Source organism: Telluria sp. ZT3P39 (assembly GCF_059685935.1).
Window position 1 is genome coordinate 1 of sequence record NZ_JCASIH010000023.1, and the last position, 56,791, is coordinate 56,791.

At 64.3% G+C, this 56,791-nt stretch carries 49 protein-coding genes (1 of these 49 cut by a window edge); 30 read left to right on the forward strand and 19 right to left on the reverse strand.

Annotated features, from left to right (window positions below):
* Positions 1-232 precede the first annotated feature (232 nt).
* From AC56LR_RS17660 to ppsR, 3 genes are all read right to left on the reverse strand, one after another.
* Positions 233-2,266 (reverse strand): putative bifunctional diguanylate cyclase/phosphodiesterase, encoded by a 2,034-nt coding sequence (locus AC56LR_RS17660; protein ID WP_497132179.1) that lies wholly within the window; start codon positions 2,264-2,266, stop codon positions 233-235.
* Positions 2,263-2,802 (reverse strand): heme NO-binding domain-containing protein, encoded by a 540-nt coding sequence (locus AC56LR_RS17665; RefSeq protein ID WP_497132181.1) that lies wholly within the window; start codon positions 2,800-2,802, stop codon positions 2,263-2,265. Before AC56LR_RS17665 ends, AC56LR_RS17660 begins: the two co-directional genes overlap by 4 nt.
* A 142-nt stretch (positions 2,803-2,944) precedes the next feature.
* Entirely contained in the window at positions 2,945-3,805 is an 861-nt protein-coding gene (gene ppsR, locus AC56LR_RS17670; RefSeq protein WP_497132183.1) for a posphoenolpyruvate synthetase regulatory kinase/phosphorylase PpsR, read from the reverse strand.
* A gap of 179 nt (positions 3,806-3,984) precedes the next feature.
* Here ppsR and ppsA point away from each other — a divergent pair, with 179 nt between their 5' ends.
* The 4 genes from ppsA (at position 3,985) to AC56LR_RS17690 (ending at position 8,261) form a co-directional block, all read left to right on the forward strand.
* Complete coding sequence (gene ppsA / locus AC56LR_RS17675) at positions 3,985-6,420, forward strand: phosphoenolpyruvate synthase (protein ID WP_497132185.1); 2,436 nt, start codon at positions 3,985-3,987, stop codon at positions 6,418-6,420.
* A 226-nt stretch (positions 6,421-6,646) separates the two neighbouring features.
* Positions 6,647-7,069, forward strand: a complete 423-nt coding sequence (locus tag AC56LR_RS17680) for an NfeD family protein (protein WP_497132187.1) — start codon at positions 6,647-6,649, stop codon at positions 7,067-7,069.
* A 57-nt stretch (positions 7,070-7,126) separates the two neighbouring features.
* Positions 7,127-8,047, forward strand: a complete 921-nt coding sequence (locus tag AC56LR_RS17685) for an SPFH domain-containing protein (RefSeq protein ID WP_497132190.1) — start codon at positions 7,127-7,129, stop codon at positions 8,045-8,047.
* Positions 8,048-8,129: 82 nt separating this feature from the next.
* Entirely contained in the window at positions 8,130-8,261 is a 132-nt protein-coding gene (locus tag AC56LR_RS17690) for a hypothetical protein (RefSeq protein ID WP_497132192.1), read from the forward strand.
* Positions 8,262-8,347: 86 nt separating this feature from the next.
* Here the strand turns inward: AC56LR_RS17690 and AC56LR_RS17695 are convergent, their stop codons facing one another.
* Positions 8,348-10,513 carry a TonB-dependent receptor gene (locus AC56LR_RS17695; RefSeq protein ID WP_497132193.1) on the reverse strand — a complete coding sequence of 722 codons (2,166 nt, stop codon included), beginning with the start codon at positions 10,511-10,513 and terminating at the stop codon, positions 8,348-8,350.
* Positions 10,514-10,621: 108 nt separating this feature from the next.
* Between AC56LR_RS17695 and AC56LR_RS17700 the strand changes: the two genes are divergently transcribed.
* From AC56LR_RS17700 to AC56LR_RS17715, 4 genes are all read left to right on the forward strand, one after another.
* Positions 10,622-11,800 (forward strand): PepSY-associated TM helix domain-containing protein, encoded by a 1,179-nt coding sequence (locus AC56LR_RS17700; protein ID WP_497132195.1) that lies wholly within the window; start codon positions 10,622-10,624, stop codon positions 11,798-11,800.
* Complete coding sequence (locus AC56LR_RS17705; protein ID WP_497132197.1) at positions 11,797-11,979, forward strand: hypothetical protein; 183 nt, start codon at positions 11,797-11,799, stop codon at positions 11,977-11,979. The genes AC56LR_RS17700 and AC56LR_RS17705 overlap by 4 nt, the downstream gene beginning before the upstream one ends.
* Before the next feature lie 73 nt (positions 11,980-12,052).
* Positions 12,053-12,718 (forward strand): signal peptidase I, encoded by a 666-nt coding sequence (lepB, locus tag AC56LR_RS17710; RefSeq protein ID WP_497132199.1) that lies wholly within the window; start codon positions 12,053-12,055, stop codon positions 12,716-12,718.
* 113 nt (positions 12,719-12,831) lie between these two features.
* Entirely contained in the window at positions 12,832-14,013 is a 1,182-nt protein-coding gene (locus AC56LR_RS17715) for a multidrug effflux MFS transporter (protein WP_497132200.1), read from the forward strand.
* Positions 14,014-14,037: 24 nt separating this feature from the next.
* Here the strand turns inward: AC56LR_RS17715 and smpB are convergent, their stop codons facing one another.
* Positions 14,038-14,487, reverse strand: a complete 450-nt coding sequence (smpB, locus tag AC56LR_RS17720; RefSeq protein ID WP_497132202.1) for an SsrA-binding protein SmpB — start codon at positions 14,485-14,487, stop codon at positions 14,038-14,040.
* A gap of 117 nt (positions 14,488-14,604) precedes the next feature.
* Here smpB and AC56LR_RS17725 point away from each other — a divergent pair, with 117 nt between their 5' ends.
* Positions 14,605-15,036, forward strand: coding sequence for a type II toxin-antitoxin system RatA family toxin (locus AC56LR_RS17725; RefSeq protein ID WP_497132204.1), 432 nt, complete (start codon positions 14,605-14,607; stop codon positions 15,034-15,036).
* Positions 15,029-15,319, forward strand: coding sequence for an RnfH family protein (locus AC56LR_RS17730; protein WP_497132205.1), 291 nt, complete (start codon positions 15,029-15,031; stop codon positions 15,317-15,319). The genes AC56LR_RS17725 and AC56LR_RS17730 overlap by 8 nt, the downstream gene beginning before the upstream one ends.
* Here the strand turns inward: AC56LR_RS17730 and AC56LR_RS17735 are convergent.
* A complete protein-coding gene (locus AC56LR_RS17735; protein ID WP_497132207.1) occupies positions 15,316-15,792 on the reverse strand; it encodes a DUF4124 domain-containing protein in 477 nt (158 codons plus the stop codon). The two genes, AC56LR_RS17730 and AC56LR_RS17735, sit on opposite strands and share 4 nt — an antisense overlap.
* A 148-nt stretch (positions 15,793-15,940) precedes the next feature.
* Here AC56LR_RS17735 and guaB point away from each other — a divergent pair, with 148 nt between their 5' ends.
* On the forward strand, positions 15,941-17,401 hold the full coding sequence (gene guaB, locus AC56LR_RS17740) for an IMP dehydrogenase (protein WP_497132209.1): 1,461 nt from the start codon (positions 15,941-15,943) through the stop codon (positions 17,399-17,401).
* Positions 17,402-17,497: 96 nt separating this feature from the next.
* Complete coding sequence (guaA, locus tag AC56LR_RS17745; RefSeq protein ID WP_497132211.1) at positions 17,498-19,108, forward strand: glutamine-hydrolyzing GMP synthase; 1,611 nt, start codon at positions 17,498-17,500, stop codon at positions 19,106-19,108.
* Between the two features lie 102 nt (positions 19,109-19,210).
* On the opposite strand, the gene AC56LR_RS17750 is transcribed toward guaA, so the two are convergent.
* From AC56LR_RS17750 to AC56LR_RS17760, 3 genes are read right to left on the reverse strand one after another with little or no spacing between them, the layout of a single operon-like run.
* A complete protein-coding gene (locus tag AC56LR_RS17750; RefSeq protein ID WP_497132213.1) occupies positions 19,211-19,834 on the reverse strand; it encodes a TadE/TadG family type IV pilus assembly protein in 624 nt (207 codons plus the stop codon).
* Positions 19,821-20,282, reverse strand: coding sequence for a TadE/TadG family type IV pilus assembly protein (locus AC56LR_RS17755; protein ID WP_497132215.1), 462 nt, complete (start codon positions 20,280-20,282; stop codon positions 19,821-19,823). Before AC56LR_RS17755 ends, AC56LR_RS17750 begins: the two co-directional genes overlap by 14 nt.
* Complete coding sequence (locus AC56LR_RS17760) at positions 20,279-21,721, reverse strand: pilus assembly protein TadG-related protein (protein WP_497132217.1); 1,443 nt, start codon at positions 21,719-21,721, stop codon at positions 20,279-20,281. The genes AC56LR_RS17755 and AC56LR_RS17760 overlap by 4 nt, the downstream gene beginning before the upstream one ends.
* A 653-nt stretch (positions 21,722-22,374) precedes the next feature.
* Here AC56LR_RS17760 and AC56LR_RS17765 point away from each other — a divergent pair.
* The 3 genes from AC56LR_RS17765 (at position 22,375) to AC56LR_RS17775 (ending at position 28,211) form a co-directional block, all read left to right on the forward strand.
* The gene (locus tag AC56LR_RS17765) at positions 22,375-27,090 is read left to right on the forward strand and encodes a DUF3320 domain-containing protein (protein WP_497132219.1); all 4,716 of its coding nucleotides are present in this window, start codon (positions 22,375-22,377) and stop codon (positions 27,088-27,090) included.
* Positions 27,091-27,324: 234 nt separating this feature from the next.
* Complete coding sequence (locus AC56LR_RS17770; protein WP_497132221.1) at positions 27,325-27,921, forward strand: hypothetical protein; 597 nt, start codon at positions 27,325-27,327, stop codon at positions 27,919-27,921.
* Between the two features lie 50 nt (positions 27,922-27,971).
* Positions 27,972-28,211 (forward strand): hypothetical protein, encoded by a 240-nt coding sequence (locus AC56LR_RS17775; RefSeq protein ID WP_497132286.1) that lies wholly within the window; start codon positions 27,972-27,974, stop codon positions 28,209-28,211.
* Positions 28,212-28,299: 88 nt separating this feature from the next.
* Here the strand turns inward: AC56LR_RS17775 and AC56LR_RS17780 are convergent, their stop codons facing one another.
* Positions 28,300-29,925, reverse strand: a complete 1,626-nt coding sequence (locus AC56LR_RS17780) for a nuclease-related domain-containing DEAD/DEAH box helicase (protein WP_497132223.1) — start codon at positions 29,923-29,925, stop codon at positions 28,300-28,302.
* Positions 29,926-30,245: 320 nt separating this feature from the next.
* Here AC56LR_RS17780 and AC56LR_RS17785 point away from each other — a divergent pair, with 320 nt between their 5' ends.
* The 9 genes from AC56LR_RS17785 to AC56LR_RS17825 all read left to right on the forward strand — a co-directional run bounded on the left by AC56LR_RS17785 (position 30,246) and on the right by AC56LR_RS17825 (position 38,821).
* Positions 30,246-31,037 (forward strand): GTPase, encoded by a 792-nt coding sequence (locus AC56LR_RS17785; RefSeq protein WP_497132225.1) that lies wholly within the window; start codon positions 30,246-30,248, stop codon positions 31,035-31,037.
* An 8-nt stretch (positions 31,038-31,045) separates the two neighbouring features.
* Positions 31,046-31,624: a hypothetical protein gene (locus tag AC56LR_RS17790; RefSeq protein WP_497132227.1), complete on the forward strand. Its 579-nt coding sequence runs from the start codon at positions 31,046-31,048 to the stop codon at positions 31,622-31,624.
* A 13-nt stretch (positions 31,625-31,637) separates the two neighbouring features.
* Entirely contained in the window at positions 31,638-32,216 is a 579-nt protein-coding gene (locus AC56LR_RS17795; protein WP_497132229.1) for a hypothetical protein, read from the forward strand.
* A 9-nt stretch (positions 32,217-32,225) separates the two neighbouring features.
* Positions 32,226-33,473, forward strand: coding sequence for a P-loop NTPase family protein (locus AC56LR_RS17800; RefSeq protein ID WP_497132231.1), 1,248 nt, complete (start codon positions 32,226-32,228; stop codon positions 33,471-33,473).
* Positions 33,470-35,119 carry a GTPase gene (locus AC56LR_RS17805; protein WP_497132233.1) on the forward strand — a complete coding sequence of 550 codons (1,650 nt, stop codon included), beginning with the start codon at positions 33,470-33,472 and terminating at the stop codon, positions 35,117-35,119. Before AC56LR_RS17800 ends, AC56LR_RS17805 begins: the two co-directional genes overlap by 4 nt.
* A complete protein-coding gene (locus AC56LR_RS17810) occupies positions 35,119-35,382 on the forward strand; it encodes a YkgJ family cysteine cluster protein (protein WP_497132235.1) in 264 nt (87 codons plus the stop codon). The genes AC56LR_RS17805 and AC56LR_RS17810 overlap by 1 nt, the downstream gene beginning before the upstream one ends.
* 25 nt (positions 35,383-35,407) lie before the next feature.
* A complete protein-coding gene (locus AC56LR_RS17815) occupies positions 35,408-35,635 on the forward strand; it encodes a PEP-CTERM sorting domain-containing protein (protein WP_497132288.1) in 228 nt (75 codons plus the stop codon).
* 367 nt (positions 35,636-36,002) lie between these two features.
* Entirely contained in the window at positions 36,003-38,213 is a 2,211-nt protein-coding gene (locus tag AC56LR_RS17820; RefSeq protein ID WP_497132237.1) for an OsmC domain/YcaO domain-containing protein, read from the forward strand.
* A gap of 68 nt (positions 38,214-38,281) precedes the next feature.
* A complete protein-coding gene (locus AC56LR_RS17825) occupies positions 38,282-38,821 on the forward strand; it encodes a hypothetical protein (protein WP_497132239.1) in 540 nt (179 codons plus the stop codon).
* Between the two features lie 18 nt (positions 38,822-38,839).
* Here AC56LR_RS17825 and AC56LR_RS17830 read toward each other — a convergent pair whose 3' ends face one another.
* Entirely contained in the window at positions 38,840-39,283 is a 444-nt protein-coding gene (locus AC56LR_RS17830; protein ID WP_497132241.1) for an FKBP-type peptidyl-prolyl cis-trans isomerase, read from the reverse strand.
* Positions 39,284-39,463: 180 nt separating this feature from the next.
* On the opposite strand from AC56LR_RS17830, the gene AC56LR_RS17835 reads away from it, so the two are divergent.
* Both AC56LR_RS17835 and AC56LR_RS17840 read left to right on the forward strand, forming a co-directional pair.
* Positions 39,464-40,780 carry an MFS transporter gene (locus AC56LR_RS17835; protein ID WP_497132243.1) on the forward strand — a complete coding sequence of 439 codons (1,317 nt, stop codon included), beginning with the start codon at positions 39,464-39,466 and terminating at the stop codon, positions 40,778-40,780.
* A 90-nt stretch (positions 40,781-40,870) separates the two neighbouring features.
* Positions 40,871-42,487, forward strand: coding sequence for a phytoene desaturase family protein (locus tag AC56LR_RS17840; RefSeq protein WP_497132245.1), 1,617 nt, complete (start codon positions 40,871-40,873; stop codon positions 42,485-42,487).
* 21 nt (positions 42,488-42,508) lie between these two features.
* On the opposite strand, the gene AC56LR_RS17845 is transcribed toward AC56LR_RS17840, so the two are convergent.
* Positions 42,509-42,700, reverse strand: a complete 192-nt coding sequence (locus AC56LR_RS17845) for a hypothetical protein (protein ID WP_497132247.1) — start codon at positions 42,698-42,700, stop codon at positions 42,509-42,511.
* Positions 42,701-42,832: 132 nt separating this feature from the next.
* Here AC56LR_RS17845 and AC56LR_RS17850 point away from each other — a divergent pair, with 132 nt between their 5' ends.
* The gene (locus AC56LR_RS17850) at positions 42,833-43,438 is read left to right on the forward strand and encodes a hypothetical protein (protein WP_497132249.1); all 606 of its coding nucleotides are present in this window, start codon (positions 42,833-42,835) and stop codon (positions 43,436-43,438) included.
* Here AC56LR_RS17850 and AC56LR_RS17855 read toward each other — a convergent pair.
* Together AC56LR_RS17855 and AC56LR_RS17860 are read right to left on the reverse strand one after the other, a co-directional pair.
* The gene (locus tag AC56LR_RS17855; protein ID WP_497132251.1) at positions 43,435-45,498 is read right to left on the reverse strand and encodes an NAD(P)-binding protein; all 2,064 of its coding nucleotides are present in this window, start codon (positions 45,496-45,498) and stop codon (positions 43,435-43,437) included. The genes AC56LR_RS17850 and AC56LR_RS17855 overlap by 4 nt on opposite strands.
* Before the next feature lie 170 nt (positions 45,499-45,668).
* On the reverse strand, positions 45,669-46,355 hold the full coding sequence (locus AC56LR_RS17860; RefSeq protein WP_497132252.1) for a trimeric intracellular cation channel family protein: 687 nt from the start codon (positions 46,353-46,355) through the stop codon (positions 45,669-45,671).
* Between the two features lie 129 nt (positions 46,356-46,484).
* Between AC56LR_RS17860 and AC56LR_RS17865 the strand changes: the two genes are divergently transcribed.
* Positions 46,485-47,834: an MBL fold metallo-hydrolase gene (locus AC56LR_RS17865; protein ID WP_497132254.1), complete on the forward strand. Its 1,350-nt coding sequence runs from the start codon at positions 46,485-46,487 to the stop codon at positions 47,832-47,834.
* A 10-nt stretch (positions 47,835-47,844) separates the two neighbouring features.
* On the opposite strand, the gene AC56LR_RS17870 is transcribed toward AC56LR_RS17865, so the two are convergent.
* Complete coding sequence (locus AC56LR_RS17870; RefSeq protein WP_497132255.1) at positions 47,845-48,546, reverse strand: hypothetical protein; 702 nt, start codon at positions 48,544-48,546, stop codon at positions 47,845-47,847.
* Positions 48,547-48,666: 120 nt separating this feature from the next.
* Between AC56LR_RS17870 and AC56LR_RS17875 the strand changes: the two genes are divergently transcribed.
* Positions 48,667-49,077: a DUF2784 domain-containing protein gene (locus AC56LR_RS17875; protein ID WP_497132257.1), complete on the forward strand. Its 411-nt coding sequence runs from the start codon at positions 48,667-48,669 to the stop codon at positions 49,075-49,077.
* A gap of 11 nt (positions 49,078-49,088) precedes the next feature.
* On the opposite strand, the gene zwf is transcribed toward AC56LR_RS17875, so the two are convergent.
* Positions 49,089-50,555, reverse strand: coding sequence for a glucose-6-phosphate dehydrogenase (gene zwf, locus AC56LR_RS17880; protein ID WP_497132259.1), 1,467 nt, complete (start codon positions 50,553-50,555; stop codon positions 49,089-49,091).
* Between the two features lie 320 nt (positions 50,556-50,875).
* The gene (locus tag AC56LR_RS17885; protein ID WP_497132261.1) at positions 50,876-51,772 is read right to left on the reverse strand and encodes an alpha/beta fold hydrolase; all 897 of its coding nucleotides are present in this window, start codon (positions 51,770-51,772) and stop codon (positions 50,876-50,878) included.
* Positions 51,773-51,977: 205 nt separating this feature from the next.
* Here AC56LR_RS17885 and AC56LR_RS17890 point away from each other — a divergent pair, with 205 nt between their 5' ends.
* Entirely contained in the window at positions 51,978-54,476 is a 2,499-nt protein-coding gene (locus AC56LR_RS17890; protein WP_497132263.1) for a TonB-dependent receptor plug domain-containing protein, read from the forward strand.
* Between the two features lie 112 nt (positions 54,477-54,588).
* Here the strand turns inward: AC56LR_RS17890 and AC56LR_RS17895 are convergent, their stop codons facing one another.
* Together AC56LR_RS17895 and AC56LR_RS17900 are read right to left on the reverse strand one after the other, a co-directional pair.
* Positions 54,589-56,580, reverse strand: coding sequence for an LTA synthase family protein (locus AC56LR_RS17895; RefSeq protein WP_497132265.1), 1,992 nt, complete (start codon positions 56,578-56,580; stop codon positions 54,589-54,591).
* Positions 56,581-56,605: 25 nt separating this feature from the next.
* Positions 56,606-56,791 carry the final stretch of a hypothetical protein gene (locus AC56LR_RS17900; protein ID WP_497132267.1) on the reverse strand. 627 nt of this gene lie beyond the right edge of the window, so only the last 186 of its 813 coding nucleotides appear in the window; the start codon falls outside the window, past its right edge — the gene reads right to left on this strand; its stop codon occupies positions 56,606-56,608.

Genomic DNA, 56,791 nt, shown 5'->3' on the forward strand with positions numbered 1-56,791 from the left:
CATCGAACTGAATGTCTACCGACCCGGCCGAAAGTTCGACCGGGTCACCAAAGCCAAACCGCAACGTTATCCCGAACGCCGACTCCGACGATCACAGCCTTAACTTAACGGCATTAGACTCTGACCCTAATTGTTGTTCAATTGCGCTTATGAACGGAGGCTGATGGTCGGGTACATGACGCATGCAGCCCTGCAATCTTTCTCGATAATTCAACTCTGACCCCAATAGGGGTCAGGGGGTTTCCAGGATTGCCTCGCCGTTGTTTTGGCGGGTCAGCGCTGCGACGACGGCTTCCTTGTCGAGGGGGCGGAAGTAGAAATAGCCTTGGACGAAGTCGCTGCCCATTTCGCGCAGGATGTTGACTTCGGCCTTGGTTTCGACGCCTTCGGCCACCACGTCCAGGCCCATCGAGCGCGCCAGCATCACGACCACTTCGGCAATCTGGCGCTTGTCGCCGTGGGTGTCCATGGCGCTCACGAACGAGCGGTCGATCTTCAGGGTGTCGATCGGCAGGCGGCGCAGATGGCTCAGGGACGAGTAGCCGGTGCCGAAATCGTCCAGGCTCAAACGCACGCCCAGGGACTTGAGCTGCTTGAAGATCGCCAGCGCATGCTCGGGATCGGCCATCACGGCGCTTTCCGTCAGCTCGAGCTTGAGGCTGTCCGCGGCGATGCCCGTCTCGCGCAATACCCGCGTGACCACCTCCACCAGCTTGCCGCCGTTGAGCTGCACCGCCGAGACGTTCACGCTCATGCTCAGGATGGAGGCGCTGGTTTGTTGCCACACGCTGAGCGCGCGGCAGGCTTCGCCCAGCACCCAGGCGCCGATTTCCGCGATCAGTCCGATCTCTTCGGCCACCGGGATGAATTCCACCGGCGAGATCATGCCCAGCACCGGATGGCGCCAGCGCAGCAGGGCCTCGAAGCCGCGGATCACGCCGTCCTGCGGCGAGACGATCGGCTGGTATTGCACGAACAGCTGGCCGGCCCCGAGGGCCAGGCGCAGCTCGGCTTCGAGCGTGAGGCGGCGCAGCGCGCCTTCCTGCATGGTCTGGTCGAACATCATCCAGCGCGCGCGCCCGTTCTGCTTGGCGTGGTACATCGCGATGTCGGCGTCGCGCAGCATCACCTGTACGTCGCTGTAGCCGCTGCTGCTCAGGGCGATGCCGATGCTGGCCGTGACATATACCTGCTGATGCCCGACTTGCAGCGGCGCGGCCAGCGCCTGCAGCAGGCGCTCGGCGACGCGGATCGGAGTCGCGGCGCCGTTGATGTTATCGAGCAGGATGGTGAACTCGTCGCCGCCCAGGCGCGAGACGACGTGGCCGTCCTCGCCCACGGCATCGCGCGCAATCAGGTCGTTCTGGCGCAGGCAGGCCGTCAGGCGCCGCGCGGTAGCGACGATCACCTGGTCGCCGGCCTGGTGCCCGAGCCCGTCGTTGATCGCCTTGAACCGGTCCAGGTCGACGAACAGCACCGCGAACTGGTAGGACGGGATGCGCTGCGCGCGCACCATGAAGTGTTCCAGCCGGTCGAGGAAGAGCTTGCGGTTGCCCAGCGCCGTGAGCGGGTCGTGCAGGGCGTCGTGCAGCAGGCGTTCCTGCGCGCGGCGCCGTTCGATCACGCGCCCGAGCTGGGTCCCGACCTGGGCCATCAAGCGCAGCATCGAGTCGTCCGGCGCTTGCTGCTCGCGGCTGAAGAATTCGAGTATGGCCACCACTTCGCTCCCGATCACGACCGGGAAGGCAAACAGCGAGGACAGTCCCAGCTGCGCCAGCAGCGGCATGCGCGGAAAGGCCGCTTCGTCCGGCGCGCCGACGTTGGCCCAGGCCGGGGCGCCGGTGTCGAGCACGCGGCCGGGCAGGCCGACGCCTTCGGAAAAAGCGAGGTCCTCGCTCAGGGTACGCAGCTGGTCGAACTGGCCGGGACTGGCGTCATGCCAGATGCGGGTGGAGTCGAGCGGCTCTCCCGCGCCGTGGCCGCGCACCAGCAGCAGGTGGCCGAGCGGCCACTCGGTGTAACGGCACACCGCGGCGAGCGCGCGGCGCATGGCGTCTTCGACGCTGGCTGCCTCGTTGGCGGCCACCGCGATGTGTTCGAGCAGGGCGATCTCCTGCTGGCGCTGGAACAAGTCGCGCAGCCCGCGCTCGGCGATGGCTTCGGCTTCCTGGCGCGCGGCGATCTCGCGCTTGAGGCGCCGCTGGAGGCGCGCGATCTCGGGGTCCGGCGTGGCCGCATCGAGGGCCGGGACGACAACAGGATTCACTGCTTGAAGCTGACGTGGAAGACGCATTTGCCGGCGCCGTCGTGCATGCACTCGGTCTGGCTGATCGCGGCCTGCTCGTGATAGTGCGCGGCCGCCCCCTGCATGAAGCCTTCGGCCAGCGCGCACAGGCGGCGCGCCGAGTTGTAGCCGATGACCAGGGTCTCGCTGTCGCTGGTGTCGAAATCGAACACCGGCGGCGTAGCACCCGGATACAGCTTGCGCACCTCCGGATGAATCAGGCTGTTGAGGGTCAGCAGGAAGCTGCGGGTAGAGGTATGGCTGGCGAAGAAGCTGGGATAGCGCGCCTGCAGCAGCGGCATGGCGCTCTGCCCGAACCAGCGCAGGACGTCCTGCGGCGGGATGTTCAGGGCCCTGGACGCCACCTCGACCAGGCGCACCACTTCGGCATCGTCATAGCTGCCGAGCGAGGTATAGGCGCCATCCAGGCCGGCGTCGTCCAGCAGGCGGTCCCAGGTCGCTTCGCCAAAATCCTTGCTGACCGCCTCTTCGAGCAGGTTGAATACAATGCCCTTCATGTTGCCTCCCACGTAAAATTTGCGTCAATTCTACAGGCAGAAAGTCACGCATATCCACCAGGAAACTATCTGATTGTCGAAATCGACGAGGCAGTAGTCAAAGTGTTGAAAGAAGGCAACAGTATTGCCGCTTTCATCATGGCTAGTACTCGCGGCGGTCCGGCTTGATCTCTTGCAGGATGGTCGTGGCGATCTCTTCGATCGACTTGGTGGTGGACGACAGCCAGCGTACGCCTTCGCGCCGCATCATCGCTTCCGCCTCGTTGACCTCGTAGCGGCAGTTCTCGATCGACGCATACTTGCTGCCCGCGCGCCGCTCGTTCCGAATCTGCGAGAGGCGCTCGGGCGTGATCGTCAGCCCGAACAGTTTCGATTTGAACGGCGGCAGCCCGGACGGCAGCTTGCCGCGCTCGAAGTCGTCCGGGATCAGGGGATAGTTGGCGGCCTTGAGCCCATACTGCATCGCCAGATAGAGGCTGGTCGGGGTCTTGCCCGAGCGCGACACGCCGACCAGGATCACGTCGGCCTCGGCCAGGTTCTTGTGCGACTGACCGTCGTCATGGGCGAGCGAAAAGTTGATCGCTTCGATACGGTTCTTGTACTCCTCGGTGTCCACTGCATTGTGGATGCGCCCGATCGTGTGCGTGGATTTGACGCCCAGTTCCTGCTCCAGCGGCGAGACGAAGGTCTGGAACAGGTCCATGTGCATGCCCCTGGCCGCGCGGATCACGCTCGAGAGGTCGTGCTTGACCAGGGTCGAGAACACGATGGGGCGCTGGCCGTCGCGCTCGAAGCTGTCGTTGATGCGCCGCGCCGCCTCATGCGCTTTCTCGATCGAATCGATGAAGGGCAGGCGGATCTGGCGGAAACGCATTTCGAACTGGCTCAGCACCGCGTGGCCGAAGGTCTCGGCGGTGATGCCGGTGCCGTCCGAGACGAAGAAGACGGTGCGCGCGGACGGTGGGGAGCTTGGTGGCGGGGCAAGGCTGGTTTCAGCGGTCATGGTGTCTTATTGCTAAGCTTTGGTGACATAGTTGCAGCGAATTCACCCCGTCACAGGGTAAAATGTTTGGCAACAGGAGCTGCATTGTGCTGCACGACGGCCAGAATAACAAGAACGCCCCGTCCCCGGCACTGCATGGATCCGCAAAGGTTTCTATCATCAAGTAAGGGTGTTTCACCATGACTAACCTGTCTGTAGCAGCATTGAGGGAGCCGGACCAAACGACGCGCACCTATGTCGCATCGTTCGAGAACCTGCGCATGACCGATGTCGAATCGGTAGGCGGCAAGAACGCCTCGCTGGGCGAGATGATCAGCCAGCTGGCCGGCGCCGGCGTGCGCGTGCCGGGCGGCTTTGCCACCACGGCCGACGCCTTCCGCGATTTCCTCGACCACAGCATCGATGGCGGCCCGTCCTTGGGCGACCGCATCGCCACCCGCCTCGAGGGCCTGGACATCGACGACGTGCGTTCGCTCGCGCTGGCCGGCGCCGAGATCCGCCAGTGGATCGTCGCCACCCCTTTCCAGCCGCGTCTCGAACAAGAAATCCGCGCCTATTACGAGCGCCTGGTCGAAGGTTCCGAGACCGAAGTCTCGTTCGCGGTGCGCTCGTCGGCCACCGCGGAAGACCTGCCGGACGCTTCGTTCGCAGGCCAGCAGGAATCCTTCCTGAACGTGGTCGGCATCGACAACGTGCTGGAAGCGATGAAGCACGTCTTCGCCTCGCTGTATAACGACCGCGCGATTTCCTACCGCGTCCACAAGGGCTTCACCCACGCCGAAGTGGCGCTGTCGGCCGGCGTGCAGCGCATGGTCCGCTCCGACACCGGCGCCTCGGGCGTGATGTTCACGATCGACACCGAATCGGGCTTCAAGGACGTGGTGTTCGTCACCTCGAGCTATGGCCTGGGCGAGACCGTGGTGCAGGGCGCCGTCAATCCGGACGAGTTCTACGTCCACAAGCCGATGCTCGCGCAGGGCAAGTCGCCGGTCATCCGCCGCAACATCGGCTCGAAACTGATCAAGATGGAATTCACCAGCGAGGCCAAGGCCGGCCGCTCGGTGAAAACCGTCGACGTGCCGATCGAGATGCGCAACCGCTACTCGCTGGTCGATTCCGAAGTGGTCGAGCTGGCGAAGTACGCCGTCATCATCGAGAACCACTACGGCCGTCCGATGGACATCGAGTGGGGCAAGGACGGCCGCGACGGCAAGCTGTACATCCTGCAGGCGCGCCCGGAAACCGTGAAGTCGCAGCAAAAGGCCACCGACGCGCAACAGCGCTTCAGCCTGAAGGGTTCCAGCACCGTGCTCACGTCGGGACGTGCCATCGGCCAGAAGATCGGCGCCGGTCCCGTGCGCGTGATCACCGACCCGGCCGACATGGAACGCGTGCAGCCGGGCGACGTGCTGGTAGCCGACATGACCGACCCGAACTGGGAGCCGGTGATGAAGCGCGCCGCCGCCATCGTCACCAACCGCGGTGGCCGCACCTGCCACGCGGCGATCATCGCGCGTGAACTGGGCGTGCCGGCCGTCGTCGGCTGCGGCGACGCCACCGAGGTGCTCAAGGACGGCACGTTTGTCACGGTCTCCTGCGCCGAGGGCGACGAAGGCCGCATCTACGACGGCCTGCTCGAAACCGAGATCACCGAAGTCTCGCGCGGCGAACTGCCGCCGATCAAGACCAAGATCATGCTCAACGTCGGCAACCCGCAGCTGGCCTTCGATTTCCAGTCGGTGCCGAACAACGGCGTCGGCCTGGCGCGACTCGAGTTCATCATCAACAACAACATCGGCGTGCACCCGAAGGCCATCCTCGAGTACCCGAACATCGATGCAGACCTGAAGAAGGCGGTGGAGTCGGTCGCACGCGGCCACGCCTCGCCGCGCGCCTTCTACGTCGACAAACTGGCCGAAGGCGTGGCCACCATCGCCGCGGCCTTCTGGCCCAAGCCGGTGATCGTGCGCCTGTCGGACTTCAAATCGAACGAGTACAAGAAGCTGATCGGCGGTTCGCGCTACGAGCCGGACGAAGAAAACCCGATGCTGGGCTTCCGCGGCGCCGCGCGCTACCTGGCCGAAGACTTCGCCGAAGCCTTCGAGATGGAATGCACTGCCATGAAGCGCGTGCGCAACGACATGGGCCTGACCAACGTCGAGCTGATGATCCCGTTCGTGCGCACCCTGGGGCAGGCCGAGAAGGTCATCGAGCTGCTGGCCAAGAATGGCCTCAAGCGCGGCGAGAACGGCCTGCGCGTGATCATGATGTGCGAAGTGCCGTCCAACGCCATCCTGGCCGAGCAGTTCCTCGAGCACTTCGACGGCTTCTCGATCGGTTCCAACGACCTGACCCAGCTCACCCTGGGCCTGGACCGCGACTCCGGCATGGAGCTGCTGGCCAAGGACTTCGACGAGCGCGACCCGGCGGTCAAGGCGATGCTCTCGCTGGCGATCAAGGCCTGCCGCGCCAAGGGCAAGTACATCGGCATCTGCGGCCAGGGGCCGTCGGACCATCCCGACTTCGCGCAGTGGCTGGTGGAAGAGGGCATCGAGTCGATGTCGCTCAATCCAGACTCGGTGATCGATACCTGGAACAAGCTGGCGGCCATGTAAGGCAAGCCGGTGCGGGCGGTGGTCCCGCCCGCACCGGGCCGGGCTATGCGCCTGCGATAAACGTCAGGATGGATGCTCTCAGCGCGGCGTGGACCTGCTACACTGGCATCGATCACTTCCTTGCTTGAGAGCACACAATCACCAAACACCTCGACATATTCGAACCCTCGCCGCCTATGCAGGCCGCGGGGGTTTTTTACTTTTTCAAACCTGAAAGGAAGACGCCATGACCGACTGGATGGGCTGGCTGGTAGGCGCCGGCATCCTCGTGATCGCCGAACTGTTCACCGGCACCTTTTATCTCTTGATGATCGCCATCGGCCTGGCCGCCGGCGCGCTCGCCGCCTTGTCGGGTGCGAGCGGGTCGACCCAGACCTTCGCCGCCGCCGTAGTAGGCCTGGCCGCCACAGCGATCCTGCACCGCAGCCGCTTCGGGCGTCCGGCGCGCAGCGAGGCTTCGCGCGACCGCAACGTCAACCTCGACATCGGCCAGCGCATTGCGGTGAGCAGCTGGGAACACGGCCGCGCGCGCGCCATGTACCGGGGCGCGCTGTGGGACGTCGAACTCGGACCCGGCGCGCTGCCCGAAGCGGGCGAGTTCCGCATCGTCGAAGTGCTGGGCAGCCGGCTGATCGTGTCGAATGCATGAAGGCGGCGAATTCATAAGCCTGGCATCTATATCACTACTCATCTATAAGGTTAACTAATGGAACTTACGTCCGGCGTCGTCGCCCTGGTGTTCTTCATAATCGCCCTGGTCTTCATCTTCAAGACCATCAACGTCGTACCGCAACAGCACGCGCTGGTGGTCGAGCGCCTCGGCAAATTCCACGCCGTGCTCGGGCCGGGCCTGAACATCGTGGTGCCCTTCATCGACCGCGTCGCCTACAAGCACAGCCTGAAGGAAATCCCGCTCGACGTGCCGCCCCAGGTCTGCATCACGCGCGACAACACCCAGCTGCAGGTGGACGGCATCCTGTACTTCCAGGTGACCGATGCTATGCGCGCGTCCTACGGCTCGTCGAACTACATCCAGGCCATCACCCAGCTGGCGCAAACCACGCTGCGTTCCGTGATCGGCAAGATGGAGCTCGACAAGACGTTTGAGGAGCGCGACCACATCAACACCACCATCGTCAACGCGATCGACGAATCGGCCGCCAACTGGGGCGTGAAGGTGCTGCGCTACGAGATCAAGGACCTGACCCCGCCGGCCGAGATCCTGCATTCGATGCAGCGCCAGATCACGGCCGAGCGCGAAAAGCGCGCCCTGATCGCGGCCTCCGAAGGCCGCCGCCAGGAGCAGATCAACATTGCGTCGGGCGAGCGCGAAGCCTCGATCGCCCGCTCTGAGGGCGAGCGCCAGGCGTCGATCAACCGCGCCCAGGGCGAAGCCAGCGCCATCGTCGCCCTGGCCGAGGCCAGCGCGACCGCGCTGCGCCAGGTGGGCGCGGCGATCCGCGAGCCGGGCGGCATGGATGCGGTCAACCTGCGCGTGGCCGAGCATTATGTCGACGCCTTCGGCAAGCTCGCCAAGACGAATAATTCGCTGATCGTGCCGGCGAATATGGGCGACATGAGCAGCGTGATCGCCAGCGCGCTGCAGATCGTGAAGGCCCAAAAATAATGCGGGTCGTGGTCATTACCGGGGCGTCGGATGGCATCGGCGCCGAGATGGCGCGCCAGCTCGCACGCTCATCATTGATGGCATGAACGCGCGCAAGCGCGAAGTGGTGATGACGGCCAGGGGCAAGATCGGGCGCTTCCTCAAGCTGATTGCACCGGGGGTGGTGGAGAAGATTGCGCTGGCGGCGCTCAAGCAGGACGTGCGGCCGAAGTGATGGATAGGGGGGTGCGACGGCTTGAGGAACTTGGGTCATGGCCTGCGCCGGGACCCAATCTGACCTTCGCGGCGCAAAGCAACCGATCAGAAATCCACCGTCGCCGACACCACCACGCTGCGCGGCGCCCCCAGCACCAGGTAGCCGAAGCCCGGATAGCCGCCGCTGGATGCCCAGTAATTCTTGTCCGTGACGTTATCGACGCGCGCACGCAGCGTCACGTTGCGGTCCATGAAGCGGGTCAGGTAGTTCGCACCGATGTCCAGGCGCGACCACGAAGGCAGCTTCTGGGTATTGGCCGCATCCGCATACTGGCTCGAGGTGTACAGCCCGCGCGCATTGAGCGACAGGCCTTCTACGGCCGGCACGTCCCATTCGGCGCCGAGGTTGAGCTGGGTGCCGGGCACGCCGATCGCATCCTTGCCTTCATTGAGGCCGCCGGCGGTCTTGCGTTGCTCGGCGTCGAGCACGGTCAGGCCGCCCAGCAGGCGCAGGCCGCGCGCCGGGGTGCCGAACACGCTCAGCTCCAGGCCGCGGTTGCGCTGCTCGCCATAGACGCCGAAGCGGCGGTCCTGGACGAAGGCATTCGGCTGCGAAGTCGTGAACACGGCCGCCGTCATTCCCAGCTTGCCGCTGTCGAACTTGACGCCGGCTTCCTTCTGGCGCGAGACATAGGGCGCGAACACTTCGCCCACATTCACGATGTTCGTGCCCGAAGCCACCGCCCCGCGCTGCAGCGCTTCGCTGTAGTTGGCATAGACCGACACGCCCTTTGCGGGCTTGAACACGATGCCCGCCACCGGCGTGAGTTCGCTGGCCTCGTAGTGCGCATTCGGCGCGCCGCTGCCGTAGTCATAGCCGAAATCCTTGATCTTCTGGTGGCGCGCACCGGCCGTCACCAGGAGGCGCTCGTCCATGAAGCCCAGGGTGTCGGCCACCGCGATGCTCGACAGGATTGCCTTTTGCGTCAGCAGCGGATTGGCCAGCACGCCGCCCGTGAAGAAGGCGTTCGATGGCGCGGCCGCGTCGACAGGGCGATAGATATTGGAAGCGAAGCCCGAGAAATCGCTCATCGCATAGGCATTGCGCGACTCCGAATGGAAACCTGCCGCCGAGGCGCTCAGCTTGTGGCTCACGGCGCCGGTCCGCAAGCTGTGGCGCATGCCGATCTCGCCGGTGCGGACCTTGTCTTCGCGGGTGTTGTCGAAGCGGGTCATGGTCGCGTTGCCGTTGGCCGCGGTGACGGTCGGCGAGGAGATGATGTTGGATTCATTCCCCGAGCGCAGACCCAATGCCGCCCATGCAGTCGCGCCGCCCGGCAGGTCGACTTCGCCGCGCAGGGTGCCGAAGGTATCGCGCTCGCCGGAGTAGGTCCAGGGCTGCGCGAAATTGCTGCTGCTATCCGGCGCCGCCACCATCGGCACGCCAAAGCCCAGGGTCACGCTGGGGCGGGCGCCGTGCAGCCGGTGGTCCTGGTGCCCGACGTCGGCCGACAGGCGGTAGCCGCGGCCGCGGTAATCGACGCCGACCGAATACAGGCTCAGTTCACGGCTTTCGCGGTCGACCGCCGAATCGCCGTCGCGGCGCACGGCGTTCACGCGCACGCCGAGGCGTCCGCCCTCGCCGAAGCGGCGTGCGATATCCGTCGCCACATAGCCCTGGCCGCCCGACTCGACGCCCGCCGTCACTTGCGTGAGCGGCGCGTTCGGCGCGCGCTTGGGCAGCAGGTTGATGGCCCCGCCGATGCCGCCGCCGCCGGGTGCAGCGCCGTTGACGAAACTGTTCGCGCCGCGCAGCACTTCCACGCGTTCCAGTAGCTCCGAGGCCACGAACTGGCGCGGCAGCATGCCATACAAGCCGTTATAGGCCAGGTCGTCCGAGTTCACCGCGAAGCCGCGGATCACGTACAGCTCCTGGTAGTTGCCGAAGCCGCGCGCGACGCGCACCGAGGGGTCGTTCTGCACCACGTCGGCCACGCTGCGGGCCTGCTGGTCCTGGATCAGGGCCTGGGTGTAGTTCATCGAATTGAAGGGCGTGTCCATGATGTCCACGTTGCCGAGCAGGCCGAGGCGCCCGCCCCGGGCGACCTGGCCGCCGGCATAGGCGGGTGGCAGGCCCTGGCTTGATGCGTCGGCCGAGGCGCTGACGACGACGGTGGCGATCGGTTCGGATGGTGCGGCTTGCTGGGCAAAGGCGCCGGAGGCAAGGAGGGAGGCGGCCAATGCGGCAGGGGTCAGGCGAAGCAGTTTCATCGGCAAAGCTCTTTTTCTTAATGAGAATAATTATCATTCTATCCGTTTCGGCTTGCCTGTGTAAATGAGAACGATTATTATTTGGCGGTCACAGCCACCCGTACTCCTATGTCACCCACCAAGCTGCGCCGCTGGAGCTGGATCCACAAGTGGAGCAGCCTCGTTTGCACCGTCTTCATGCTGCTGCTGTGCCTGACCGGCCTGCCGCTGATCTATCACCACGAGATCGGCCACCTGCTCGGCACCGACGTCGAAGCCCCAAGCTTGCCGGCGGCGATGGCCGCGAATCCGCCGCGCGGGAATATCGATGCGGTGCTGGCGTCGGCCAGGGCGCTCTATCCCGCAAAAATACCGATGTATATCTCGCAGGAAGCGGATGAGCCGGCGATCTGGAACGTGACCCTGGGCGACCATCCGAACGACGAGCATTACAAGCCGATCGCGGTCGATGCCCGCACCACGAAGGTCATCACCGAGCCGGCCTTCGAGGGCGGCGCCTTCATGTCGACCATGTTCCGCCTGCACGTGGACCTGTTCGCGGGCCTGTACGGCAAGCTCTTCCTCGGGTTCATGGGCTTGCTGCTGATCGTCGCCGTGGTCAGCGGGGTGGTGCTGTACGCGCCCTTCATGCGCAAGCTCGATTTCGGCAGCGTGCGCCATGAGCGCAGCCGCGTCATCAAGTGGCTGGACCTGCACAACCTGCTCGGCATCGTCACCCTGGTCTGGGTCTTCGTGGTGGGCGCGACCGGCATGGTCAATACCTGGGCCGACCTGCTGCTGAAATACTGGCAGGCCACCGAGGTCGCCGAGATGCTCGAGCCCTACGCAGGGCAGCCGCCGGTGAAGCGGATGGCCTCGATCCACGACGCCATCCTGCGCGCGGAGGCGGCCGAGCCGGGCATGAAGGTCGGCTTCGTCGCCTTCCCGGGCACGCCCTTCAGCAGCCCGCACCATTACGGCATTTTCATGCGCGGCGATGAGGCCTTCAGCGCGCGCCTGTACAAGCCCGTGCTGGTCGATGCCGCCACCGGCCAGATCACCGACCGCCGCGAGCTGCCCTGGTACCTGAGCGCGCTGCTGTTGTCGCAGCCGCTGCACTTCGGCGACTACGGCGGCCAGGCCATGAAGCTGCTGTGGGCGCTGCTCGACATCGGGACCATGATCGTGCTGGGCAGCGGGGTGTATTTGTGGTTCAAGCGCGGCCGCGCGGCGAAGAAAACAATGAAGCAGGCCGCTGCCGCGCCACACGAGGCCCCGCGGCTCGCGCGCGGCGTGGAGGCCCCATGATCCGCACACGCCGCCAGGTCTGGGGCATGCCGGTGCTGCTGGCCGTCCTCACCGTCATCGGCCTGGTGTCGGCGCTGCTGGGCGACGGCGTCTGGGACCTGGTGTCGGCAGCGAGCCTGGGCGCGCCGGTACTCGCCGGCGCGTGGTTTGGCCTGCGCCGCGCTCCCTCCAGGCGCTGAGGCTTGACGTTTAAGCATCGCTAAAGGAAGCCCGCGTATAACGATCTCCATACCAATAAGAGGAGTGTCGTCCATGAAAGGCTTCATACGCGCCAACAAGGGATTCCTGCTGTTCATGCTGCTGTTCGGCGTCTTCCGTACGGCGGTGGCCGACTGGAACCCGATCCCGTCCAGCTCCATGCGGCCCAACCTGCTGGAAGGCGACGTGGTGTTCGTGAACCGCCTGGCCTATAACGTGAAAGTGCCGCTGACCGACGTCGTGCTCGCGCGTACCGGCGAGCCCCGGCGCGGCGACGTCGTCACCTTCACTTCGCCGCAGGACGGCACCCGCCTGATCAAGCGCGTGCTGGCGCTGCCGGGCGACCGCATCGAGATGCGCAACGAGCGCCTCGTCATCAACGGCGTCGAGTCGCAGTATTCGCTGGAAGAAGTGGTGCAGGAGCCGACACCCGGCGGCCCGATGGATGCGCTGCGGATGATGGAAGCGGTGGACGGCCGCCGCCACCGCATTCAGGTCCTGCCGCAGCGCGCCGTCGCGCGCGACTTCGGGCCGGTGACCGTGCCGGCTGACGCCTTCCTCATGTTGGGCGACAACCGCGACAACAGCGCCGACTCGCGCTACATCGGCTTCGTGCCGCGCCACCTCCTGATCGGCCGCGCCGAGCGCATCCTGGTGTCGGCCGACTACCAGGGCGACTGGATGCCGCGCCCCGCGCGCTTCGGCATGTCGCTGCGCTAGGCATCCACCCTCGATTTCAAGGGCCCCTCAGACTCGTTTGCGCAAAATTCAGTACAATCCGGTCCCCCGGATGCTTGCATGTCGCAGTGCCGGTTTCTTCGATAAGGCATTTCATGCAACGACTCCTGACCACCATGCTCGCCTGCCTCGGCATGATCGGGGCACTCGCGATCGATACCTACCTGCCGTCGATGCCTGCCATCGGGGTCGAGTTCGGGGTCGGGCCGGTGGCCGTGCAGCAGACCCTCAGCGTCTTCCTGTTTACCTTCGCCTTCATGATGCTGTTCTACGGGACGCTGTCCGATTCCTTCGGCCGCCGCCCCGTGATACTTGGCGCATTGACCCTGTACACGCTGTCCTCGATCGGTGCGGCCCTGGCGCCGACCTTCGGCTGGCTGTTGATCTTCCGCGCGCTGCAAGGCCTGTCGGCCGGGGCCGGATCGGTGATCGGCCAGGCCATCGTGCAGGACCGATTCGCGGGCGCCCAGGCGCAGAAGATGATGTCGCACATCATGATGGTATTCGGCCTGGCGCCGGCCATCGCCCCGGTGCTGGGCGGCTGGCTGCACGTGACCTTCGGCTGGCGCTCGACCTTTTACTTCCTGGCCTTCTTCGGGGTGGCCATGATCCTGATGGTCTGGCGCCTGCTGCCGGAAAGCCTGCCGCGCGAGAAGCGCCAGCCTTTCCATCTCGGCACCATCGCCGCCAACTACCTGATGGTGCTGCGCAACCCGCAGTTCGTCATGCTCTCGCTCTCGCTCGGCCTGGTGTTCGGCGGCCTCTCGCTCTACATCGGCTCGGCCGCCAACTTCGTCATGGAGATCCTCGGCCTGCCGGAAACGGCCTTCGCCTGGATGTTCATCCCGCTGATCGGCGGCATGGTGGTCGGCTCGGCCTGGGGCGGCAAGCGCGCCGCGAAAGCGCCGCCGGGACGCCTGCTGTGGGTCGGCTATGCGGTGATGGCGGTCGCATCCATCCTCAACGTCGGCTACAACGCGCTGTTCCCAGCCGCCGTGCCGTGGGCGGTGCTGCCGCTGGCCGTGTTCACCTTCGGCCTGGCCGTGGCCATGCCGGGCATCCAGCTCTCGGCCATGGGCCTGTTCCCGAACAACCGCGGGCTGGCGGCGTCGATGGTCGGCTTCATCCAGATGATGTCCTTCGCGCTGGTCTCGGGACTGGTCGCGCCGCTGCTGTTCGGCAGCGCGTTCAAGCTCGCCTGCGGCGCCGCGATCGGCTGCGTGCTGAGCTTCCTGATGTGGCGCCTCAGCCGGCGCTTCGCCCAGCCGGCCGCCTGAGCGGCGCGAGGCCGCGGGCGGCGGTCAGCGCTTGTTCTGCTTCATCGCCGCGGCCACTTCGCGCTTGGCGTCGCGGTCCTTCTCGGTGGAGCGCTTGTCGTGCTGCTTCTTGCCCTTGGCCAGGCCGATCTCGCATTTCACGCGGCCGCCCTTGAAGTGCAGGTTCAGCGGCACCAGGGTGTAGCCGGAACGCTCGACCTTGCCGACCAGCTTGTCCAGTTCGTTCCGGTGCAGCAGCAGCTTGCGGGTGCGCAGCGCTTCCGGGTGGCTGAAGCTCGACGCGCTGGTCAGGGCGCTGATGTGGGCGCCGAACAGGAACAGCTCGTCGCCGCGCACGACCACATAGGCTTCCTTGATCTGGACCTTGCCCTCGCGGATGGCCTTGATTTCCCACCCTTCCAGGACGATGCCGGCCTCGTACCGGTCCTCGATGAAGTAGTCGAAAAATGCTTTTTTATTGTCAACGATGCTCATGAAATAACGAAAATCCGCGTCTCGGTTAAACTACTGCTGTGGCGGTGGAGTGCACACCCTGTGAACACTGCATGCCCAAAATACAACTTGTCCAACATCATAACAAACGGTTGACCAATGGCAGTAGTGCACAAATCAGTTTTTCTTGGCTATAGCGCGGAGCAGATGTTCGACCTGGTCGCCAAGGTCGAAGATTATCCGAAATTCCTCCCGTGGTGCGGCGGCGTGAAGCTCATCGAGCGCACCGAAGACAAGCTGGTGGCCAACCTGCAAATCAATTTCCATGGCGTGAAGCAGAGTTTTACGACCTCGAACCACAACAATCGCCCGACCCAGATGAAGATGCACCTGGTCGACGGCCCGTTCAAGATGCTGGAAGGCACGTGGAACTTCAAGGCCTTGCGCGCTGACGCCTGCAAGATCGAGTTCGACATGCATTACGAGTTCTCGAGCATTATCCTGGAACAGATCGTCGGCCCCGTGTTCGGCATGATCGCCAACAACATGGTCGATTCCTTCTGCAAGCGCGCCGAGACGATTTATGGATGAGATGCTGCAGGTTGACGTCTGCTACGCCACGGCGCGCGACGCCTTCCTGCGTCCATTGACGGTCGCGCCCGGCACCACGATAGGGCAGGCCATCGAGATGAGCGGCGTGCTGCTAGCCTATCCGGACATTAACCTGAGCACGCAGCCGGTCGGCATCTATGCGAAGAAGCAGACGCTCGACACGGTCTTGCGCGACCGCGACCGCATCGAGATCTACCGGCCCCTGGTGGCCGACCCGAAAGATTCACGCCGCCGCCGCGCGGCCAAGAAGGAAGGCGCTTAAGGGCAATCCGCCAGCACCTTGTTCGCACGGGCCGCATTTGCGGCCTTTTCTTCGTCGGTCAGAAAGCCGCGTTCTCCATTTGCGCCGATCTTGCTTACCCGCATGTCGGATTCCGAATGCGCCTTGACCTGGCGCGCGGTCTCGCAACGCTCGGCCAGCTCGCGCTTGCGCAGTGCCTCGGCAGCTTCCTTCTTCTCGCCCTCCGCGCGCTCTTTTGCACGCCCGCGGTAGGCCGCTTCGCGGGCGGCGAGCGTGGGCGTGGGCCGGGCACGGGATTCATCCGGAATAGCGACGGGTGCGGTCATCGCCTGGCGCGGCGCCTTCAGGATCTTGCCCGGCGGCGTGCCGGCCGGCGGCGGGTGATCCGAGAAATGGCGCACGCCGTTCGGGCCGATCCAGGAATACTGGGCATGGGCGACGGCGCTGCCGAGGAGCAGGGCGGAAGCGAACAAGAGACGTAACAGGCGGGGCATAAAGTTTTCCTTGGGTAACAGATGGATTTCGCCATGCTTCGGCCCCAGTGTCAATGAAGAACGGCGGTCGAGAGCGGATTTTGGGCATGCCTGCGACAGCCATGGCTGGTTTCTGTATAATTCGCTTTTGCGCCTATAGGAAAATGCTATGCGTCTACTCCAAAAAGCACTCACCTTCGATGATGTGCTGCTCGTTCCGGCCTACTCCAATGTTCTTCCGGCCGCAACTTCCCTTCGCACCAAACTGACCCGGAATATTTCCCTGAATATCCCGCTGCTGTCGGCTGCGATGGATACTGTCACCGAGGCGCGTCTTGCGATCGCGATGGCGCAGGAGGGCGGCATCGGCATTATCCACAAGAACCTCCGGCCCAGCGACCAGGCGCGTGAAGTAGCCCGCGTCAAGCGTTTCGAAGCGGGCGTCCTGCGCGACCCGATCACCATCCCCCCGACCATGAAGATCCGTGAAGTCATCGCGCTGTCGCAACAGCACGGTATCAGCGGCTTCCCCGTGGTCGAAGGCAAGCAGGTGGTGGGCATCATCACCAACCGCGATTTGCGTTTCGAAGAAGACCTCGAAGCCGAAGCCCGCGCCAAGATGACCCCGCGCGAAAAACTCGTCTACGTGAAGGACGATGCGGACACCGTCGAAGCCAAGCGCCTGATGAACAAGCACCGCCTCGAGCGCGTACTGGTCGTCAACGACGAGTTCGAGCTGCGCGGCCTGATCACCGTCAAGGATATCCAGAAGTCGCACGAGCACCCGTTCGCATCGAAAGATGCGCAGGGCAAGCTGCTGGTCGGCGCCGCCGTCGGTGTGGGCGAGCGCGACGAAGAGCGCATCGAGCTGCTGGTCGCGGCCGGCGTGGACGTGCTGGTGGTCGACACCGCGCACGGCCACTCGCAAGGCATCCTCGACCGCGTGAAGTGGATCAAGGAACGTTTCCCTCAGGTCGATGTCATCGGCGGCAATATCGCTACCGCGGCGGCCGCACGGGCGCTGGTCGAGCATGGCGCGGATGCGGTCAAGGTCGGCATCGGTCCCGGCTCGATCTGCACCACCCGCATCGTGGCCGGCGTCGGCGTGCCGCAGATCACAGCGATCTCGAACGTGGCCAAGGAGCTGGAGGGCACGGGCGTGCCCTGCATCGCCGATGGCGGCATCCGCTACTCGGGCGACATTTCCAAGGCACTGGCAGCGGGCGCGCATACCGTCATGATGGGCAGCATGTTCGCCGGCACCGAAGAAGCGCCCGGCGAAGTCATCCTGTACCAGGGCCGCAGCTACAAAGGCTACCGCGGCATGGGCAGCCTGGGCGCGATGGCCGAAGGCTCGGCCGACCGCTATTTCCAGGAAGCCTCCAGCAAGGCCGACAAGTTCGTCCCGGAAGGCATCGAAGGCCGCGTCGCCTACAAGGGCAGCGTGCTGGCGATCCTCTTCCAGCTGGTCGGCGGCGTGCGCCAGTCGATGGGCTATTGCGGCTGCGCCACCATCGAAGAGCTGCGCGAAAAAGCCGAGTTCGTCGAGATCACCTCGGCGGGCATGCGCGAATCGCACGTGCACGATGTGCAGATCACCAAGGAAGCTCCGAACTACCGTTCCGAGTAACCAGTCAAACGGCGCCTGTGCGCCGTTTTTCGTATCGGGGTGACGGCGACGCCGGCCCCGAATACCTCCCCGAATTCATTATCACTCTCCGCCTTCATGCACTCTAAAATCCTCATTCTCGATTTCGGTTCCCAGGTTACCCAGCTGATCGCCCGCCGCGTGCGCGATGCCGGCGTGTTTTCCGAAGTCTTCCCTTACGACGTCAGCGACGAGTTCGTGCGCAACTACGGCGCCTCCGGCATCATCCTCTCGGGCAGCCATAGCTCGACCCTGGAAGGCGATGCTCCGCGCGCGCCGCAGGCCGTGTTCGAAGCCGGCGTGCCGGTGCTGGGCATCTGCTACGGCATGCAGACCATGGCCGCCCAGCTCGGCGGCAAGGTAGAAAATGGCAAGCTGCGCGAATTCGGCTACGCCGAAGTGCGCGCCCGCGGCCATACCGCGCTGCTCAAGGGCATCAACGACTTCGTGACCGATGAAGGCCACGGCATGCTGCGCGTCTGGATGAGCCACGGCGACAAGGTGCTGGACATGCCGGAAGGTTTCAAGCTGATGGGCTCGACCGACAGCTGCCCGATCGCCGCCATGGCCGACGAAGAGCGCCGCTTCTACGCGCTGCAATTCCATCCGGAAGTGACCCACACGACGCAAGGCGAAGCCATCATCGGCCGCTTCGTGCACGAGATCTGCGGCTGCAAGTCGGACTGGAACATGCCGGACTATATCGGCGAAGCGGTCCAGAAGATCCGCGAGCAGGTCGGCACCGACGAAGTGATCCTGGGCCTGTCCGGCGGCGTCGATTCGAGCGTGGCCGCGGCCCTGATCCACCGCGCCATCGGCGACCAGCTGACCTGCGTGTTCGTCGACCACGGCCTGCTGCGCAAGGACGAGGGCAAGATGGTGATGGACATGTTCTCGAAGAACCTGGGCGTGAAAGTCATCCGCATCGATGCGGAAGACCAGTTCATGGGCCACCTGCTAGGGGTCACCGACCCCGAGCAGAAGCGCAAGATCATCGGCCGCGAGTTCGTGGAAGTGTTCCAGGTCGAAGCGGGCAAACTGAGCAATGCGCGCTGGCTGGCCCAGGGCACGATCTATCCGGACGTGATCGAGTCGGCCGGTAAAGGTAAAAAAGGACAGACCATCAAGAGCCACCACAACGTGGGCGGCCTGCCGGAAACCCTCAACCTCAAATTGCTCGAGCCGCTGCGCGAGCTGTTCAAGGACGAAGTGCGTAAACTCGGCGTGGCCCTCGGCCTGCCGCACGACATGGTCTACCGTCACCCGTTCCCGGGCCCGGGCCTGGGCGTGCGCATTCTCGGTGAAGTCAAGAAGGAGTATGCCGACCTGCTGCGCGAGGCCGACGCCATCTTCATCGAAGAACTGCGCAATACGCCGTTCGAGCTGCCCGCGGTCGCTGGCATCGATCCGGGCAAGGCCCCGGTGAACTGGTATGAGGCCACCAGCCAGGCCTTTGCCGTGTTCCTGCCGGTGAAATCGGTGGGCGTGATGGGCGATGGGCGCACTTATGAATACGTCGTGGCGCTGCGCGCGGTGCAGACGCTGGACTTCATGACGGCGCAGTGGGCGCACTTGCCGCATTCGCTGCTGGGCAAGGTGTCGAACCGGATCATCAACGAAGTGCGCGGACTGAACCGGGTGGTGTATGACATTTCGGGGAAGCCGCCGGCGACGATCGAGTGGGAATAATTCGCAGCTCGGAACTTCATCGTGCAAGATTGAACTAAGCCCCTGATTTCAGGGGCTTTTTTCATTGTCGAGAGCCGTCCAGGTCGTGTATGTTCGCCCGTGTCATGGGCACGGACATGGCGACGTCCCATCGACATATCCAAGCGACTGCGGCGTCGCTATCGAAGTGGCCTTGTGCAAGCCGACGCGCAAGTCGATCATCGGAAGGAGCATCCTCGACACAACTGGTTGGCACGTACGACTGTCGGCTGTGTCGCAGATTCGGACCTGGATCAAACGGACACAATTGGCGGCGTTGGGATTGTTCATGCAAAGCTGCCGATGCAGGGCCGCGTTGGGCGGCAAGTTTGACATGTCGATCGGAGACAGGTTGAGGGCCCCAGTGTTGCCAGTGCGAGTCAGGGCCATGTACTCGATGCGAATATGTGCATCGGACACAGGGGGCGCCAGCATGAGTTCGCCTGGTGAATCGCGGAAGATGCCAGCTTGCTTCAGTGAAGTGATCTTGGCTGTGTCGAGCGGATAGACGTTGGCGGCGGCATGCGCGACACGGCGTGTCACGACATGGAGGGTATTGTAGACGTACATCAGCCGCGCGACTTCGATCAGGCCGAATACCAGCGTGAAAAAAATCATGGCCAGCAGCGCAAATTCGACAACGGAGACACCGTCCTGCGCCCGGCCGGGGCGCTGTGACAAACCACGCGATCGATTATTTGCCGACATAGCGCAATGTGACGTTGGCTGTGATTGTGAGCCCGTTGGAGCCGAAGTAGGTATCGAAAACGCGGTCATAGAAATTGAAGGAGACCAATACCCTGACTGTTTGCGGCGTTCCAGCAACGATGCCGCATTCTTCCGTGTCGCAGTACACGCCGGGCTCGGGGATTTCGTCTTCGGGCGCAAGGTCTGAAAGCTCCCTTCTCACAATCTCTATCGCGACGTCTTTGGCACGCCCTGCTAGAACTCGCGACGTTATATCGGCCCTGGGTACGGTCGCCATGAATTGGGCAGCGTCCTGGGCTGCCCTGTGCACGATGGTGTAATGCCACATGTACTGCGCCCACAGCACGAGCGGTATCAGGGTGATGATCAGAATGGGAAGGACGAATGCCAGTTCGACTGCTGCCGCGCCGCGCTGGTGCTGGCGGACCCGTGGAATCGCCAGTTTCATGGGAAAACCTCTACTGGTCCGGAGATGGAAGACTCCGACACCGATCCAGCAAATTCGCCGACAAGACTATCCTTGGTTGCTGGAACGGTCATGAAGAACTTGCCAATTCCTGCCACGGTGGCACCGGTATTGGCGCCTGATGGCACACCGTCGCTGCACGAGAGTAGTGGAATATGCAGGACCCGCCTGTGGGGAGCATCGAACTCTCTTCGCGCAGACGCGACTAAACTTACCGTGCCGGGATTGCTCGTGCCGATAGGGGCGTAAGGTGTGCTGTAGGCAAAGGCGTTCGGATAGCCGTTTGCGGATACGCCGGCCGTGTACAGTTTTCCCCAATCGCCAGTGCCGAAGGGCTCATCCCCAGTGTACCGCTCCGGTTTGCCAGTTGAGTAATTTGCGTATTTGACTGGCTTGGCATATGACCCGAGAGGACCATATGAGCCCGCGGTTATGGTTGACAGGGAAGTCCCTGGTGCCGGAATATCGGCCACGGTTTCGAGCCGGCCGCGCTCAGTTGTCGTCGTGGCAGCAACGGTACCAGTTGTGGGCACCATCCAGGGAGCGCCGTTTGCCTTGTCGTAGGAATAGGGTCTGACGTTGTCGTCTGGAGGCGCACTGCCATGATGGCACTGGTTCTGAGTAAAACTGTCGAAGCGTGAATTCAGCGATGCGAACAGGGCATTGAGCGGAGACGTATTGGGCAGTGGCGAGACTCTGATGCGGCCACCCGATAGGTGGGAAATCCACGTTGTGCCGACACAGGCGAACGGAGCGAGGATCGACGTGTTGAAGGAGGCACTGGTCGATCCTGGTGCAGCGACGGGGTTCAGCACGAAGCGTGCTGGCTGTGTGCCTTTCGGATTCAGTTGCATCAGGTCGTAACTGACGCCGCGGCGGAATCCGTATTCCACCAGTTCGCTGTCGGCCAGGGCAGGATGCGTCCTTTCGGTTGCCGCACTGTCCGACATGGCGCAAATGGCAATCGGGACCACATCGAGGCCTGTACGGCCCGCGATAGCACCGCTATTCACCGATACAATGGGCGTCTTGTCAGAAAAGATGCGTATGAACATGGTCCGCACCTCGCCGAATTTCGCTCCCAGGCCTGTGGCATCCACTTTCACAAAATAAGCGGTTGAGGGGGTAGCGGATGAAGCAGTCAGCCAGGTTCCCGAACGGTCTGGAGTCGTGCCGAATTTGATCGCGGCATCGTTCCAGCCGATGGAACGGCCGTATTGGTAACTGAAGCGTTCGGCAGTTTCCTTGGCGGCCGTCTGCGCGGCTGTGATGCCTTCTGCTGTTCCGTTGAGCTGCTTTGCTGCAGCCACTGCTACTGCGCTGGCCATCCCATTGAGTTCGATGTAGCGGTTGTAAAGCAAGGCAGAATCCAGCGCCATTCCGCACATGACAATGATCAGAACGAGCAGTGGAGCCGACATGACGGCAAATGCTCCGCGCTGCCGCACATGACGTGATGCCATGTGCCGCGCGCTGACGCTTGCCGGTCTACCGGTGCGGAAGCACTGTCTGCTTGAGTGTCGCCTCGATACCATATATGCCTCGTCGATCCCGGGGTACAGCAGCGGGAGCACATCGCTGAGGACTCGATTCTATCGAGGTCGTTCCGAAAATCATTGATTTAGGGCAATCTGGGGAGGGCATATGCAACCAACCCACGCAAATATTGGTGGGTTATGACGCTGGACAAGAACGGCGACGAAGGCACGTGCTACGGACTATAGGTCGATGGCGTCGGGCCGAGGAACGCCTCCTTGGGTGGCTAGACCGTTTCCGCAAGCTACGCGTCCGTCACGCCCACCATGCCTTTCTTTCGCTTGCCTGCGCACTCATCTGTTGGAGATAAGGCGAGAAGTTTTGTCACGCGCTCCAAGTCCCGCTCGGATGCATTCATTTCACGAGTCAGCCTCGATCTCACCCACCAGAACTATTTTTTCCCTGGAAGCGTTGCGTTTTTGCTCAACCGCTGGTGTTATCTGCAAACCTTCATTACTTAATTGCAACGAGCGAACTTATAATGGCTGAGACGCCATCGCGAGTCGGTCGCAAGCGTAATCTTGAAAGGCCCGTGCCCATGGCGAGTGTAGTTAACGACAATCCAAAAGAAGCCAGTTCGAACAAGTCGGCGTTGAGCAAGCTGTTCGACGAGACCCGCAAGCGCCTGGTCGAAACTGGAACGCGCAATCGTTTGGTACACGTCAACCGAAAGAATACGCGCGCAGCCGTGGTCAACGTCGTCAATGAACGGTCGGAGGATGTGCACTGCATTCTTGGCGGCGGCAAGGCAATGCGCTTTCTTGCAATCGGAAAGGATCAGGAGGGCGATAGCGATGGGATCAAGCTGGCTGATGCAGGCGAACCGGCAGTTTCTGCCGAGCGCTTCACCGATGCCTATCTTGAGACGCGGATGGGGCCCGATAATTTGCAAAAGCGTCTGCTTAAGATAGCGCGCGAGGCTCAGACCGCCGAAGAAGAGTCGGGCGTCAACATTCTCTATCTTGCACTGGGCTTTCTGTCCTGGTTCGAAGCGAAGGTTTCCGCAGTACAGCGGGAAGCACCACTGATTCTACTTCCCGTTCAGATCACACGGAACCAGAAGACATCTGCTTTTGAGATTCGCCTGCGCGACGACGACATCGTCACGAACTTGCCTCTTCAGCAAAGGCTGAGGGAGGATTTCGGCCTCTTGTTGCCTGAGATCGAGATCGACGAGGAGTGGAGCCCCTCCCAGTATTTCAGGCAGGTCGAGGCTGCTGTCGCCTCCCAGTCCAGTTGGCGGGTGGAGCGCGACGGAATGCAGCTCGGCTTCTTCTCTTTTTCCAAACTGTTGATGTACCGTGACCTGGCGCCGGAAGCGTGGCCCGAAGGCGCCATTGCGGAACACGAGCTTACCCGCGGCCTGCTTTATGAAGGGTTTGAACCCGAGCAGCCTTTGATCAAGTCTGGCGAGCGGCTCGATGTCGTTCTGCCGCCAGAAAATATCTTCCACGTGGTCGATGCGGACGCATCGCAGGCCATCGTCATCGAAGAGGTGCGCAAAGGGCGCAACCTGGTCGTACAGGGGCCACCAGGAACGGGCAAGTCGCAGACGATTACCAATATCATTGCGGCCGCGGTAAAGGAAGGCAAGCGTGTCCTGTTCGTTGCAGAGAAGATGGCTGCACTGTCGGTCGTGCACGACCGGCTGGTGAAAGTAGGATTGCGCGACGTGTGCCTTGAACTGCATTCACGTACCGCGAACAAAAAAGACGTACTCGCCGAGTTGGCACGGACGATCACGCGTTCGGCAGCTGTTCCCGGCATGCCCGACGCCCCGGAGGCGCTTACCAGAGTCCGCGACAAATTGAATGTGCTTGCCGATGTTCTCCATCGGACGATTGGCAATTCAGGGGAAACGCCGTATTCCGTCCTTGGCGCGCAGGCGCGCTTCATTGGCATGGGTATCCCGGCCCCCGCGGTCGCCGGCTCGACTTTGGCAATGCTTTCGCGCGAGCAGATGGACGAACTGCTGCAGGTAGTGGGTCGTTATGGTGCGCTTGTCGCGAGCGAGGGAAACCGGGCGTCACACCCGCTTGCCGGCGTTCAGAACCTGGCCTTGCAGCCGGTGGAGTTGTCGCGACTTTCGGACCTTTTGCCGAAAGCCGGCAAATCGGTTACGGCACTGAGTAGTGCGCTGCTCGAGGCCGCTCCCGCACTCGGCGTTGACTTTCCTCATACACGCGCATGTGCGCATGCGGCCCTACAGACCTTGGCGTGTATTGGTGACCTGGCGCCGCACACAGAGGATGTGGCAACCCGAATGTTGGCCGAGGGCGACTTGGGTCGCCTCGCGGCGAGTTTGCGCGCGGGCGCGACATGGCGTTCAGCCAGGGATGAGGCTGGAGCCCAGTTTACTGACGCGGCGTTCGCTACTACGCCCCTTGCCCTGCGCGGCGCCCTCGCAGCAGGCACTCAGTCCTTCTTCACACGGTGGGGCGGTCCTTACCGTCACGCGTCACGCGAACTCGCAGGCATGTTGCGTTCGGATTTACCGAAGAAAGCCAGTGATCGGCTGGCGCTCGTTGATACGCTGATCGGGATCGACACGCAAAAGAATCTTTGGAAAGCCGAGGAATCGTATTGCGCCCAATGCCTGGGCGATCATTGGCGAGGCGAACTGACGGATTTCGCGAAGCTGCTCTCTGTGATGGAGTGGTGCGAGAAAGTGTGCCTGGCCCCGCTGGCCTGCCCGCCGGGCGCGTTGGTGGCGCTTGGCCGCAAGCCCGAGCTTGTGCAGGATCTTCGACAAAAACTGGGCCGGCTGGAGCCGGAAGCGGATGTGGCGGTTCGCGAAATGTTCGAAGTATTACGGTTCACGCCATCGGTACTTGGGAATGACGATCCGGCGCATCATCCATTATCTGATGTCGCTGACTGGATCGCGCGCCTGGCGTCGTCGCTTGACAGGTACACGGGCTGGTCAGCCCTGCAAAAGGCTCATGGCGCGTTGGTCAACGCAGGACTGCAGGAAGTCGTGACGGGAGTGGAAACGGGAGCGCTGCGGGCAGACGAGGCAGCAACGCAGTTGCAGTTTGCGCGGGCCGAACAATTGTGGAATATGGTGCGGGAGTCTTCGCCGGAACTGAAGAATATCGGCGAGATCGATCGCCATCTGTTGGTCGCGGAATTCGCGGCGCTGGAGCGCACGCGTCTGAAGGAGAATGTCACAAGCATCGTCGCCGGCCACCTGGCGCAGGTGCCGCAGGGTGCGATGGGGGAAATGAAGATTATCCGAGGCGAGCTTGGCAAGAAGCGCGGCCATATCGCCTTGCGAAAGCTGTTCTCCAGCGCCGGCAATGCACTTCAACGGATCAAGCCCGTGATGCTGATGAGCCCCATTTCCGTCGCGCAATTCGTTCCGCCGGGAGCACTGGCATTTGATTTGCTGATCATTGACGAAGCATCACAGGTCCGGCCCGAAGACGCGCTTGGCGCAATCGCCCGCGCGGAGCAGATCGTGGTGGTGGGAGACCAGAAGCAGTTGCCGCCATCATCCTTCTTTGCGCGCTTGCTCAGCGACGATGGAGAGGACCTCGCCGATGAAGATGGCGAAGAGACGCTATTGGGAGATGCCGCGAAGGCCGGCGATATGGAGAGCATCCTGAGTCTGTGCGAGGCCCGCGGCCTGAACTCGCGCATGCTGCAATGGCACTACCGTTCCCGCGACCCATCGCTGATCCAGGTGTCCAATCACGAATTCTACAATGACGAATTGATCTTGCCGCCGTCGCCGCTGCAGAGGAATGCGAACTTCGGGCTGACGTTCACGCGTGTGCCGGGTGTTTACGACAAGGGCGGAAAGCGTGACAACCGGATCGAAGGAGAGGCGATTGTCACGCGCATAGCCGAACACGCCCGCTTGCATCCGAATGTATCAGCCGGCATCGTCACATTCTCGTCCGCCCAAAAAAACCTCATCACCGAATTGCTGGAACTGCGCCGGCGCACCGACCCTGTCCTGAACGAGTTTCTCCGCGAAGGGAATGCCGAAGGCGTCTTTGTCAAGAATATCGAGAACGTGCAAGGCGACGAGCGCGACGTTATTTTCGTGAGCGTGTGCTACGGCCCCACTGTCGCAGGTGGGAAGCTGGCCAGCATGTCGTTCGGACCGGTAAACAGCGAAGGTGGCGAGCGGAGGCTGAACGTCTTGTTTACCCGTGCCAGGTTGAAATGTGAAGTGTTTGCTTCCTTCCACCCTGGTGATATCGATCCTGCCCGTAGCGCACGCGAAGGAGTTCGCATTCTCAAGCACTACCTCGAGTTCGCAAGTGGTGCGAGCCTCAGTGGTGTCAGTTCCTCGGGGGGCATCGCGGAGTCGCCTTTCGAGGAAGATGTCGCCAGCGTGGTCCGCGGCCTGGGTTACATGGCCGACCCGCAGGTCGGCACCGCCGGATTTCGAATCGACCTGGGGATTCGTCACCCGGACCGGCCTGGAACCTACGTGCTCGCAGTTGAATGCGACGGTGCGACTTATCACAGTGCCTTATGGGCACGCGAGCGGGACCGCCTGCGTCAGGACGTACTCGAACACCTCGGGTGGCGTTTCTATCGTATCTGGAGTACCGACTGGTTCTACAACCGCAAGCTGGAGATCGAGCGGCTGAAAGTGGCGCTGGTGGACGCGCACCGCCTGGCGGAACAGGCCATTTCTCTTGAAGGAGCGAACACGCAGGCGCCTGCCGCGCCGGCAACGGACGAGCTGCCGCTGATACTCGATGTGCCTGAAGTAGCGCCGCGGCAGATGCCGCATTACAAGCGTTCCTACATCCCCATGGAAGCACAGGAGTTGCTTGACACTCCGGTCCATTTCCTCGCAGACGTGACGGCACGAATCGTCCAGGAAGAAGGACCGATCCATGTTGATGAGATCGCGCGACGGCTTGCAAGCTGCTTCGGCAAGGAGAAAGCAGGGAGCAGGATTCTCGGTGTGACGAAAGCTGCACTCGCAGCGACAGAGGCCCGCGGCAGCGCACTTCTCAACGAAGGCGCGTTCTGGTTCACGCAGGCCCAAGTGGACGACACGCCGGTAAGAGACCGCTCCAACGAGAGCGGTGCAACGCTGAAGGCGGCCAGCATCTCCATGTTGGAGGTGTGTGCAGCATTGCGTCTGGCGCGCGCTGACAACGCAGGCGGGGAGGACGCGGAACTGGTGCGTTGCGCGGCGCGTCTGCTTGGATTCAAGCGTGTGGGGGGCGAACTGCAAGAGCGACTGGCCTCAGGTCTGACCGCCCTAAACGAGGCTATGGTGTAATCGTAACCGATCCATGCAACCGGCCAGATCACCGGTTGCATCCCCAAACAGGAGTGTCCAGAAAAATCAGCGTACCTCAATTGCTCGATTGCTCTTATTTTTGGAGCAATCTTTTGGTATAGTTAGTTTCCTTGATGAAACCTTACAGTGGCACAGGCGATTGAACCCGACATTGTTTGTCGCTCCGCCCCGTAGCATTTGCCACTATTCACGACGAGCGAGCCCAACGACACCATGACGACTGCCTCCAAAACCATTCTGCCGCGCCCCTTTACCATCAACGACATCAACGTCGGCACCAGGCTCTACGCAGTGCTCGTGCGCTACGCCGCGACCCATCCGGGAAAATCGATTTTCTATGGTGACCTGCTCGACCAGGCCCGCACGATGTTCCCCGAGGATGAGGAGGTCAAGCGCGCGGTACCGATCGGTATCGGCATGAAGCTCTTGTTCGTCGAGGCATTCTGCAATGAGAGCGGCTATCCGAACCTGGCCTGTCTTGCTGTCAACAAGGGTAAGGGGGAGCCGGGCGGTGGCTTTTCGGGGAACTGGTTGCAGCAGATGCGTGAAGTCGCCGCTTTCGACTGGTCGGCGGCGCAACCGGTCCTGGATGCCTACGTGACCCGCTCGATCAAGGTTGCCACGCCGCTCCAGCGCCGCAGGGAGGCCGAGGCGCGGGAACTGCTGTTTGCGCATTTCCGCGCGCACCGCGACGCCTATAAGGATTTCAGTGAAGACGACAGGGAAGAGATGGTCAGCCTGCTGATGGAGGGGTTCGATGTCGACAGCGCCCTGCTTACGGTCCTGGACGCGAAAGCCGCGCTCGCCTGAGCGAGCTTCCGACAACGAGGCAGGTGAGCCGATGAAGAACGAATCCGAAGATCCCGGATTACCAGCGCCCCTATAAATGGAGTGGCAAGAACGTCCAGCAATTGTTCGACGATATAGCGACCCACAAGGACAAGCCGTCGTATCGGCTGGCACCATCGTTCTCCATCGCGAAGGCACGATCCGCGCCCATGGCCAGGAGATGTTCGGGGTCCTCGTCGACAGCCTGGAACAACCAACGGACGTCGATGCTGCTGTTTCCTGAAGCGGCATGCCCGGGTCGCTGCACATGACCCGAGCATGTCAGGAAGGCCGATGAAATCCTTCCGCGCCTTCTCGATCGCACAGGACATGCCGGTGAGCAGCTAACCGGTGTGCGGCCTAGGCAAGCAGGGTGGCCAGGCAGCGCTCGGCCCTGTCCGACAGCACCAGTTCGACGGCCATTTGCGCCCGGGTCAGCGCGACGAACAGGCGGCGCCGCGCTACCTCGTCGAGCTCCGCAAAATCCATCTCGGCAATTACCACCGCCGGTGCGCTCTGGCCCTTGAAGCGGTAGACTGATTCGACCAGCAGCTCGCCCTTGCTCCAGCGCGGCTCGCCACTGGCGTCGTATTCGCCGGTGAAACGGCGGGTGAGATGGGGGCCGATGCCGACCCGGTTCAGCAGTGCCGACTTGTCGCGGCCGCGGCCGCAGACGACGGCGATGTCGGCCAGGGCGAAGCCCCGTGCCAGCAAGGCGCCGACCGCGTCCTCGGTCCGGGCCAGCAGTTCCTGGTCGGAAGAGTAGGTCCGGATGCCGGGGAGCTCGCCGCGGTAGGGATTCAGGGCGCGGATCGGCGGGCGCACCAGGGCCAGCGCGTTGATCAGGTCGCAGATCACCTGCGGGCTGCGGAAGTTGTCGCTGCACTGGATCGTGACCGCGTCGCCCAGCCCGAAACCGTCGCGCCGGTACAGGCGCTGGGCTTCGTCTTCCAGCACATACAGCCTGCCGTCGGGCCGGATGCGGCTGCACAGGCTTTCCACCCAGCCCGCGTCGAAATCCTGGGCCTCGTCGATGATCAGCAGGTCCAGGCTCTGCGCGAAGCCGGCGCTGGCGGAAACGTAGTGCCCGGCCATGCGTTCGAACGCGTCCGGCGAAAAATCGGGATCGCCCTGGCTGCGCCGGTAGTGCTCGACGCACAGCTCATGGAAGTTGACCACCTCGACCTTCGGCGAGACCAGAGTGCGCACGTGGTCGGCCAGGCTGCGGTTGTAGCAGACGTAGCACGCGTTCAGGCGCTCGGCGGCGGCCGTCTCGAGCAGTTGCAGCGCGAGCTGGGTCTTGCCGGAGCCGGCGGTGGCCTGGATCCGGAAGATGCCGGTCGGCGATCCGGTGCGCGGCACCCAGGTTGCAAGGCCATCGGAGAGGCGCCGCACGCTGCCGAGCAGCTGGTCGCGCATGACCTCGAGGTTGGGCGTGACCTGGAACTGGTTGAGCAGCAGCCTGCGCAAGTCCGTGCGGTCGACCGTGCTGCCGGTGGCCGCAAACCACTCTCGAACCGTCGACACCATGTTGCCGAAACGGGCTGCGTCGATGATCCGGTCGCGCGGAATCGATATCAGCTGGCTGTCGCCGAGTTCGTAGTCGGGCAGCACGAGGCAGCTCATCACGGTCGTCTCCAGGCCCGCCTCCTTGAGCCGGTTCTGCATCGCCACGCGCTGCAGGCGACCCTGGCGCGCAACGTCGCATTCGCCGTCCCCGTAGAGCTTGAAGATCTCGCCGTTGCGCAGCACGACAGATCCGGCCTTCACCTCCATCAGCAGCAGGCACCCTTCCGGAGACAGCACCGCGACGTCGATCTCGCCGTAGCAATCCCGCCCGCCGCGCAAGGTATGGAGCGCGATGTTGTGGAAGACCTCGAAGCCGTCGGGAAGGTGGTCGCGCAAGCGTTCGAGCACGTCGAGCTCGCGGTAGCGTCCGGCGTCGGTACGGAGAGGGGGAAGGAGCTGCGGAGAAAGACTGGCCATGAGATAGAAGAGGATGAGCGGACTTGCCCATTATCATCAATTCAAGCGCTTCGACACAAGTGCAAGAACCTTGCGACAACACTTGTCGCCGGGTCTGTGACGATATTCACGTGCAGCGCTTACCCGCGATGGGTAATTTCACTATTTACGTCGCCTGTTCGGCAAATAAGTTTCCATAATGAAATTCTGTTCGATAAAATAGAACGATTGCTGTTGCTAAGATATTTTTTGGAATTTTGCATGGACATGCGCCTGCACGTGGCATTCCCCTATATGGCATGACTGAAAGCGCGGTTTGGATGAGATACCAGGACACTCAAATGAAAGTCGGCGCTCTGGCGTCGGAGCAGCGGCCGGCGAAACCCATCGTCGTCGCTTACGGCTTGATGAACGCCGGCAAAAGTTTTTTGATGAACATGCTGAGCGAGCATGTCGAAGAAGAATTTTTCAAGACAAATGACGTGCGCGAAACCGTGCTGAACGCGCGGTATGAGGGCGGCGAGTGCGTGTTCCTCGATACGCCCGGACTCGATGCGACGGGCGAGGACGACGAGCATGCGCAACGCGGCGCCCGCGAAGGCGACATCGTGCTGTTCGTGCACCAGCCGCAGGGCGAACTCGAAGCCGTCGAGCTCAGCTGGCTGGAGGCGCTGCGGGACACGCTCGACGAACATGCGTCCAGCAACATCGTGGTGGTCCTCAGCAAGATCGACAAGGAAGCGGCGGAAAAGATCGACCTGATCGAGCAGCGCATCGCGCAGCAATGCGAACAGGCGCTCGGTTTCGCGCCGCGCATCTTCCGCGTTTCCGGCAAGCGTTACCAGGACGGCGTCCGCAAGGGCCAGGCCGTGCTGGCAGCGGCCAGCGGCATCGACGCACTGGCTTCCCACCTGCGCCGGCTGGCCGGGGACGTGCGCGCGGTACGTGCCCGTAAACGGGCCCTCCAGATCGACGCCCTGCTGGCGCAAGTCGGGCAGGGCCGCCGCAGTGCGCAGGAAGCCCGGCAGGCCCTACAGGATACAGTCACGGCGGATTTCGCCGCCTTCAACGAGCAGGTCGCGCAGCTTCGCCGCCACCTCGACGCCAGCGCCGCTGCGTTCAAGAAGATTTAAGGATACCCATGGCATTACCCTGGTTAATTGGCGCTGCAGTCTTCGGCCTCGGCGCAGCGATCGTGAAAGCAGTCAGCGACGATGATTCGTCGAGCAGCAATTCCAGCAGCGTCGACGTCGGCGAGGAACGCCGCCGCCGCGAGGCGGCGGCATTGAAACAGCGCGAGCAGGAGCGCGAACAGAAGCGTACCAACGCCTGCGTCCTGTTCGCCGAAGGCGGCGCGCGCCTGGGCGAAGGCCTGTCGGCGGCGCTCGATGGCGTGGCCGACCTTGCGCAGACCGGCTCGCCATCCTTCATCGCAAGCCTCGGCGCCAACGGCTATACCCTGCCGCCGGCCGATCCGCTGCGCGCGGAGGAAATCAAGCATGTCCTGCGCGAGGCGTTCCCGCCGAGGGATGCCGCCATCACGCGCATCGCGGGCAACCTCGATTTCTATACCCGTGCCTACGATGTGCGCCTGCAGGGGAGCCGCAAGCAGTATCGCCAGTCCGCGCAGATCGCGGCGCTGGACGACGAGCTCAAGGCATGGGACGGGATCGAGCAGCAGTTGCTGGCGCTGAAGGCCGGCGCCACGCCGTCCGCATGAAGAAAGAAGATCGATGAGCAACCCTATCCGTCGTACGGAGCTCCTGGCATCGTTCCAGGAACTGAAGAACAAGTTCAGCAATACCCTGGACTGGGCAAAAGGGCAGGAAACCGCCTTCGAAGACTTGCGCAAGGACTTCCTGTCCGATATCGACAAGCAGCTGGCGCGGGCGCGCAAGCAGCTCAAGAAAACCCATCCGGCACATGGCCAGCTCAGCGCCTTCATCGACCTCATGGATTCCACGAAGGGCGAATGGAAAACCAGGGTGCTCGACCGTGAGAAGGGCGTCGGCTTCCAGAAGGACTTCGGGGACTCGCTGCTGGTCTTCGTCAACGGCAAGGTCAAGTCGGGCAAGAGTTCGCTTGGAAACTATATAGCGTGGGGTCACACGGATCCGACGCCGGAGATCAAGCGCCAGGTCGCCCCCAAGGACGCACCCGCCTATTTTTCCCGCGACCAGACGACGGTACGGGGAGGCGATGAGAAGGGCGAGGCAGAGGACCGGTGCGAGTTCCGCGTCGGCGCCGTCGAAGCGACCAGCTCGATCCAGGGCTTCCGGCTGCCGGGCCTGACCTGGGTCGACTCGCCGTGACTGCATTCGATGAACCGCGAAAACGGTGAGCTGGCGCTGCGCTACGTGGACCACGCCGACCTGATCCTGTACACCATGAAGTCCGACTCCCCGGGCCGCGAAAGCGACATGTCGGAGATCGAGCGCCTGGTCGGGCAGAACAAGAAGATCGTACTGCTGCTGACCGGCAGCGACGACGTCGAGGAAGAACCGGCCCCGGACGGAGAGACCCTGGTGCAGACCGTGGTGATGAAGGATGTCGCGCGTTGCGGGCGGCAGGTTGCCTACGTGCGCGAGGCACTGGAAACGGCGTGCGGCGCCGCGCTCGTCGCAAGGGTCGACATCGTGCCGGTCTCGGCCCGCTATGCGCAGCTCCACGCCGGCGACGAGGCAAGGCTTGCCGAAAGCGGTATGGGAGAACTGTTTGCGACCCTGCATCGGATCGCGCATTCGGAAGGCCTGGAGATCAAGGAGCGCACGCCGGTTGCGAATCTCTACCATTTCCTGCAAGCCTGCCATGCCGATCTCGGTCCTTACGAAACGCTGATCGCCGGTTTCCGCCAGCCCTTGCAGGACGCGAAAATGCGGACAGACAAGACCCTGAACACGGTCGTCCACGCTGCGCAGGCGGAACTGCAGGACTTCGTCGACCAGTATTTCGAGCGGCTCGAGGCCGACCGCCACGGCGCCGGCCTGACCGCGCAGCTGGCGGCATTCCAGAAGGCCCTGAACGCACAGATGCAGGAGACCGTGACAGTCCATCTCGGCGACGTTTTCGAAGACATGATGTCCGGCTTTGCCACGGCGATTGAGGACACTTACCAGGCCAGCGAGCTGGTGCGCCTGCCGGACTTCGAAGTGCAGAAGGTCACAGAAAAAATCCCGCGCGTCCAGTCGGGCACCCGGGGCCGTAACAGCCTGTTCGGCAGCCTCCTGCTGGGCACGGTGGGCTTCCTGCTCGGCGGCCCTCCCGGCGCGGGCATCGGGGCGAGCGTCGGCGGGGCGCTGGGCGGGGCCACCGGCAACAGCGCGTCGACCAGCTACAGTGAAATCGAAGTCACCGTCGGCGACAACCTGCAGGAGATTCGCCTGCAGGCCGTGCGCCAGGCCCAGGAAGCGCTCGACATCCAGATCCGCGGCGCCGCCGGCGCCCTGTGGCGCTCGGTGGAGCAGGAAGTGGACGACCTGCTCGACCCGCTGGCCGGCACCATCCGGAAGTTCGACACCGACTTGCAGGCGCTGCTGCGCATCATCGAAGACAAACAGGAAGCATTATGAGTACCAATCCCACGCAGCTGCTGGACGCCTACCAGCGGACCCGCGCCATCGTCGCCGGCCATCCCGACCTGGCCCTGCAGTTCGCGCCGGTCGAGGCGATGTTCGAGGACAAGAAGGGCAAGGCCGATGCGGTCGTCATGGTCTACGGTGTCTACAACGCCGGCAAGAGTACCCTGATCAACGCCTTGATCGGCCGCGAGGCCGCGGCCGTCGATGACGTCCCGAAGACGGATACGGTCACGGCCTACCAGTGGGGCAGCTACAGCATCCTCGATACGCCGGGCGTGGACGCGCCCATCGAGCACGAGCAGGTTACCCAGGCCCAGATGCTCAAGGCGGACGCCGTCATCTTCGTGGTGGATCCGCTCGGCACCGTCGAAGAAGAGAAGACCCTGGAAGTGCTGCTCGACATGGTCGCGGCGCGCAAGCAGATCTACCTTGTCTTCAACGAGAAAAAGCCGGTGAGCCCGGATACCTTCGTGCATCTCAAGGACCAGGTGCGCGCCCGCCTCCAGGCGATGGCCGCGGCGCGCGGGCTGACCGACGTGCTCAAGGAAATCCCGATCTCGAAAGTCAATGCGCGCCGCGCCCTGCAGGGCGCCGTCAAGGGCCAAGCCTTGATGGTCGAGTTGAGCGAGTTCCCGGCCTTCGAGCAGCAGCTCAAGGGCTTCTTGCAGAGCATCGGCACGAATCAGATCTATGGCCGACTGAAGGGCGAGCTGCAGGGGTTCCTGGAGACGGTCGCCGACACCTTCGAGTCGCGGTCGGAGAGCGCCGCAGTGAAGAAATACGACCGGCTGCTCCAGCGCATCAACGCCGAAAGGTCGCGGTTTTCGCGCGACATGGCGCGCGTGCTGGCGCGCCAGCGCAGCCATGTCCACGAGATGAGCAAGGTGTATCTGCGCACCTCGCCGCAGGAGTGCCAGGGCCAGCTCGAACAGCTGCTGCGCAAGGCCGGCGAGCAGGTCAGCCACAGCCTGGAGAGCGAACTGCAGGCGGTGGTATCCCTGGTGCAGGCGGAGATCGACGAGTTCCAGGTCAGCCTGCCGCATATAGGGCAGCCGGACGCGCCCGGTGCGGTGCCGGAATTCGGGGATGCCGGCGCGCAGGACGATGAGGACATGCCGTCCATGCCCGGCCCCGCGGGGCAGTCGCTTCCCATCAAGGAAACCGTCCAGCAGCTCGGCGGCCTGGCCAAGCCGGAACACATCGTCAGCGGACTGAAGGTCATCAAGAAGACCATGCCCAGCCTGATGAAAGGAATCGGCATCAAGACCATGGAAAAGTGGGGCACGGCGATCGTCGGCAAGTGGATCCCCTATGTCGGTCTTGCGGCGTCGATCGGCGAAGGCCTGTACACGCTGTTCAAGGGAGATCCGGAAGCTGAGCGCCTGCACAAGCTGCACGAGGAACAGCAACGCGCCCGGGAACGCGCCGTCCAGCAGATGGAAGACTTCGCGCAGGACTTGGCGGAAGGCTTCGAGAATTCGATGGCGGCGATCGTCGCGAAGGAGAGCAGCGCGTTCTTCGACAACGTCAACGAACAGGTCGCGCTTCTGCGGGCCGGCTTCAGCGATGCGGAGCAGGAGAACAGCCGCCGGATCGAGCGGGTACTGGGCAACTTGCGACAGGTTGCCGGCGCCTGATGAGCGGGCCTGCGCTGACGCCTTTCCCGTGCAACGGCTGCGGCAAATGCTGCCGTCTGGTCGACCGTAGCCCCGAGACGGCATGGCTGGACCGGGGAGACGGAACCTGTCGGAACTTCGACGAGGACGCGCGCAGCTGCAGGATCTACGAGCAGCGGCCGTTGGTATGCCGGGTGCAGGACTACTATGTCGCGCACCTGGCCGAGCGGATCTCGTGGGACGACTTCGTGAAAGCGAACGTCGACATTTGCGCGCGCTTGTAGCGCAGGATCGGGACAAAAGCACTTGATGGTCCCGGCATCGGGCTACGGTTGTTCGGCCGGGTCGCCAGACCTCGGGCATTCAACGCAATCCGCACGACACCTGTCCCACTCGTGTGATCGGGCCGGTGTGTTCTGCTACGGCTCCGTTCTGCTCAACCCGGTGCCGGCGGTGCCGGAACCGTCGCTCATCGCGATGCTGCCGGTGGGACTTGCCCTTTTGTACGGTCGACGGCGTGCGCATGCTGCTCGATGATCACTAAATAAATCGCCGGCAGGCACCATGCACCGATCAGCGGTCGCCGTGCGTTCTTCCGGATCGGCACGGCCCTGGACCGCGAATCAGTATAAAATCCCGCCTCTGGGCCAAATCTTGCGCCGGGTGAACCGCAGCACATTCAGCATGTTGATTGACCATAGAGCCCTGTCCTCGCAGTAATGCCGTTCAGTTAGCATAAAAATGTAGGGTGGCCGGCTTCGCCGGCCGCGCGTTCACATCACCGATGCGCTGTGGCAGATCGCATCGGAGCTTACGCGCGGCCGGGAAACCCGGCCACCCTACGTTTAACTGAACAGCATTACTGTCCTCGCAGGGCTTTATATTTTTGAATTCAGGATTTTTTATGGAAATTAAAGTCAACTTCCTCGACAAGCTTCGCCTTGAAGCCAAGTTCGACGACTTCACGGTCATCGCCGACCAGCCCATCCGCTACAAGGGCGACGGCTCGGCGCCTGGTCCGTTCGACTATTTCCTGGCCTCGTCGGCCTTGTGCGCGGCCTATTTCGTCAAGCTCTACTGCGATACCCGCAATATTCCGACCGAAAACATCCGCCTGTCGCAGAACAATATCGTCGACCCGGAGAACCGCTACCAGCAAATCTTCAAGATCCAGGTCGAGCTGCCGGCCGATATCTCGGACAAGGACCGCCAGGGCATCCTGCGCTCGATCGACCGCTGCACGGTGAAGAAAGTGGTGCAGGCCGGGCCGGAGTTCGTGATCGAAGAAGTCGCGAACCTCGATGCCGACGCGCAGGCGCTGCTGACCCTGCAGCCGGATGCGAATGCGAGTACCTATATTGTCGGCAAGGACCTGCCGCTGGAGCAAACCATTGCCAATATGTCGGGCAAGCTCGCCGATTTAGGGATCAAGATCGAGATCGCGTCCTGGCGCAATATCGTCCCGAACGTGTGGTCGCTGCATATCCGCGACGCGCATTCGCCGATGTGCTTCACCAACGGCAAGGGCGCGAGCAAGGAAAGCGCACTGGCCTCGGCCCTGGGCGAATATATCGAGCGCCTGAACAACAACCACTTCTATGCCGGCGCCTTCTGGGGCGAAGACATCGCCAATGCGGACTTCGTCCATTATCCGAACGAGCGCTGGTTCAAGCCCGGCAAGAAAGATGCGCTCCCGAGCGGCATCCTCGACGAATACAGTCTCGGTATCTACGATCCTGACGGCGAGCTGCGTGGCTCGCACCTGGTCGATACCAATTCCGGCAATACCGAGCGCGGTATCGTCGCGCTGCCTTTCGTGCGGCAATCCGATGGCGAGACCGTGTACTTCCCGTCCAACCTTGTGGAAAACCTGTATGCCAGCAATGGCATGAGCGCCGGCAATACGCTGGCCGAAGCCCAGGTGCAATGCCTGTCCGAGATTTTCGAGCGGGCGGTCAAGCGCGAAATCATCGAGAGCGAAATGGCCTTGCCGGATGTGCCCCCGGCGGTGCTGGCGAAATACCCCGGCATCGTGGCCGGGATCCAGGCCCTGGAGGAGCAGGGTTTTCCGGTGCTGGTCAAGGACGCCTCGCTGGGCGGCACCTATCCAGTCATGTGCGTCACCCTGATGAACCCGAAAACGGGTGGCGTCTTCGCTTCCTTTGGGGCGCACCCGAGTTTCGAGGTGGCGCTGGAGCGCAGCCTGACCGAATTGCTGCAGGGCCGCAGCTTCGAAGGCCTGAACGACTTGCCGCAGCCGACCTTTACCAGCCATGCGGTGACGGAGCCGAATAACTTCGTCGAGCATTTCATCGATTCGAGCGGCGTGGTGTCGTGGCGCTTCTTCAGCGCCAGGGCGGATACCGATTTCGTCGAATGGGATTTCACCGCGCAGGGCAGCAATGCCAATGCCGAGGAAGCCGCGACCCTGCTCGGGATTCTCGAAGAGATGGGCAAGGAGGTCTATACCGCGGTGTACGACCAGCTCGGCGCAGTGGCCTGCCGCATTCTGGTGCCGGGTTATTCCGAGGTGTATCCGGTCGAAGACCTGGTCTGGGATAACACCAACAAGTCGCTGCTGTTCCGCGAAGATGTGCTGAACCTGCATCGCCTCGATGACGCCGCGTTGGAGGCGCTGCTCGAGCGCCTGGACAACAATGAACTGGACGAGTATTCCGACATCGCGACCCTGATCGGCATCGAATTCGACGAGAACACGGACTGGGGCCAGCTCACGGTGCTCGAATTGAAACTGCTGATTCACCTGGCCCTGCAGCAGTTCGAGGAAGCGCATGAGCTGGTGGGCGCCTTCCTGCAGTACAACGACAATACGGTCGAGCGCAGGCTGTTCTACCAGGCTTTGAACGTGATGCTGGAGGTGACGCTCGACGACGAGCTGGAGCTGGATGATTACGTCGTCAATTTCCGCCGGATGTATGGCGACGCCCGGATGGATGCCGCCCTGGGTTCGGTGGACGGCAGCGTGCGCTTCTTCGGCTTGCGCCCGACCAGCATGAAACTCGAAGGCCTCGACCGCCACCACCGCCTGATCGACAGCTACAAGAAGCTGCACAAGGCGCGCGCCAAGGCTGCGCCTGGAGCCGGCCAGGACTAGCCGCCCGGCACTGCTCGCCGCCCGGCCGGCAGTGCTACACTCCGCCCTTACATCGACGTTTGAACACCATGACAACTAAAAAACAGCCATCAGCCGGCAAACCAGAGGGCGCCCCTGGCGGCCGCCCCGACAATCCCTTCCTCGATGGCGATTTCTACAACCGCGTGCGCGATTACACCGAGCGCGATGCGACCTTCTCGAAGGAACTCAAGGCGATTGCCGACCGCGGCGCCGGCAAGCACGGCACCGATGCGCGCTTTGCGCCATCGCTGGAGTTCCTGCGCGGCGTGACCAAGAAGGGCGTCTCGCTCCAGGACATGCTCGAGCGTATCGTGCTCGGCAAGGAATCGGGCGCCTGGGAGCCATGGCTGGCCGCCTTCGGTATCGAGCTCAAGGGCGTCAGCTATGACAAGGCAGGGCCGCGCAATGCCAGGCTGGCCCTGGACATCAGCCTGAACGCCAAGGCCAACCCGCTGTTCTCGAACGCCGGCATCCGCAACTGGCGCAGCCTGGTGGCGGAAGACTGCGCCCAGCTGCAGGTGGAAAAGCCGACGGTCGAGACGCCGGCCAGGGCCTACGCGATCTTCTTCCTGGACGCGGCCGGCTGAGCCGCGCAGCCGCCCTGGTCAGCGAACGTCGAGCAGCTCGACGTCGAAGATCAGGGTCGCGCCCGGCGGAATCGGGCCCGCGCCGCCGTCGCCGTACCCCATCTCGGCCGGCACGATCAGGGTGCGCTTGCCGCCGACCTTCATGCCCTGCACGCCATCGTCCCACCCCTTGATGACCCGGCCTGCGCCGAGTTCGAAGCTGAAAGGCTCGCGCCCGATCGAGGAATCGAACTGGGCGCCGTGCTTCGACGCGGCGCTCGGGTCGTAGAGCCAGCCGGTATAGTTGACGACGGCCGTGGCGCCCGCGACCGCTTCCTTGCCGGTGCCGGTGACGGTATCGATTTTCTGGAATGCCGCCGCCGGGGCGGTTGCGGCCTGCTGCGGCGCCTTGGCGCGGTCGCAACCGGCCATGGCCAGCGTGAGGCTCAAGCCGAGGACGCAAGTGGAAAGCAATTGTTTCATGTGATTCTTTCTTTTTAGTGGGGCTGCAGGATGTTGCCACAGGATACATTGTGGCCGGTCCCCTGCCAACACTGCGTGGACGGCCGACTTTCGTCGAGGTTCTATTTCCCATTGCACTGTTCTCGGCCTACGCTTCCTGCACACTAGCTTGCAGAACATAGGTGCCAAGGGGAAAACACGTTGTCGACATCACCGGTCACAGTAGAGCAGGGCATCCAGGCCGCCGGCGTCGGCAAGTTCCAGTACCGCCTGTTCATGATCTTCGGCCTGGTCTGGATGGCCGACGCCATGCAGGTGCTGTCGATCGGTTTCACTGCGCCGTCGATTGCCAGGACCTTCGGCCTCGCAATGCCGCAGGCGCTCCAGAGCGGCACCTTCTTCTTCATCGGCATGCTGGCCGGCGCCTTTGTCTTCGGCCGCCTGGCGGACCGGATCGGGCGCCGGCCGGTCTTGCTGGCGGCCGTGGTGCTCGATGCCTGCTGCGGGGTCGCCTCGGCCTTCGCCCAGGATTTCACCTGGCTGCTGGCGCTGCGCTTCGCGACCGGGATCGGCGTGGGCGGCACCCTTCCGGTGGACTACACGATGATGGCGGAATTCCTGCCCAGCGACCGGCGCGGGCGCTGGCTGGTGCTGCTCGAATCCTTCTGGGCGGTGGGCACCATCCTGCTGGCGATCCTGGCCCTGCTCGCCGCCGGATCGGGTATCGATGCCTGGCGCGTCATCTTTTTCGTCACCGGCCTGCCAGCCCTGGTCGGCGTCGTGCTGCGCCTGTACGTGCCCGAGTCGCCCATGTACCTCAATCGCAGCGGCAAGCAGGAAGAGGCGCGCGCGGTGCTGCAGCGTGTCGCCGACGCCAATGGAAGCACGGTATCGATTCCGGCATTGATCCCGGATCCCCCCGCGAAGCAGGCCATGTCCGCGCTGTTTTCACGCACGCTGCGCCGCCGCAGCCTGGCCCTGCTGGCGGCCTGGGCGCTGATCTCGATTGCCTATTACGGCGTGTTCGTCTACCTGCCGGTAAAGTTGAGCGCGGAAGGCTTCGGCTTCCTGCGCGGCCAGGAATTCCTGATCGTGCTGGCCCTGGTCCAGCTGCCCGGCTTCGCGCTGGCGGCCTATGGCGTGGAGCGCTGGGGACGCAAGCCGACCCTGGTCGGTTTCCTGCTGCTCAGCGCGGCCGGCTGCCTGTTCTACAGTTTCGGCAGCGCGACCGCCGTGGTGGTGGGATCGACCCTCCTGATGAGCTTTGCGCTGCTGGGCACCTGGGGCGCGCTGTATGCCTTCACCCCCGAAGTCTATCCGACCGACCTGCGGGCCAGCGGCATGGGGCTGGCGGGAGCCGTAGCGCGCTTCGGCGGCCTGCTGGCGCCGACCATCATCGCGCCGGTGATGGCCACCCGGTTCACGCTGGCCCTGGGCATGCTGGCCGGCTGCCTGGCGCTCGCCGCCGTCGCGATCCTGTGCGTGGACGTGGAGTCGCGCAACCGCGCCCTGGAGTGAATCCGCGGCCAGGCCAAACCTCGCCAACTTGGCAGGTGCTTTTTTCTTCAGCCTGGCACACAATGGCTGTGTCTACTCTGGAGGAAGCCGATGCGCGATGCGATTATCGTAGGTGGCGGCCATAACGGCCTGGTATGCGCCTTTTACCTGGCGGGAGCCGGCTTGAAGGTCACGGTGCTGGAGCAGCGCGACGTGGTCGGCGGCGCCGCGGTCACCGAGGAATTCCATCCGGGCTTTCGCAACTCGGTGGCGGCGTATACCGTCTCGCTGCTCAATCCCAAGGTGATCCAGGACATGGGCCTGGCGGCTCACGGCCTGCGCATCGTCGAGCGCCCGCTCTCGAATTTCCTCCCGCTCGACGACCAGCATTACCTGAAGATCGGCGCCGGCAAAACCGCGCGCGAGGTGGCCCGCTTCTCGCAACGCGACGCCGGCCGGCTGGACGCCTACCAGGCGCACCTGGACACGGCAGCGGACCTGTTGCGCGACCTGGTGCTGCAGACGCCGCCGAACCTGGTGAACGGCAGCTGGCTCGCGGCGCTGCCGGAGCTGATCAAGGCCGGCAAGCTCGGCAACCGGATGCGCAAGCTGTCGCTGTCCACCCAGCGCGAGCTGCTCGACCTCTTCACCAAGTCCGCCGGCGACTACCTCGATGGCTGGTTCGAGAGCGACCCGATCAAGGCGGTGTACGGCTTCGACAGCGTGGTCGGCAACTACGCCAGCCCCTATACGCCCGGATCGGCCTATGTGCTGCTGCATCACGTGTTCGGCGAGGTGAACGGCAAGAAGGGCGCCTGGGGCCACGCCATCGGCGGCATGGGCGCGATCACCCAGGCCATGGCGAAGGCGGCCCGGGCGCGCGGGGTGGAGATCCGCACCGGGTGCGGGGTCGAGGAAGTCTTGCTGGAGAAGGGCCGCGCCACCGGGGTGGTCACGACCAAAGGCGAGCGGCTCGATGCGCGCGTGGTCGTGTCGAACCTGAATCCGCGCCTGCTTTATACCAGGCTGGTCGACCCGGCTGCGCTCCCGATCGATTTCCTGCGGCGCATGCAGGCCTGGCGCTGCGGCTCCGGGACCTTCCGCATGAACGTGGCGCTGTCCGAGCTGCCCAGCTTTTCCTGCCTGCCCGGCAGGGAGCAGGCCGAGCACCACGGCAGCGGCATCATCATCGCACCCAGCCTGCAGTACATGGAGCGCGCCTATCACGATGCCCGCAGCCTGGGCTGGTCGCGCGAACCGATCGTCGAAGTGGTGATTCCCTCCACGCTCGATGCGACCCTGGCGCCGCCCGGCCAGCACGTGGCCAGCCTGTTCTGCCAGCACGTGGCGCCCCAGTTGCCCGGCGGGGCCAGCTGGGACGCCCACCGCGACGAGGTCGCCGACCTGATGATCGACACCGTCACCCGCTACGCCCCCAACTTCAGGCAGTCGGTGCTCGGCCGGCAGATCATGAGCCCGCTGGACCTGGAGCGCACCTTCGGCCTGATCGGGGGCGACATCTTCCATGGCGCGCTGGGGCTGGACCAGCTGTTCGCGGCCCGGCCGATGCTGGGGCATGCGGATTACCGCGGGCCGGTGGCGGGGCTGTATACCTGTGGGTCGGGTACCCATCCGGGGGGCGGCGTCACCGGTGCGCCGGGGCATAATGCGGCGCGCGAGGTCTTGCGCGATTTCGCGAATGGACACAAGCCGCGGGCGGCGGCTTAGTCCGGTCTACCCGTCCGCGGGTCAGATTGCTTCGGCGCGGCCAAAATAGCCGTACTGCAGGCTGGCGGCGATGCGCCGCGCCACCACCAGGAGCTCGTCGGCCACCTCCGGCTGGAACAGTCGCCGGACGTGGTTCTCGAACAGGGTCGTGATGGATGCGCGGTTCAGTTCGGCGTACATGATGAGCGTCGTGTTGACCTGTTCGATCGGCATCAAGCGCTGATGTAAAATCGCGCTCTTTGATCATCATGGCCGCGGTGGCATTTCACGTCCGCCGGGCGTGGTTCGTAAATCGTTCGACAAGGCTTGCACCTGCAGCGTTGTCGCCAATGGCAGGGAGTGGGGATGGCAGGCAGCACCGAGGCAAAGCACCAGTTCACGCACAACGACATCGAAGTCGGCGCACGGGTTTATGAAGCGCTCGTGCACTGCGCACGATCCCTGCGCGGCATGCCGATCACCTATGGCGACCTGCTGGCGGCGGCGCGCCAGCTACACCCGAAGGATGCGGTGCTCGACCGCGCGGTGCCGGTCGGCATCGGCATGAAGCTGCTGTTCGTCGAGGCATTCTGCCAGGCCAATGGCTATCCCAACCTGGCCTGCCTCGCGGTGAACAAGTCGACCATGCGACCCGGGCCCGGCTACCAGGGCGACTGGGAAGCGGACAAGCGCGCGGCGGCAGGCTTCGACTGGTCGGTTGCGGACGCGCAGCTGGACTCATATGCGGGCGCGGCGCGGGCCGCCGTCCCGGCCCGGCTCAAGCCGCGCAAGGAACGTCCGGCGGACGTGTCCTGGTATGCCTATTACTGCTCGCACCGCGCCGCCTGCGAGAAAATCACGGCGCAAGACAAGCAAGAGATCATCAACCTGATGATGGCCGGCCTCGATCCGGAAGCCTCCCTGAACCGCGTGCTGGCCGCGAAGGCCGAGTTCGGCGACCAGGCCCGCTAGCGCGCGCGCTGCGGAAAATCGCTGTCGCCCGGAATCGCCGCCGGATGGCCGCTGATCGCGCGCGAGGCCTGCATGCCGCCCATGACGGCCGCCTCGACGCAGCCCGAATCGAGGCCCGTGCGCAGCCAGTCGCCGGCCAGGAACAGGTTGGACAGGCCGGATCCGGTGGTAACGAGCCGGTGCGCGCTGCTGCCGGTCACCGACAGCACGTAGCGCTCGGACGGGTCGACATTCGCGCGCCAGTACTGGCGGTCGAAGCGCCCCATGCCCTCGGCGTCCAGCGGATCGACCAGCCAGTGCCAGGGAAAGCCGGCGCCGGCCGCGCTCCACAGCGCGCCTATCCGCTCGCGCAGCAGTTCCAGCGCGTTTGCCCTGGCTTGCGCCGCGGCCCGCGCCGGATAGCCGGTATCGCCCTGCGGCGGCATCGCGCCCAAGGCCATCGCGCCGCAGAAGTACTGGACGCTGCGCGGCGCACTGGCGGACGGCCAGTCTTCGCCCGGCAGCACCTGGCTCATGGCGGCCCAGGTGTCGTAGGGCAGGCTGAAATTGGTGACGATGGGCTCGTCGCCATTCGGTGCAAAGGTCCAGCCCAGGTCGCGGGTCTCGTGGGTTAGCCAGACCTGGCAGGCCTGGGTGACCACGGTGCGCAGGGCGGCGGCCGTGGCCTGCAGCGGCGGGCTGGCGGCCAGCACGGCCGGCGCCACCAGGGGCAGGGAGGCCACCGACAGGCCGAGCACGACCTGGTCGAAATCGACCCCGCGCAGCAGGGTGCGCTGCGCCAGCCCGGCGCCGAAGGCCTGGCGGTAGCGCTCGGGCCAGTCGCTCCAGTACGATTCCAGGTCGACCGCATGCTCGCGCAGCAGGGCCGCTTGCGCCGGGTCGATCTGGCCGTAGTCCGGCGCGCTCGGCCAGCAGGGCAGGCCTTTCACCGTCACCAGCGGCTGGTAGTCGCTGGAGCTGAGCGCCACCTGCCGCGACAGGCGCACCGCGCCGATCGCGCCATCCTGGGGCAGGATCTCTTCCACCCGATGGAAGAACTCGAAGCGCACGCCGCGCCGGCGCAGCACCTCGTACATCGGCGCGAACACGGCGTCGCCCATCCCGGCCTGCATCCGGTAGAACACGCTGCCGCGGTAGGCAAACGACATGCGCATCATCCAGCGCAGCGCGGTGCCGGCCTCGATGTCGGGACGGGCCGGGTCGCCATCCACGAATGCGAACAATTGGGAATACATCGACGCGACCGGCGCGGAGTTCACGCACAGCTCGGGGTCGCCCCCGTGGCGCAGCAGCCAGGCGCGCAGGTCATGGTGGTTGATGGCGTCGAAGCCGCGGGTGAATACGCCGTCGGCCAGCATGCCGCGCAGGAGCGTGATGCCGATATGGATGCCGATGAGCGTGCGCCGCGTTTTGTCGTCGTCGGCCAGCTTGGCGGGCGCCGACTCCCGCACCGCGCCTTCGATGCGCTGCAGCGCCTGCAGCAGGCGCGCGCGATCGGCGTCGGTATGAAGCTGCGCGTCTTGCGGCAGCGCCTGTGCCTGGGCCAGCAGGGCGTCGAAGCCGGCGTCGGGCGCGAAGCCGGCCCGCAGCTCGCTCTGCCAGCGCCGCAGCCACTGCAAGGCTTCCAGCGTCATCTGCCAGGGCGTCACCGGATCGCTGCCGGCGCCGGGCTCGCCCGGCCTGCGCGGCAGCACCAGGTGCCAGGGGCGCCACTCGTCGCCGACCGCTTCGGCCAGCGCCAGGTAATCGTGGGGGCGGAAGGCCTGGTCCCAGCTTGCCAGCGGCGTGCCGGCAGGCCGAGCCAGTTCCGTGTAGACCTCGCGGATCATCGCGAAGGCATTGGCATAGAAGCCGAACCAGATGTGCAGGCCGTGTTCCTCGATGCGCTGGCCCAGCTGCGCGTTGCGCCCGCTGGCGCCCTTGCCGCCGAGGCGCCAGCCTTGCTGGTAGACGGTGATCTCGTAGCGCTCGCCCCAGCCGGGCTGTGATGTCAGGTAATGGGCGGCGGCCAGCGAACCGGCGCCGCCGCCGAGTATGGCGATTTTCTGCAGCCTGGCCATCGTGATCCCCTTTGGCGGTTGGCAACCGGTCCAGTCTAGGTGGGGAGTATTGCGGCCGTGTTCACCGAGATCAAACATGCCGTCGTCCTTGGGCCGAGGTCCTTGACCGTCAATGCGCCAGTGCAGCTGGACGGTTTGCCGCCAACAAGCGCAGATGCTGCCCTTGGAACTCAGCGCCCCTGGTCGATGCGGTCGGTTTCGGCTTCGCTCTCCGGTGCGCGCGCTGTCGGCAAATGCCAGCCATAGCGGATGGCGGCCAGGCGCAGACCAAAGCACAGGGCGGCGCCGGCGCAGGCGGTCGCGGTGGTGGGCAGCTGCAGCGCGTCGCCGACCACCACCACCGAGGCGCCGGCCAGGGCTGCCACCGCATAGATATCGGAGCGGAATACGGCCGGCACGTTCGACAGCAGCACATCGCGGGCCACGCCCCCGCCGATCCCGGTCAACATGCCGAGCAGCGCCGCCATCACGGGCTCCAGCCCGAACACCAGCGCCTTCTGGGCGCCGGCGACGCAGAACAGCGCCAGGCCGGCGCCGTCGAAGATCAGCACCGGGTTACGCAGCCGCCCGATCACCGGATACCAGAAGAAGATCACCGGGCCCGCCAGGGTCGAGATCACCAGGTAGCGCCAGTCGCTGATGGCGGCGGGCGGCGTGGCGCCGATCAGGAGGTCGCGCACGATGCCGCCCGAGGTCGCCGCGACGAACGAGAGCACCAGCACGCCGAAGATGTCGAGCCGGCGGCGCGAGGCGGCCATGGCGCCGCTGAGGGCGAAGACGAAGGTGCCGACCAGGTCGAGCGTGAGCACGAGGGTCTTCATGGCGGCCCCCATGTCGAGGGAAAGGACAGCGAACACGTTTGTTACCTATGGATGAAAGATGGCGGCCGGGGCGCCAGGCCAACCCGACATGGTAGCGCACAACGCCAGGCCATGTCGGCGCCGCGCCCCGGCGTTGTAGAATGCACGCTTGAAACGGAGGCGATCATGGCGAGTGAAGGACTGGTGATTTCGAGAATCCTGCATGCGGGTTACGTGTTCGAATGCGAAGGCGTGCGCATCGCCTTCGATACCATCTTCGAGAACCCCTTCAGCCACAACTGCTACGCCTTTCCGGACGTGCGCTTCGACCGCGACGCCATCCGCGCCGAGCGCTTCGACGCCGTGTTCATCTCGCATTTCCACGACGACCACTGCTCGCTCGAGAGCCTCGACCTGCTCGACCGCAGCACGCCGCTGTTCATCTACTGCATCTTCGACGAGCTGTTCGAGATGGTGCGCCTGCTCGGCTTTACCAATGTGAACTCGCTGACCCTGAACGTGCCGGAGCACGTCGGGCCCTTCGAGGTGGTCCCGCGCGAAGCCATGGATGCCGACGTGGACTCGATGTTCCAGGTGATGGCGGCCGGGATGAATGTGCTCAACGTGGTCGATTCCTGGATCGACGAGGATACGCTGGCAAAACTGGTGCGGGAAGGGCCGTGGGACATGGTGCTCTGGCCGTACCAAGCCATGCGCGAGATCGAGGTGCTGGCGCCTTCGCGCGCCGCAGCCGCGCCGCCCACGCTGCCCGAGGAATGGATCCGGCAGCTGGGGGCGCTCGCGCCGCGCTACATCGTGCCCAGCTCCTGCCAGTTCCTGCAGGAGCCGTGGTCCTGGTACAACCGCGCTTTCTTCCCGATCAGCTATGCGCAGTTCGCGCGCGAGGTCGGCGCCGCCTTGCCGAACGCCCGGGTGGTGCGCCTGAATCCTTCGGTCTCGGTTCGCCTGGACGCCACCTCGCTGCAGCCGGCCGCGCCCTTGCCCTGGGTGCTGCCGGTGGGCGAGCAGGATGTCGACTACGTGTATGAAGGCCATGCCGCCCCGCCGCCAACCGCGGAGATCGCGCGTCATTTCCCGGCCCTGAGCGAAGCCGGGCACGCGCGCGTGCTGGAGTACTGCCGCGAGGGCATCCCGGAAAAATACGGCGATGTCGAGGCATCGTCGGACTATTTCGACGCGCCGCGGATCTGGCAGCTGTCCTTGTATGGCAGCGCGGGCGAGGTGACGCGTTTTCGCTACCGGCTGGACGCGCAGGGCGCCGTCCTCGCCGGCGAGGACGCCGGTCCGCTGGGCTGGACCACCGAGCTCCCGGCCGCCAAGCTGTACGCGGCACTGGAGAACGGCGAGTCGCTGACCTCGATGTACCTGCGCATCAACGACGCCCTGTTCGATCCCGACACCGAGGCGGAACTGGCCGAAGCCGACGTGGTCGACGATCCGCTGATCCGCTGCCTGTTCAGCGCGACCTTCGGCGCCTACCAGGCGGCCCAGTTGCGGCGCCTGCTGGCCCGCTGAGCGTACAAACTCACTTGCCGAGCAGCTGGAGCGAACGTTCCCAGTTGGCGTCCCAGTCGAGCAGGAAGTGGTGGGTCTTGAAGGCGCGCCTCAAAGGCCCGAGCGGGACGCGGTAGACGTCGTGCAAGCCAAGCGCCAGGGTGACCGGGTTCCACACCGCGTTGCGCTTCGACTTCTTTGCGCTGGCTTTGACGCGGGCGCCGTCGTCGCCGAAGATCCCGATCGCCTCGTCCAGCGCCTTGCCAAGATCGAGCCGGACGATGGCGCCAAAAGCTTCCAGCACCTCCGCCTTGCCGATGCCGAGTTGCGATTCCTTCGCGGCCGGCGGCGCCGGCTGGGCCGCATGTTTGAGCTTGCCCGCCAACCGCTCCAGGTCCTTCTTCTGGAAACGCAGCTCGTCGAGCCGGCGCGTGAAGCCGGGCGCGGGCAGGCGCGCGACGATCTTGTAGGCGTCCTTGGTCGTCGTGATCAGGACGTCCATGCTGCCGGCGGCAAGGCGGGCGATATCGTCGGCGAAGAAGATCGGCGCCAGGTAGCCGCCGTTGGCCTCGCCGAACAGTTCCGGATGGGCGGCGTCATAGTCGAGCCAGACATGGGGCGTGATCTCGTGCTCGAGCAGGCGCGCCAGGGTCCAGGCCGAGCCGGTTTGTTCGGCCAGCCAGGTGCAGGCCTCGAGTGTCGTGGCACGGAAGGGAAGGTCGGTAGGGCTCATCGCGCTTTCTGGTGAGGGGCGAACGAAGGAAACAGGCCAACATTCTACCGGGAGTTGGCGCCGCGGCGCTTGCGTCGCGCTACACTGGGATCTGACGTATTACCGGAGGGAGCGACCATCGTGGCCTATCGTTTGCTGGCGGATGCCGTACTGCTCCTGCACCTGGGCTTCATCCTGTTCGTCGTGTTCGGGGCGCTGCTGGTGGCGCGCCGGCGCCGGCTGCTCCCGGTGCACCTGGTGGCGGCCGCCTGGGGCGTCGGGATCGAGGTGATCGGCGGGATCTGCCCGCTGACCCATGCGGAGTTGTGGCTGCGGGCGCGCGCCGGCGTGGCCGGCTACAGCGGCGGCTTCGTCGAACACTATTTGCTGCCGCTGATCTATCCGGGCGAGCTCACGCGCGGCCTGCAGTTCGGGCTGGCGGCCGGGGTGCTGTTCATTAACGCGGCGCTCTACCTGTGGATTTTCCGCCAGCGGCCGGCGCGTCCCGCGCTGAAATCAAAAAACCCTCGCGGACGAGGGCTTCGGGAGTAAACGGCGAAGGCTTATTCGACCCAGGCAAAGCCGTCGCGCGCCAGCAGGGCGAAGGACTCGGCCGGGCCCCAGGAGCCGGCCGGATAGGCATGCGGCTTCTCGCCCAGCGTGTTCCAGCCTTCGATGATCGGATCGGCCCAGGCCCATGCCGCTTCCAGCTCGTCGCGGCGCATGAAATGGGTCAGGCGCCCGCGCACGACGTCGATCAGGAGGCGCTCGTAGGCTTCGGCGCGGCGCTGCTGGAAGGCCGACTGCAGGTCGAGGTTCAGGGCCACCTGCTGCATCTGCATGCCGCTGCCGGGCTGCTTGGCCATGATCTGCAGCTTGATCGCTTCTTCCGGCTGCAGCTCGATGACGAGGCGGTTGGCGACGCCGCCCGGCATGTCCGGGAACAGCGGGAAGGGCGGATTGGCGAACTCGATCACGATCTTCGAAGAGCGGCGCTGCATGCGCTTTCCGGTGCGCAGGTAGAAGGGCACCTTCGACCAGCGCCAGGTATCGACGTGGGCGCGCACGGCAACAAAAGTCTCGGTCTTGCTGTCCGCTGGAACATTGCGCTCTTCGTGGTAGCCGGCCACTTCCTGGTTGCCGCTCACGCCGTGGCCATATTGCCCGCGCACCGTGTCACGCGCGATATCGGCCAGGCCGAAGCGGCGCAGCGAGCGCAGCACTTTCAGTTTTTCGTCGCGCACGGCGTCCGGTGAGAGCGAGGTCGGCGGTTCCATGGCGACGATGCACAGCAGTTGCAGCAAGTGGTTCTGCACCATGTCGCGCATGGCGCCGGTGCTATCGTAGAAGCCGGCGCGGCTGCCCACGCCCACTTCCTCGGCCACCGTGATCTGCACGCTCGAGATGTTCGGCGCGCGCCACAGCGGTTCCAGGATCGAATTGCCGAAGCGCAGCACCATCAGGTTCTGCACCGTTTCCTTGCCCAGGTAATGGTCGATGCGGTAGATCTGCGATTCGGCGAAATGCTTGCCGACCGCTTCGTTGATCTCCACCGCCGATTCGAGGTCGCGCCCGAGGGGTTTTTCCAGTACCACGCGGGCGTTGCCGTCGACCAGGCCGGCCTCGGCCAGCTTGTCGCAGATGGTCGTGAACAGGGCCGGCGCGGTAGCCAGGTAAAACACGCGCTGGGCGCCCGGATGCGCCGCCTGGGCCAGGGCGCTGAAATCGGGCGCGGCCTGCACGTCGAGGCGGACGTATTCGAGCAGCTGCAGGAAACTGTCCCAGGTCTTGTCGTTGAAATTGGCGCCGGCGATGAAGGAGCGCGACTGCTCCTCGACCTGGGCCAGGTAGGCGGCGCGGTCGAAGTCCTGGCGTCCGGTCGAGATGATGCGGGTCGAGGCCGGCAGGTTGCCGTGCATGTGGGCCATGTAGAGCGCAGGAAGCAGCTTCCTCATCGCCAGGTCGCCCATGCCGCCGAAGATGATCATGTCGAGGGGAAGACCGGTATCAGTGTCTGTCGAAGGGGTCATTTCAGTAGCCAAAATAAGTTGAAGAGGTAGCTTCACCGCCGGCAAGGGGCTTTGCCGCGTCCGACGCCGGCGCCCCTGCTACGGTATCAGATCGGGAGCGATTGCGCAGGAGGCGTGCCGGTCTGGAAGGACATTCGCTTATCTTGCCATTTGTGCAAATTTCATGTGCACGGGGGGCAGTTTGTGCAAATCTTGTTTGCATCCAGGCGCCCCGCTTCCGGCTTATTTGCTGCGGATAGCGGCCATGCCCTTGAAGCCGTAAGGAATCACGACGGTCTGAACCTTGCCTTCCGCGATGCAGAGAGAAAATCCCCGGTTTCTCACACGCCCAGCAGGAAGGGCAGCGCGCGCGCCAGAAGCGCACCTGGCGCTTCTTCCGGGATGTAGTGCCCGCAAGGCAGCGCCTCGCCTTCGGCCTGGCCGGCCAGTTTGCGCCACTCGAGCAGCGGGTCGAAGCAGCGTTGCACCACGCCCTGTTCGCCCCACAGCACCAGCAGCGGTAACGCGAGCCGCAGGCCCGCCTCGCGATCGAGCCGGTCGTGTTCCAGGTCGATGCCCGCGCTGGCGCGGTAATCCTCGCAGATGCCGTGCGCGGTGCCGGGCAGGGCCAGGCAGCGGCGGTATTCGTCCAGCGCACGTGGATCGAATGGCGCCAGGCCCGCGCTGCGCCGGCCCATCACGTCGCGGATATAGGCGTCGGGATCGGCCTCGATCAGCCGCTCCGGCAAGGGCGCCGGCTGGATCAGGAAGAACCAGTGCCAGTAGGCGCGCGCGAACGCGTCGGTGGTTTGCTCGTACATGGCCAGCGTGGGCGCGATGTCGAGCAGCACCGCGCGTTCGACCGCATCGGGATGGTCAGCCATCAGCCGGTGCGCCACCCGCGCGCCGCGGTCGTGCGCCATCACCCTGAAATGCGCGAAGCCGTGGAAGCGCATCACGGCCAGCATGTCGGCGGCCATGGCGCGCTTGCTGTAATTTGCGTGGTCCGGGCTGCCCGCGGGCTTCGACGAATCGCCATAGCCGCGCAGGTCGCAGGCGACCACGGTGAACTGCCCGGCCAGCATCGGCGCCACCTTGTGCCAGATCGCGTGGGTCTGCGGGTGCCCGTGCAGCAGCAGGAGCGGCGGGCCGGCGCCGCCGATAGCGCCGGCGATGGTCACGTCGTTATCGGTCGTGACCCGGAAGGATTGGAAGCCGGGGAAGAGGGAATCGATCATGGCTGGTCGGCGTAGTCGTGAAGCGAAAAGTGTAGCAGGCCGCGCCGACGAAGCCTTACATGGGCCTGACGTTCGCGGATTGTTGTAAATATACCCATGAGAACTTTTGCGAATTGACATCTTTGCCCTTGCCCAGCAGTATCAGATGGCGCCCGTTGCGTTCTACCCCAGTCCGGCGCGCTTCAACAACAAGAGGAAATCCAAGATGCAGAAACACGTAACGCAAAAGACGGTCCTTGCCCTTGCCATTGCTTCGCTGTTCTCCGGCGTCTCCCACGCGCAGGACGCCATGGCGACCGACCCCGCCGCCACTCCCGCCGCCACCGTGGTGGTCACCGGCACCCGCGTGGCCAACCGCACGGCGCTCGACACCGCGGCCCCGGTCGACATCATCTCGGCCGACACCCTCAAGAACGTCGGCAGCACCGAAATGAACCAGGCGCTGTCGATGGCGCTGCCGTCGCTGAATTTCCCGAAGCCGGCCATTACCGACGGCACCGACACCATCCGTCCCGCGACCCTGCGCGGCATGGCGCCGGACCAGACCCTGGTGCTGGTGAACTCCAAGCGCCGCCATGCTTCCTCGCTGGTCAACGTCAACGGCTCGATCGGCCGCGGTTCGGCGGCGGTGGACATGAACACCATCCCGACCGCCATCGTGCAAAGCGTCGAGGTGCTGCGCGACGGCGCCGCCGCCCAATACGGCTCGGACGCGATCTCCGGCGTGGTCAACCTGCGCCTGCGCACCAACCGCAGCGGCGGCGAAGCGGCCGTCACCTATGGCCAGCGCGAAACCGAATACGACCTGCGGAACAGCGCGCCGCCGGCCGGCGGCACCTGGACCGCGCCGCAGTCGCGCAAGCGCAGCGACGGCGAGACCGCCACGGTCAGCCTGTGGAAAGGCCTGGCCCTGGGCGAAGACGGCTATGTCACCATCGCCGCCGAATACCGCGACCAGAAGCGCACGGAGCGCAGCGGCTACGACATGCGCCAGCAATACCCGCTGGTGAACGGCGCGTTCGACCCGCGCGAGAACAGCATCAACCGCTTCAACGCGTGGTACGGCGATCCGGAGATGCAACAGGCGACCCTGTTCGCCAACGCCGGCATGAACCTGGGCGGCGGCGTCAAGGCCTATGGCTGGGCGAGCTACCAGGACCGCCAGGCCCGTTCGGGCGGCTTCTTCCGTCCAGCCCAGGACGCGCGCAACATCCTGTCGATCTATCCGGACGGCTTCCTGCCGATCATCGCGCCGACCGTGACCGACTACTCGGCCACCGGCGGGCTCACCTGGACCCTGGGCGACTGGGACATGGATGCCTCGCTTGGCTACGGCAAGAACAAGATGACGTATGACATCCAGAACACGCTGAACCGGTCGATCGGCCCGACCAGCAAGACCGAGTTCTATGCGGGCGGCTATTCCTACGACCAGCTGGTGGCCAACCTGACCGGCGTGCGCAGCGTGCCGGTGGGGGCCTTCACCTCGCCGCTGAACGTGGCGGTCGGGATGGAAGCGCGCCGCGAAGGCTACCAGCTGTTCGCGGGCGAACCGGACTCCTACCGCTACGGCGGCGTGGTGCTCCCGAATGGCACCCCGGCCGCACCGGGCGCCCAGGTGTTCCCGGGCTTCCGTCCGGCGAACGAAGTCGACGCCCACCGCAACGCCATCGGCGCCTTCGTCGACCTGGAAGCGAACGTGACGCCGGAGCTGCTGGCATCGGTCGCCGTGCGCGGCGAGCGCTATTCCGATTTCGGCAACAGCCTGGCCGGCAAGTTCTCGGCGCGCTATGACTTCAGCAAAGCCTTCGCCCTGCGCGGCGCCGTGCAGAACGGCTTCCGCGCACCGTCGCCGCAGCAGCAGAACTTCACCGCCACCTCGACCAACTTCATCAACGGCGTCCCGTTCGAGATCACCACCTTCAAGCCGAGCGATCCGGTGGCCGTGGCCCTCGGCGCCAAGCCGCTCGAAGCGGAAAAATCGGTGAACGCCTCGCTCGGCGCGGTGATGCGCTTCGATCCGTTTTCCATCACGGTCGACGCCTACCGCATCGACATCGAAGACCGCATCATCCTGTCCGAGAACCTGACCCAGGCGAACGTTCGCAACTACATCGCCTCGCAAGGCTTCATCGGCGTGGGCGGCGGGCGCTTCTTCATCAATGGCGTGGATACCACGACCAAGGGCGTGGACGTGGTGGTGAGCTGGCCGATGTCGCTGGGTGGCGCGGGCAAGCTCGATTTCACGGTGGCCGGCAACTTCACCGACACCAAGGTCACCAAGACCCCGGTGACGGCGCAGCTGTCCTCGCTGCCGGCGCCGGCGCCGGTGCTGTTCGACCGCCTGAACGTGCTGTCGCTGGAAAAAGGCCAGCCCTCGAGCAAGATCAGCACCAGCATCAATTGGAAACTGGGCCAGTGGGGCGCGACCTTCCGCGCCACCCGCTACGGCAAGGTGCTCTCGCCTGGCACCACCGCGGCGCTGGACTTCTGGATGGGCGCCAGGACCGTGGTCGACCTGGAAGGGCGCTTCGCGGTCACGCCGAAACTGAGCCTGGCCATCGGCGCGGACAACGTGTTCGACCAGTATCCGGAAACCCAGCCGCCGGCGCTGAACACCACGGGTAATACGCCGTTCGCCAACTACGCGCCGTTCGGCCGTTCGGGACGCTACATCTACATGCGGGCGAACTACGGCTTCTAAGCTTTCGTAGGGTGGTCGGCTTCGCCGACCGCGCGTTCAACGCACGTGGGCCTATCTGCATTTCCGGGTAGGCGACCGTGGTTTGAACGCGCGGGCGGAAGATCCGCCCACCCTACCTGGCAAGGCGGTAGAGCTGCTCGCGGTACATCAGCGATGGCGCCATCACATGGGCCATCGCTTTTTTTACGTGCGCGCCATCGGGCGCGCCGGGCAGCACGCCGAATTGTCCGCTCGCCGCATCGTAGCTGCCGCGCAGCGGCGGCTGGCCCGGACGCAGGACGGTGGCGCCGCTGTCGTCGAGCCAGGCGAAATAATTCTCGAACTGGATCAGCGCGCGGCCGGGCGCAGTGCGCTCGCGCGCCAGGTCGCGCCCGATCATCGGGTGCTCGCTCGAGACGCCCAGCAGCGATAGCAAGGTCGGGGCCAGGTCGATCTGGCTGGCGATGGTCTTGATGCGCTCCGGCTGGATGTCCGCGCCCAGGATCAGGCCGGGAATGTGGAACTTCTTGATCGGCACCAGGCTGTTGCCGTACACGCGGTTGTCGTGGTCGGCCACGATCAGGAAAACCGTGTCCTTCCAGTAGTCCTGCCGCTTGGCTTCGCGAATGAACTTGCCGAGCGCGTAGTCCGCATACTTCACCGCATTGTTGACGGTCTGCTTGGCAGGGTCGTGCAGCGCGATTTTCCCGTCGGGGAACTGGAAAGGCTCGTGGTTGGACGAGGAAAAGATCAGGCTGAAGAAAGGCTTGCCCTGGGCATGCAGGTGCTTGAGGCGCTCGAGCGATTTGTCGAACAGGTCTTCGTCGGACGCGCCCCAGCTGCCCTCGAACTTCGGCTGCATCTGGTCGCGGTCGACGATGTTCTGGAAGCCGTTCCCGGTGAAGAAGCTGCGCATGTTGTCGAAGTGCGCTTCGCCGCCATAGACGAATTCGGTGTGGTAGCCCTGGCGCCCCAAACCCTCCGCCAGCGTATAGAAGTTCCGCTGCGCCAGCGAGAGCTTGACCACGCTGCGCGCCGGCGTCGGCGCGTAACCCGCCACCACGGCCTCGATGCCGCGCACCGAACGGGTGCCGGTGGCGTACAGCTGCTCGAACCACCAGCCTTCGTGCTTGAGCTTTTCCAGTTCCGGCGTCACCGGCAGGCCGCCGAGCGACTCCACGAAGGTCGCGCCCAGGCTTTCTTCCAGCACGATCACCAGGTTCAGCGGGCGTGTGCGGGTAATCGCCGCCTGCTGCTGGTGCAGCGTCGGCAGCCCGGGCTCGGTGAACTGGTAGCCGGCAAGCCAGGGCGCGGCTTTCACCTCGGCGAACGTCTGCTCGCGCGGGAACTTCCCATAGATTTCGGAAGAACGCGCTTCCTTGCGCAGCGACGCGACCGCATCGAGCACCGACCATGGCGAATTGATCACGAGCGAGTTGACCAGCGCGTCCTGGGTAATCGCGAACAGCGCGGGATTGGCCGGGCGGTGCGCGGTCGTCGAGCGCACCTGCATGGCCACCAGCAGCACCAGAAATGGCCAGCTCAAGAGGAGCTTCCTGGCAGGCCAGCTCGACGTCCCCCGCGAACCCGCCGCCAGCAGGCGGTAGATTGCCACGCCCAGCGCGATCGTGGCCGCCAGGCCGGCCAGCAGCACGATGCGGAAGCCATGCCACAGCGTGGCCAGCACTTCCTGCGGCCGGCTGAGGTATTCGACGAACAGGCGGTTGGGCCGCACGTCATACTGCATGATGAACTGGGGCGAGGCCACCTCGAGGAAGACGATGACCACCAGGGCGAGCGCGGCCCATGCCACCGTGAAGCGGCGCCAGAAGCGGGCGAAGCGCGGTAGGGCAAAGAGCGGCGCCAGCACCAGCGGCAGCACCAGCCAGTACCCCAGCAAGATGAGGTCGGCGCGTATGCCCTGGACAAAGACCGCGCCGGCCACGCCCGTGGCCTCGACCCGCGGCCACTGCCAGGCCACCAGCGCGGCGCGCGACAGCGACAGCAGCAGCAATCCGAGGATGGTCATCTGGACCAGGCTGGCGTAAGGCCCGGCGCGCCGTGTCAGGCGTGCGAGCAAGGAGGCGGGTGCAGCGCCAACGGCGCCGGAAGCAGTCGGGTTCATGCGGTCTTCTCAGGTAATCAAGGGGTCATGCGCCGGCAGCGGCGCCAACGCCGGCGCCGGCGCTCAGCAGCCAGCTCACCAGCAGCAAGAAGATCATCGACATCGCGAACAGGACCGACATGCGGCGCGTATCGCGCGCGTTCTCGAAGATCGGAGTCCGGGTGTAGGCCACGCCAGCGAAATAGGCGCCGAAGACGGTGGCCAGGTAGTG

Excerpts from the sequence above, each read along its gene's own strand:
- AC56LR_RS17665 (WP_497132181.1), bottom strand. The coding sequence starts at position 2,802 with ATGAAGGGCATTGTATTCAACCTGCTCGAAGAGGCGGTCAGCAAGGAT.
- ppsR (WP_497132183.1), bottom strand. The coding sequence starts at position 3,805 with ATGACCGCTGAAACCAGCCTTGCCCCGCCACCAAGCTCCCCACCGTCC.
- ppsA (WP_497132185.1), top strand. The coding sequence starts at position 3,985 with ATGACTAACCTGTCTGTAGCAGCATTGAGGGAGCCGGACCAAACGACG.
- AC56LR_RS17680 (WP_497132187.1), top strand. The coding sequence starts at position 6,647 with ATGACCGACTGGATGGGCTGGCTGGTAGGCGCCGGCATCCTCGTGATC.
- AC56LR_RS17685 (WP_497132190.1), top strand. The coding sequence starts at position 7,127 with ATGGAACTTACGTCCGGCGTCGTCGCCCTGGTGTTCTTCATAATCGCC.
- AC56LR_RS17690 (WP_497132192.1), top strand. The coding sequence starts at position 8,130 with ATGAACGCGCGCAAGCGCGAAGTGGTGATGACGGCCAGGGGCAAGATC.
- AC56LR_RS17695 (WP_497132193.1), bottom strand. The coding sequence starts at position 10,513 with ATGAAACTGCTTCGCCTGACCCCTGCCGCATTGGCCGCCTCCCTCCTT.
- AC56LR_RS17700 (WP_497132195.1), top strand. The coding sequence starts at position 10,622 with ATGTCACCCACCAAGCTGCGCCGCTGGAGCTGGATCCACAAGTGGAGC.
- AC56LR_RS17705 (WP_497132197.1), top strand. The coding sequence starts at position 11,797 with ATGATCCGCACACGCCGCCAGGTCTGGGGCATGCCGGTGCTGCTGGCC.
- lepB (WP_497132199.1), top strand. The coding sequence starts at position 12,053 with ATGAAAGGCTTCATACGCGCCAACAAGGGATTCCTGCTGTTCATGCTG.
- AC56LR_RS17715 (WP_497132200.1), top strand. The coding sequence starts at position 12,832 with ATGCAACGACTCCTGACCACCATGCTCGCCTGCCTCGGCATGATCGGG.
- smpB (WP_497132202.1), bottom strand. The coding sequence starts at position 14,487 with ATGAGCATCGTTGACAATAAAAAAGCATTTTTCGACTACTTCATCGAG.
- AC56LR_RS17725 (WP_497132204.1), top strand. The coding sequence starts at position 14,605 with ATGGCAGTAGTGCACAAATCAGTTTTTCTTGGCTATAGCGCGGAGCAG.
- AC56LR_RS17730 (WP_497132205.1), top strand. The coding sequence starts at position 15,029 with ATGGATGAGATGCTGCAGGTTGACGTCTGCTACGCCACGGCGCGCGAC.
- AC56LR_RS17735 (WP_497132207.1), bottom strand. The coding sequence starts at position 15,792 with ATGCCCCGCCTGTTACGTCTCTTGTTCGCTTCCGCCCTGCTCCTCGGC.
- guaB (WP_497132209.1), top strand. The coding sequence starts at position 15,941 with ATGCGTCTACTCCAAAAAGCACTCACCTTCGATGATGTGCTGCTCGTT.
- guaA (WP_497132211.1), top strand. The coding sequence starts at position 17,498 with ATGCACTCTAAAATCCTCATTCTCGATTTCGGTTCCCAGGTTACCCAG.
- AC56LR_RS17750 (WP_497132213.1), bottom strand. The coding sequence starts at position 19,834 with ATGTCGGCAAATAATCGATCGCGTGGTTTGTCACAGCGCCCCGGCCGG.
- AC56LR_RS17755 (WP_497132215.1), bottom strand. The coding sequence starts at position 20,282 with ATGAAACTGGCGATTCCACGGGTCCGCCAGCACCAGCGCGGCGCGGCA.
- AC56LR_RS17760 (WP_497132217.1), bottom strand. The coding sequence starts at position 21,721 with ATGTCGGCTCCACTGCTCGTTCTGATCATTGTCATGTGCGGAATGGCG.
- AC56LR_RS17765 (WP_497132219.1), top strand. The coding sequence starts at position 22,375 with ATGGCGAGTGTAGTTAACGACAATCCAAAAGAAGCCAGTTCGAACAAG.
- AC56LR_RS17770 (WP_497132221.1), top strand. The coding sequence starts at position 27,325 with ATGACGACTGCCTCCAAAACCATTCTGCCGCGCCCCTTTACCATCAAC.
- AC56LR_RS17780 (WP_497132223.1), bottom strand. The coding sequence starts at position 29,925 with ATGGCCAGTCTTTCTCCGCAGCTCCTTCCCCCTCTCCGTACCGACGCC.
- AC56LR_RS17785 (WP_497132225.1), top strand. The coding sequence starts at position 30,246 with ATGAAAGTCGGCGCTCTGGCGTCGGAGCAGCGGCCGGCGAAACCCATC.
- AC56LR_RS17790 (WP_497132227.1), top strand. The coding sequence starts at position 31,046 with ATGGCATTACCCTGGTTAATTGGCGCTGCAGTCTTCGGCCTCGGCGCA.
- AC56LR_RS17795 (WP_497132229.1), top strand. The coding sequence starts at position 31,638 with ATGAGCAACCCTATCCGTCGTACGGAGCTCCTGGCATCGTTCCAGGAA.
- AC56LR_RS17800 (WP_497132231.1), top strand. The coding sequence starts at position 32,226 with ATGAACCGCGAAAACGGTGAGCTGGCGCTGCGCTACGTGGACCACGCC.
- AC56LR_RS17805 (WP_497132233.1), top strand. The coding sequence starts at position 33,470 with ATGAGTACCAATCCCACGCAGCTGCTGGACGCCTACCAGCGGACCCGC.
- AC56LR_RS17810 (WP_497132235.1), top strand. The coding sequence starts at position 35,119 with ATGAGCGGGCCTGCGCTGACGCCTTTCCCGTGCAACGGCTGCGGCAAA.
- AC56LR_RS17815 (WP_497132288.1), top strand. The coding sequence starts at position 35,408 with ATGGTCCCGGCATCGGGCTACGGTTGTTCGGCCGGGTCGCCAGACCTC.
- AC56LR_RS17820 (WP_497132237.1), top strand. The coding sequence starts at position 36,003 with ATGGAAATTAAAGTCAACTTCCTCGACAAGCTTCGCCTTGAAGCCAAG.
- AC56LR_RS17825 (WP_497132239.1), top strand. The coding sequence starts at position 38,282 with ATGACAACTAAAAAACAGCCATCAGCCGGCAAACCAGAGGGCGCCCCT.
- AC56LR_RS17830 (WP_497132241.1), bottom strand. The coding sequence starts at position 39,283 with ATGAAACAATTGCTTTCCACTTGCGTCCTCGGCTTGAGCCTCACGCTG.
- AC56LR_RS17840 (WP_497132245.1), top strand. The coding sequence starts at position 40,871 with ATGCGCGATGCGATTATCGTAGGTGGCGGCCATAACGGCCTGGTATGC.
- AC56LR_RS17845 (WP_497132247.1), bottom strand. The coding sequence starts at position 42,700 with ATGCCGATCGAACAGGTCAACACGACGCTCATCATGTACGCCGAACTG.
- AC56LR_RS17850 (WP_497132249.1), top strand. The coding sequence starts at position 42,833 with ATGGCAGGCAGCACCGAGGCAAAGCACCAGTTCACGCACAACGACATC.
- AC56LR_RS17855 (WP_497132251.1), bottom strand. The coding sequence starts at position 45,498 with ATGGCCAGGCTGCAGAAAATCGCCATACTCGGCGGCGGCGCCGGTTCG.
- AC56LR_RS17865 (WP_497132254.1), top strand. The coding sequence starts at position 46,485 with ATGGCGAGTGAAGGACTGGTGATTTCGAGAATCCTGCATGCGGGTTAC.
- AC56LR_RS17870 (WP_497132255.1), bottom strand. The coding sequence starts at position 48,546 with ATGAGCCCTACCGACCTTCCCTTCCGTGCCACGACACTCGAGGCCTGC.
- zwf (WP_497132259.1), bottom strand. The coding sequence starts at position 50,555 with ATGACCCCTTCGACAGACACTGATACCGGTCTTCCCCTCGACATGATC.
- AC56LR_RS17885 (WP_497132261.1), bottom strand. The coding sequence starts at position 51,772 with ATGATCGATTCCCTCTTCCCCGGCTTCCAATCCTTCCGGGTCACGACC.
- AC56LR_RS17890 (WP_497132263.1), top strand. The coding sequence starts at position 51,978 with ATGCAGAAACACGTAACGCAAAAGACGGTCCTTGCCCTTGCCATTGCT.
- AC56LR_RS17895 (WP_497132265.1), bottom strand. The coding sequence starts at position 56,580 with ATGAACCCGACTGCTTCCGGCGCCGTTGGCGCTGCACCCGCCTCCTTG.